The 57,671-nt window shown below is 44.4% G+C and carries 57 protein-coding genes, 1 tRNA gene and 1 other RNA gene (1 of these 59 running past the window's edge); 48 read left to right on the forward strand and 11 right to left on the reverse strand.

The annotated features are described in order from the left end of the window. A partial coding sequence (locus tag VF412_RS15430; RefSeq protein ID WP_331340155.1) for a hypothetical protein occupies positions 1–887 on the reverse strand: 887 nt, incomplete at its 3' end. Positions 888–1,061: 174 nt separating this feature from the next. Between VF412_RS15430 and VF412_RS15435 the strand changes: the two genes are divergently transcribed. The 7 genes from VF412_RS15435 (at position 1,062) to VF412_RS15465 (ending at position 7,581) form a co-directional block, all read left to right on the forward strand. Next, positions 1,062–1,514, forward strand: coding sequence for an Rrf2 family transcriptional regulator (locus VF412_RS15435; protein ID WP_331340156.1), 453 nt, complete (start codon positions 1,062–1,064; stop codon positions 1,512–1,514). Then, positions 1,507–2,970 carry a Fe-S cluster assembly protein SufB gene (sufB, locus tag VF412_RS15440; RefSeq protein ID WP_331340157.1) on the forward strand — a complete coding sequence of 488 codons (1,464 nt, stop codon included), beginning with the start codon at positions 1,507–1,509 and terminating at the stop codon, positions 2,968–2,970. Before VF412_RS15435 ends, sufB begins: the two co-directional genes overlap by 8 nt. A gap of 65 nt (positions 2,971–3,035) precedes the next feature. Beyond that, positions 3,036–3,788: a Fe-S cluster assembly ATPase SufC gene (sufC, locus tag VF412_RS15445; RefSeq protein ID WP_349259016.1), complete on the forward strand. Its 753-nt coding sequence runs from the start codon at positions 3,036–3,038 to the stop codon at positions 3,786–3,788. Positions 3,789–3,818: 30 nt separating this feature from the next. Continuing rightward, on the forward strand, positions 3,819–5,105 hold the full coding sequence (gene sufD, locus VF412_RS15450; protein WP_331340159.1) for a Fe-S cluster assembly protein SufD: 1,287 nt from the start codon (positions 3,819–3,821) through the stop codon (positions 5,103–5,105). Beyond that, positions 5,105–6,334, forward strand: coding sequence for a SufS family cysteine desulfurase (locus VF412_RS15455; protein WP_331340160.1), 1,230 nt, complete (start codon positions 5,105–5,107; stop codon positions 6,332–6,334). The genes sufD and VF412_RS15455 overlap by 1 nt, the downstream gene beginning before the upstream one ends. Continuing rightward, the gene (locus VF412_RS15460; RefSeq protein WP_331340161.1) at positions 6,331–6,891 is read left to right on the forward strand and encodes a NifU family protein; all 561 of its coding nucleotides are present in this window, start codon (positions 6,331–6,333) and stop codon (positions 6,889–6,891) included. Before VF412_RS15455 ends, VF412_RS15460 begins: the two co-directional genes overlap by 4 nt. Before the next feature lie 162 nt (positions 6,892–7,053). After that, positions 7,054–7,581, forward strand: a complete 528-nt coding sequence (locus VF412_RS15465) for a hypothetical protein (RefSeq protein ID WP_331340162.1) — start codon at positions 7,054–7,056, stop codon at positions 7,579–7,581. A gap of 53 nt (positions 7,582–7,634) precedes the next feature. Here the strand turns inward: VF412_RS15465 and VF412_RS15470 are convergent, their stop codons facing one another. The 4 genes from VF412_RS15470 to ssrS form a co-directional block, all read right to left on the reverse strand. After that, complete coding sequence (locus VF412_RS15470; protein ID WP_331340163.1) at positions 7,635–8,192, reverse strand: hypothetical protein; 558 nt, start codon at positions 8,190–8,192, stop codon at positions 7,635–7,637. Further along, the gene (locus VF412_RS15475; RefSeq protein ID WP_331340164.1) at positions 8,174–8,626 is read right to left on the reverse strand and encodes a hypothetical protein; all 453 of its coding nucleotides are present in this window, start codon (positions 8,624–8,626) and stop codon (positions 8,174–8,176) included. The genes VF412_RS15470 and VF412_RS15475 overlap by 19 nt, the downstream gene beginning before the upstream one ends. Further along, on the reverse strand, positions 8,586–10,181 hold the full coding sequence (locus VF412_RS15480; RefSeq protein ID WP_331340165.1) for a hypothetical protein: 1,596 nt from the start codon (positions 10,179–10,181) through the stop codon (positions 8,586–8,588). The genes VF412_RS15475 and VF412_RS15480 overlap by 41 nt, the downstream gene beginning before the upstream one ends. Before the next feature lie 157 nt (positions 10,182–10,338). After that, positions 10,339–10,516, reverse strand: a non-coding RNA gene (ssrS, locus tag VF412_RS15485) — 6S RNA. Between the two features lie 78 nt (positions 10,517–10,594). Between ssrS and VF412_RS15490 the strand changes: the two genes are divergently transcribed. The 8 genes from VF412_RS15490 (at position 10,595) to VF412_RS15525 (ending at position 18,029) form a co-directional block, all read left to right on the forward strand. After that, positions 10,595–10,813 carry a hypothetical protein gene (locus VF412_RS15490; protein WP_331340166.1) on the forward strand — a complete coding sequence of 73 codons (219 nt, stop codon included), beginning with the start codon at positions 10,595–10,597 and terminating at the stop codon, positions 10,811–10,813. A 91-nt stretch (positions 10,814–10,904) separates the two neighbouring features. After that, positions 10,905–12,260 carry an exodeoxyribonuclease VII large subunit gene (gene xseA, locus VF412_RS15495; RefSeq protein ID WP_331340167.1) on the forward strand — a complete coding sequence of 452 codons (1,356 nt, stop codon included), beginning with the start codon at positions 10,905–10,907 and terminating at the stop codon, positions 12,258–12,260. A 2-nt stretch (positions 12,261–12,262) separates the two neighbouring features. After that, positions 12,263–12,484, forward strand: a complete 222-nt coding sequence (locus VF412_RS15500) for an exodeoxyribonuclease VII small subunit (protein WP_331340168.1) — start codon at positions 12,263–12,265, stop codon at positions 12,482–12,484. 2 nt (positions 12,485–12,486) lie between these two features. Continuing rightward, positions 12,487–13,356, forward strand: a complete 870-nt coding sequence (locus VF412_RS15505; protein WP_331340169.1) for a farnesyl diphosphate synthase — start codon at positions 12,487–12,489, stop codon at positions 13,354–13,356. 1 nt (position 13,357) lies between these two features. Beyond that, a complete protein-coding gene (locus VF412_RS15510; protein ID WP_331340170.1) occupies positions 13,358–14,125 on the forward strand; it encodes a TlyA family RNA methyltransferase in 768 nt (255 codons plus the stop codon). Then, a complete protein-coding gene (locus VF412_RS15515) occupies positions 14,094–15,110 on the forward strand; it encodes a patatin-like phospholipase family protein (RefSeq protein ID WP_331340171.1) in 1,017 nt (338 codons plus the stop codon). The genes VF412_RS15510 and VF412_RS15515 overlap by 32 nt, the downstream gene beginning before the upstream one ends. 8 nt (positions 15,111–15,118) lie before the next feature. Then, entirely contained in the window at positions 15,119–16,438 is a 1,320-nt protein-coding gene (locus VF412_RS15520) for an aminopeptidase P family protein (RefSeq protein WP_331340172.1), read from the forward strand. Between the two features lie 106 nt (positions 16,439–16,544). Then, positions 16,545–18,029: an NAD(P)/FAD-dependent oxidoreductase gene (locus VF412_RS15525; RefSeq protein WP_331340173.1), complete on the forward strand. Its 1,485-nt coding sequence runs from the start codon at positions 16,545–16,547 to the stop codon at positions 18,027–18,029. On the opposite strand, the gene VF412_RS15530 is transcribed toward VF412_RS15525, so the two are convergent. Continuing rightward, positions 18,026–18,772, reverse strand: a complete 747-nt coding sequence (locus VF412_RS15530) for an HAD-IB family phosphatase (protein WP_331340174.1) — start codon at positions 18,770–18,772, stop codon at positions 18,026–18,028. The genes VF412_RS15525 and VF412_RS15530 overlap by 4 nt on opposite strands. Before the next feature lie 52 nt (positions 18,773–18,824). Here VF412_RS15530 and VF412_RS15535 point away from each other — a divergent pair, with 52 nt between their 5' ends. From VF412_RS15535 to VF412_RS15590, 12 genes are all read left to right on the forward strand, one after another. Then, complete coding sequence (locus VF412_RS15535) at positions 18,825–19,280, forward strand: hypothetical protein (protein WP_331340175.1); 456 nt, start codon at positions 18,825–18,827, stop codon at positions 19,278–19,280. A gap of 4 nt (positions 19,281–19,284) precedes the next feature. Beyond that, complete coding sequence (locus tag VF412_RS15540) at positions 19,285–20,916, forward strand: glycerol-3-phosphate dehydrogenase/oxidase (RefSeq protein WP_331340176.1); 1,632 nt, start codon at positions 19,285–19,287, stop codon at positions 20,914–20,916. A gap of 182 nt (positions 20,917–21,098) precedes the next feature. Further along, positions 21,099–21,284 carry a hypothetical protein gene (locus VF412_RS15545; RefSeq protein ID WP_331340177.1) on the forward strand — a complete coding sequence of 62 codons (186 nt, stop codon included), beginning with the start codon at positions 21,099–21,101 and terminating at the stop codon, positions 21,282–21,284. Between the two features lie 206 nt (positions 21,285–21,490). Continuing rightward, a complete protein-coding gene (locus VF412_RS15550) occupies positions 21,491–22,519 on the forward strand; it encodes a hypothetical protein (protein ID WP_331340178.1) in 1,029 nt (342 codons plus the stop codon). A gap of 114 nt (positions 22,520–22,633) precedes the next feature. Next, the gene (locus VF412_RS15555) at positions 22,634–23,677 is read left to right on the forward strand and encodes a rod shape-determining protein (RefSeq protein ID WP_331340179.1); all 1,044 of its coding nucleotides are present in this window, start codon (positions 22,634–22,636) and stop codon (positions 23,675–23,677) included. Positions 23,678–23,688: 11 nt separating this feature from the next. Further along, on the forward strand, positions 23,689–24,159 hold the full coding sequence (locus tag VF412_RS15560; protein ID WP_331340180.1) for a hypothetical protein: 471 nt from the start codon (positions 23,689–23,691) through the stop codon (positions 24,157–24,159). Next, positions 24,140–25,141, forward strand: a complete 1,002-nt coding sequence (locus VF412_RS15565) for a hypothetical protein (RefSeq protein ID WP_331340181.1) — start codon at positions 24,140–24,142, stop codon at positions 25,139–25,141. The genes VF412_RS15560 and VF412_RS15565 overlap by 20 nt, the downstream gene beginning before the upstream one ends. Continuing rightward, positions 25,138–27,105 (forward strand): ATP-binding protein, encoded by a 1,968-nt coding sequence (locus tag VF412_RS15570; RefSeq protein ID WP_331340182.1) that lies wholly within the window; start codon positions 25,138–25,140, stop codon positions 27,103–27,105. The genes VF412_RS15565 and VF412_RS15570 overlap by 4 nt, the downstream gene beginning before the upstream one ends. Positions 27,106–27,136: 31 nt before the next feature. Then, on the forward strand, positions 27,137–27,361 hold the full coding sequence (locus tag VF412_RS15575; protein WP_331340183.1) for a hypothetical protein: 225 nt from the start codon (positions 27,137–27,139) through the stop codon (positions 27,359–27,361). A gap of 102 nt (positions 27,362–27,463) precedes the next feature. Next, on the forward strand, positions 27,464–28,198 hold the full coding sequence (locus VF412_RS15580; RefSeq protein WP_331340184.1) for a fimbria/pilus periplasmic chaperone: 735 nt from the start codon (positions 27,464–27,466) through the stop codon (positions 28,196–28,198). Continuing rightward, entirely contained in the window at positions 28,195–30,612 is a 2,418-nt protein-coding gene (locus tag VF412_RS15585) for a fimbria/pilus outer membrane usher protein (protein WP_331340185.1), read from the forward strand. The genes VF412_RS15580 and VF412_RS15585 overlap by 4 nt, the downstream gene beginning before the upstream one ends. Then, on the forward strand, positions 30,609–31,520 hold the full coding sequence (locus VF412_RS15590; protein WP_331340186.1) for a hypothetical protein: 912 nt from the start codon (positions 30,609–30,611) through the stop codon (positions 31,518–31,520). Before VF412_RS15585 ends, VF412_RS15590 begins: the two co-directional genes overlap by 4 nt. A gap of 51 nt (positions 31,521–31,571) precedes the next feature. On the opposite strand, the gene VF412_RS15595 is transcribed toward VF412_RS15590, so the two are convergent. After that, a complete protein-coding gene (locus VF412_RS15595) occupies positions 31,572–32,051 on the reverse strand; it encodes a hypothetical protein (RefSeq protein ID WP_331340187.1) in 480 nt (159 codons plus the stop codon). Positions 32,052–32,286: 235 nt separating this feature from the next. Here VF412_RS15595 and VF412_RS15600 point away from each other — a divergent pair, with 235 nt between their 5' ends. Further along, positions 32,287–32,892: a hypothetical protein gene (locus tag VF412_RS15600; RefSeq protein ID WP_331340188.1), complete on the forward strand. Its 606-nt coding sequence runs from the start codon at positions 32,287–32,289 to the stop codon at positions 32,890–32,892. Here the strand turns inward: VF412_RS15600 and VF412_RS15605 are convergent. Continuing rightward, positions 32,886–33,302, reverse strand: coding sequence for a JAB domain-containing protein (locus VF412_RS15605; RefSeq protein WP_331340189.1), 417 nt, complete (start codon positions 33,300–33,302; stop codon positions 32,886–32,888). The two genes, VF412_RS15600 and VF412_RS15605, sit on opposite strands and share 7 nt — an antisense overlap. Positions 33,303–33,471: 169 nt before the next feature. Here VF412_RS15605 and lpoB point away from each other — a divergent pair, with 169 nt between their 5' ends. Together lpoB and VF412_RS15615 are read left to right on the forward strand one after the other, a co-directional pair. After that, positions 33,472–34,071: a penicillin-binding protein activator LpoB gene (gene lpoB / locus VF412_RS15610; RefSeq protein ID WP_331340190.1), complete on the forward strand. Its 600-nt coding sequence runs from the start codon at positions 33,472–33,474 to the stop codon at positions 34,069–34,071. After that, the gene (locus tag VF412_RS15615) at positions 34,071–35,318 is read left to right on the forward strand and encodes a hypothetical protein (RefSeq protein ID WP_331340191.1); all 1,248 of its coding nucleotides are present in this window, start codon (positions 34,071–34,073) and stop codon (positions 35,316–35,318) included. Before lpoB ends, VF412_RS15615 begins: the two co-directional genes overlap by 1 nt. 52 nt (positions 35,319–35,370) lie before the next feature. Here the strand turns inward: VF412_RS15615 and VF412_RS15620 are convergent, their stop codons facing one another. Beyond that, on the reverse strand, positions 35,371–35,919 hold the full coding sequence (locus VF412_RS15620; RefSeq protein WP_331340192.1) for a polyhydroxyalkanoate synthesis regulator DNA-binding domain-containing protein: 549 nt from the start codon (positions 35,917–35,919) through the stop codon (positions 35,371–35,373). A gap of 286 nt (positions 35,920–36,205) precedes the next feature. Between VF412_RS15620 and VF412_RS15625 the strand changes: the two genes are divergently transcribed. The 3 genes from VF412_RS15625 (at position 36,206) to VF412_RS15635 (ending at position 40,896) form a co-directional block, all read left to right on the forward strand. Continuing rightward, positions 36,206–36,703 carry a hypothetical protein gene (locus VF412_RS15625; protein ID WP_331340193.1) on the forward strand — a complete coding sequence of 166 codons (498 nt, stop codon included), beginning with the start codon at positions 36,206–36,208 and terminating at the stop codon, positions 36,701–36,703. 98 nt (positions 36,704–36,801) lie between these two features. Further along, positions 36,802–38,673, forward strand: a complete 1,872-nt coding sequence (locus VF412_RS15630; RefSeq protein WP_331340194.1) for a tetratricopeptide repeat protein — start codon at positions 36,802–36,804, stop codon at positions 38,671–38,673. A gap of 9 nt (positions 38,674–38,682) precedes the next feature. Beyond that, complete coding sequence (locus VF412_RS15635; RefSeq protein WP_331340195.1) at positions 38,683–40,896, forward strand: hypothetical protein; 2,214 nt, start codon at positions 38,683–38,685, stop codon at positions 40,894–40,896. Positions 40,897–40,946: 50 nt separating this feature from the next. On the opposite strand, the gene VF412_RS15640 is transcribed toward VF412_RS15635, so the two are convergent. Next, positions 40,947–41,573, reverse strand: a complete 627-nt coding sequence (locus VF412_RS15640; protein ID WP_331340196.1) for a hypothetical protein — start codon at positions 41,571–41,573, stop codon at positions 40,947–40,949. Between the two features lie 18 nt (positions 41,574–41,591). On the opposite strand from VF412_RS15640, the gene VF412_RS15645 reads away from it, so the two are divergent. The 6 genes from VF412_RS15645 to VF412_RS15670 all read left to right on the forward strand — a co-directional run bounded on the left by VF412_RS15645 (position 41,592) and on the right by VF412_RS15670 (position 48,183). Next, positions 41,592–42,218 carry a hypothetical protein gene (locus tag VF412_RS15645; protein WP_331340197.1) on the forward strand — a complete coding sequence of 209 codons (627 nt, stop codon included), beginning with the start codon at positions 41,592–41,594 and terminating at the stop codon, positions 42,216–42,218. A gap of 78 nt (positions 42,219–42,296) precedes the next feature. Continuing rightward, positions 42,297–44,372 carry a serine protein kinase gene (locus VF412_RS15650; RefSeq protein WP_331340198.1) on the forward strand — a complete coding sequence of 692 codons (2,076 nt, stop codon included), beginning with the start codon at positions 42,297–42,299 and terminating at the stop codon, positions 44,370–44,372. Next, positions 44,372–45,469 carry a DUF444 family protein gene (locus VF412_RS15655; RefSeq protein WP_331340199.1) on the forward strand — a complete coding sequence of 366 codons (1,098 nt, stop codon included), beginning with the start codon at positions 44,372–44,374 and terminating at the stop codon, positions 45,467–45,469. The genes VF412_RS15650 and VF412_RS15655 overlap by 1 nt, the downstream gene beginning before the upstream one ends. A 51-nt stretch (positions 45,470–45,520) precedes the next feature. After that, positions 45,521–47,044 (forward strand): SpoVR family protein, encoded by a 1,524-nt coding sequence (locus tag VF412_RS15660; RefSeq protein WP_331340200.1) that lies wholly within the window; start codon positions 45,521–45,523, stop codon positions 47,042–47,044. Beyond that, positions 47,041–47,403: a hypothetical protein gene (locus tag VF412_RS15665; protein WP_331340201.1), complete on the forward strand. Its 363-nt coding sequence runs from the start codon at positions 47,041–47,043 to the stop codon at positions 47,401–47,403. Before VF412_RS15660 ends, VF412_RS15665 begins: the two co-directional genes overlap by 4 nt. Positions 47,404–47,502: 99 nt before the next feature. After that, entirely contained in the window at positions 47,503–48,183 is a 681-nt protein-coding gene (locus VF412_RS15670; protein ID WP_331340202.1) for a response regulator transcription factor, read from the forward strand. 105 nt (positions 48,184–48,288) lie between these two features. On the opposite strand, the gene tadA is transcribed toward VF412_RS15670, so the two are convergent. Beyond that, positions 48,289–49,218: a tRNA adenosine(34) deaminase TadA gene (gene tadA, locus VF412_RS15675; protein WP_331340203.1), complete on the reverse strand. Its 930-nt coding sequence runs from the start codon at positions 49,216–49,218 to the stop codon at positions 48,289–48,291. Between the two features lie 251 nt (positions 49,219–49,469). On the opposite strand from tadA, the gene rpsU reads away from it, so the two are divergent. The 9 genes from rpsU to VF412_RS15720 form a co-directional block, all read left to right on the forward strand. Continuing rightward, the gene (gene rpsU, locus VF412_RS15680) at positions 49,470–49,670 is read left to right on the forward strand and encodes a 30S ribosomal protein S21 (RefSeq protein WP_331340204.1); all 201 of its coding nucleotides are present in this window, start codon (positions 49,470–49,472) and stop codon (positions 49,668–49,670) included. A gap of 78 nt (positions 49,671–49,748) precedes the next feature. After that, positions 49,749–50,195, forward strand: a complete 447-nt coding sequence (locus VF412_RS15685) for a GatB/YqeY domain-containing protein (RefSeq protein ID WP_331340205.1) — start codon at positions 49,749–49,751, stop codon at positions 50,193–50,195. Between the two features lie 136 nt (positions 50,196–50,331). After that, positions 50,332–52,200: a DNA primase gene (dnaG, locus tag VF412_RS15690; protein WP_331340206.1), complete on the forward strand. Its 1,869-nt coding sequence runs from the start codon at positions 50,332–50,334 to the stop codon at positions 52,198–52,200. A gap of 13 nt (positions 52,201–52,213) precedes the next feature. Next, a complete protein-coding gene (gene rpoD, locus VF412_RS15695) occupies positions 52,214–54,043 on the forward strand; it encodes an RNA polymerase sigma factor RpoD (RefSeq protein WP_331340207.1) in 1,830 nt (609 codons plus the stop codon). Between the two features lie 168 nt (positions 54,044–54,211). Continuing rightward, entirely contained in the window at positions 54,212–55,165 is a 954-nt protein-coding gene (locus VF412_RS15700; RefSeq protein ID WP_331340208.1) for a hypothetical protein, read from the forward strand. A gap of 74 nt (positions 55,166–55,239) precedes the next feature. After that, positions 55,240–55,316: transfer RNA gene (locus tag VF412_RS15705), tRNA-Met, on the forward strand. 357 nt (positions 55,317–55,673) lie between these two features. Next, positions 55,674–55,973: a helix-turn-helix transcriptional regulator gene (locus VF412_RS15710; protein WP_331340209.1), complete on the forward strand. Its 300-nt coding sequence runs from the start codon at positions 55,674–55,676 to the stop codon at positions 55,971–55,973. Positions 55,974–55,981: 8 nt separating this feature from the next. Further along, entirely contained in the window at positions 55,982–56,377 is a 396-nt protein-coding gene (locus VF412_RS15715) for a hypothetical protein (RefSeq protein ID WP_331340210.1), read from the forward strand. Positions 56,378–56,444: 67 nt separating this feature from the next. Further along, a protein-coding gene (locus VF412_RS15720) for an ATP-dependent nuclease (protein WP_331340211.1) crosses the window boundary here: on the forward strand, positions 56,445–57,671 show its 5' portion. Its footprint extends 333 nt past the window's final position; the window shows 1,227 of its 1,560 coding nt (coding positions 1–1,227); its start codon is at positions 56,445–56,447; its stop codon lies beyond the right edge, outside the window.

The following is a 57,671-nucleotide window of genomic DNA, read 5'->3' on the forward strand; positions in this document are numbered from 1 at the left end:
GTAGATTCATTCGCTGTCGCCGCAGGGGCAGCGTTCAACCACTGCAAAAGTTGTGGTAGATTTTCAGTCACATAGCCATCGACTTTATAGTCGCGAGCTGTGATGAATTGCTTTTCCGTTGTCACAGGTCCCAAGTAAATGCGTTTGTGACGGCGACGCATTTCCTGGATGATATCGTCATTAAATGCCGGACGACGACCATCCAAAACAGTGAACGGAGCGATGAACACGTCACCTTTATATTGAGTCGAAGGCAAAACGTATAAAGAATCAAAGCTCAACAGTCTCATAATATCTGGAAGACTTGTGCCGTAGACCCATGTTGGTTTTAACTCTTTCACGGCCTCCATGATGACCAAAGCGTCGCTGGTCACAAGTGTGCGACCATCCGGCTTATAATCTTGAATTGCATTTACAACTGAGGACTGAACGTCAGCGACGTTATCAACGATATTCAAAACGAAGCGAGTCGTTGGAAATTTATCGTAAAATTCCTTAAGAGCCGGAGTTTCTTTGTAGAACTCATTAATCTGCTCCCAAGAGTAATCCGACAATTTCCCGCCTTGCATAATTGGCGTTGTTGGATTGGCTTTTTGTTGTTCCTCTTTCGATTTAAGGAATTCCATGTCGCGAGAAGGCGGAAGAACGAAAGGCACTTTGCCTTTGCTCATGCGCACATCGGCCCAGATCACAGCGTCAGGTTTTAGCTTCAAAACCTCATCCACTTTCGCCAAAGTATCGGCTTTCACTATAATAATAGGAGTTTGACCGGCGAAGAACGGGCTGTCGAATTCAGGAAATTTCTGTCCCAAACCCCAAATACGGGCTGCCGTAATAAGAACACCAATCACAATTGCACTTAGGAGTGTTGCTAAAATAATTCTCATAGGCCTTCGTATAGCACCCTAATATATTGGAATCAGCACATTTTTTCAAAACTCGCGGAAAGATTCCTGTCATGATCTTAAATACGCTAAAATTAGGCGTATTTCGCCTTGTTTTTCATTTAGCTTTCTATTAGATAACAAGACAGTAATAGCGCCAGGCGCTTTAGGAAAATCATGAATAAAATCAATCGCAAACTCGAATACGCGTTAATGGCTCTGAAGTACATGAGCCAGAAAATTCCAGGAGAGCTAACTTCTGCAAAAGAAGTTTCAGACTCTTTCCATACGCCTTTTGATGCGACAGCTAGGGTGATGCAACAGATGGCTCAAAAAGGCGGCATTCTTCGCGCCGAATATGGAGCCAACGGCGGTTATCAAATCACCAAGGATCTTGCGAAAGTTTCCATTCATGATCTTGTGGAAATTATCGAAGGCCCAACGGCCTTGGTGAAATGCCTGCACAAGGAAGAACCTTGTGAAATTCAAAAGACCTGCAACATCGTTTCTCCAATCACGAATCTGAACCTCAAACTGACGGAGTTCTACAAAAGCGTGAGCTTAAAAGATCTCCTTGTAGAAAGAGCAGCAATGCCAGCGAAAAAATCTGAGGTGGTTGTTAATGGATAGTAAGAACAACTCCTCATCATCAACAGCTGTTCAAGACAGTTATGAATACAAATACGGCTTCACAACAAATATTGAAACTGATGAAGTTCCATTGGGATTGAATGAAGATATCATTCGTTTGATCTCTTCAAAGAAAAATGAACCAGAGTGGATGCTTGAATATCGCTTGAAAGCATTCCGCCATTGGTTGACGATGGTTGAGCCAACTTGGGCTTTAGTATCTTATCCAAAGATCGATTTTCAGGCGATTCGTTACTATTCGGCTCCAAAGAAAAAAACTGATGCTGACAAGCCAAAGTCTATCGAAGATCTGGATCCAGAATTGGTAAAGACATTCGAAAAACTTGGTATTCCATTGAGCGAACAAAAACGCATCTCTGGTATCGCAGTTGATGTGGTGTTTGACTCTGTCTCTGTGGGTACAACGCATACAGCGGTTCTTGATGAAGCGGGAGTGATCTTCTGCTCTATCTCTGAAGCGATCCACAAACATCCGGAACTGGTGAAAAAGTATTTGGGATCTGTGGTTCCTTATACAGATAATTACTATGCGGCCTTGAATGCGGCCGTCTTCACAGATGGATCTTTCTGTTACATCCCGAAAGGCGTTCGTTGTCCGATCGATCTTTCAACTTACTTCCGTATCAACGCGAAAGACACAGGTCAGTTCGAAAGAACTTTGCTTGTCTGCGATGACGGCGGATACGTAAATTATCTTGAAGGCTGTACAGCGCCACAACGTGATGAAAACCAACTTCACGCGGCCGTAGTTGAACTAGTGGCTTTGGATAATGCAGAAATTAAATATTCCACAGTTCAAAACTGGTACACGGGCGACAAAGAAGGTCGCGGTGGTATCTACAACTTCGTGACGAAACGTGGAAAAGCAGCTGGTAAGAATTCAAAAATCTCGTGGACTCAAGTGGAGTCAGGCTCTGCGATCACTTGGAAATATCCATCTTGTATCTTACAAGGCGATGGCTCTGAAGGCGCGTTCTATTCTGTGGCACTTACTCACGATCTGATGCAAGCAGATACTGGTACGAAGATGATTCATATCGGTAAAAACACAAAGAGCACGATCATCTCGAAAGGTATTTCGACTGATAAATCATCGAACTGCTATCGCGGTCAGGTGAAGATCATGCCTTCTGCGGAAAATGCACGTAACTATTCACAGTGTGATTCGATGCTTGTGGGTGATAAGTGCAGTGCGAGTACGTATCCGTACATTGAAGTAAAAAATAAAACGGCGACTCTCGAGCATGAAGCAACAACTTCGCGCATTTCAGAAGATCAAATCTTCTACTTGCAATCTCGTGGTCTCGATATGGAAAAAACAATCTCAATGCTAGTCAACGGCTTCTGCAAAGAAGTCTTCAAAGAACTCCCACTAGAGTTCGCCGTTGAAGCAGTGAAATTAATCGAAATGAAACTAGAAAACTCCGTCGGATAAAAAGGTACGCCGTACCTTTTTGCGATGCAGAGTGTAAATGATGTTTGAATATGAAGGCGAGTAAGATGTTAGAAATTAAAAACCTCCATGCGCGAGTTGAAGAAAAAGAAATCCTTAAGGGTTTGAATTTAACGATCAAGCCGGGTGAAGTTCATGCGATTATGGGACCAAACGGTTCTGGCAAATCGACTCTTTCAAAAGTTTTGGCGGGTCACCCTGCTTATGAAGTGACTGCGGGCGAAGTGAAATACGAAATCAATTTTCAAATGAAAAACCTTTTGGATCTTGAGCCAGACGAGCGCGCCAAAGAGGGTATCTTCCTGGCATTCCAATATCCAATTGAAGTCCCGGGTGTTTCGAATTTCACATTCTTACACACCGCTTTTAACTCTGTATTGCAGCATCAAGGTTCTGAGCCAATGCCTGAAGGGGAGTTCCGTGAATTTCTAGTTCAGAAATTGAAACTTGTGAACATGAAGCCCGAGTACTTGGACCGTCCAGTGAACACCGGTTTTTCTGGTGGTGAGAAAAAGAAAAACGAAATCTTGCAGATGGCAGTGCTGTCTCCGCGTTTGGCTTTACTTGATGAAACGGATTCAGGTCTTGATATCGATGCTTTGCGTGTCGTTTCTGAGGGTGTGAACAAACTTCGTCGTAAAGACAATGCGATCGTAATGGTGACTCACTATCAAAGACTTTTGGATTACATCAAGCCCGATTACGTTCACGTTTTGTTGGGTGGAAAAATTGTTGAGACAGGCGATAGTTCTTTGGCTTTGAAGCTTGAAGACAAAGGTTACGACTGGTTGATCAACTAGCTTGCTGGTCTACACTCCGACTTCGTCGGAGTGGGCCGAAGTAGGAAAGAATTTATGAATTTACTTTCGACATACGAAAAATTTAATCAGACAAATCCTGCGGCAGGGGCGTTGGCTTCTTTCCGTCAGGCGGCGTTTGATTATGCTTCGAAAAAAGGTCTTCCGACTCGTAAGGATGAAGACTGGCACTATACCAGTGTTAAAGCCTTGGGTGAAGCCAACTTTGCGCCAAGTGCTTTGAATCCTGTACAGCCAAGCCACGAAACAATGACCGAGATTCAAAAGATCTTGAATCCTGAATTCACGAATATTGTTTTCTTCAACGGCGTTTTAAACAAGACATTGTCTTCAGAATTGCCAGCGGGATTCACTTTGCGCGAGCTTTCTGAATACCCAACGATGTTTCATGATTCATTCGATGCTTTGAATGGTGCTTACATGACAAAACCTTTCGCTTTAACATTGGCGAAAGAGACGTCTGTGGAAAAACCTGTGAATTTCGTGTTCTTCACGTCTTCTGAAGGTGGCCCGGCATTGATGGTTCATCCACGCATTCGTTTGGATGTGGGGAATCGTTCTTCAGTGCGTGTCCTTGAAAGTCATTACGGTAAAGCGAATACAACTTATTTTGTGAACTCTGTGTTTGATTTGCATGTCGCTGATAATGCGAAAGTGACTTACGTGCGCGTTCAAGCTGAAAGTGAATCAGCAATCAACATTGGTCGCACGCGTATCACTTTGCAAAAAGACGCGACAGTAGAAAGCATGGCTTTCGCAACCGGCGCTAGTCTTTCTCGTCATAGCCTTGATGTTTTACTTAAAGGCTTTGGCTCGAATGCAGAAGTGTTGGGTGTGTATGCGACTCATGGCAAACAACACGTCGACAATACGACTGTGATCGATCACCAGGTCGGTACTTGCAATACAAATCAACTGTACAAAGGTATCCTTGATGGCGAATCAAAGGCAGCGTTTGTTGGAAAAGTTTTGATTCAAAAAGATGCGCAGAAAGCAAACTCTGCTCAGTTGAATAACAATTTGCTGCTAAGTTCAAAAGCAGAAGCAGATAGTAAGCCTTGCCTTGAAATCTATGCGGATGATGTCAAAGCGGCTCATGGATCGACGGTAGGTCAATTGAATCGCGAAGAGCTTTTCTATTTGCTATCTCGTGCGATTCCAAAAAAACAGGCGATTCCGATGTTGTCTTATGGCTTCTTGTCGGAAGTGATTTACAAAATTTCTGACGAGACAATTCAGCATTGGTTAACTCGTCATTTAGATGAAGCGTTTAAACGTCTTCATGTGGAGTCTCATTAATGGAGAACCTAAACGCGATTTTTGCCAGAGTGCGCGAGGAATTCCCCGCGTTGACCCAAAAGGTCCACGGTAAAAAATTGTCTTATCTTGATAGTGGTGCGACGACCTTGAAGCCTCGGTCTGTCATCGATCGTATCACTCATTTTTATTCCTACGAAACTTCAAACGTTCATCGTGGCGCTCACTATTTGGGTGATGTTGCGACTCAGGGGTTTGAAGGCGCTCGTCACAGTGTTGCGAAGTTCTTGAATGCCTCTAGTTCTGACGAAATTATTTTCGTTCGCGGAACGACGGAAGGTGTGAACTTGGTTGCGCAAACCTGGGGCCATGTGGGTTTAAAAGCCGGTGACGAAATTCTGATTACTGAGATGGAGCACCACGGGAATATCGTTCCTTGGCAAATGTTAGCAGAACAAGTCGGCGCTAAAGTTGTAGCGGCTGGTATTTTGGAAAACGGCGAATTGGATTTAGAAGATTTTAAGAAAAAATTGTCTTCTAAAACGAAGATCGTCGCTTTCACAGCAAGTTCCAACGTACTTGGTACGAACACAGATATGAAACTTTTGACTCGCTTGGCTCATGATGCTGGCGCGAAAGTTTTGATCGACGGTGCGCAAATTGTTTCTCAGATTTCAGTGGATGTTCAGGACATCGATTGTGATTTCTTTGTTTTCTCTGCTCACAAACTTTTCGGTCCTTTTGGATTTGGTGCTGTGTTTGGTAAGAAGGCTTTGCTTGAGCAAATGCCTCCGTATCAAGGCGGCGGCAGTATGATTGCAAAAGTAACGATCGAAAAGACGACATACAACGATGTGCCTTTCCGTTTTGAGGCAGGAACTCCGCACGTTGAAGGTGCCGTGGGATTGCATGCCGCCATTGATTTCGTTCATCGCATTGGTTTTGATAAGATTCATGCATATGAAATGGATCTATTAAAATATGCGACGGAAAAATTGCTCGCGATTCCAGACGTGAAAATCTATGGAATGGCGGCGAACAAGGGGCCGATTGTCTCTTTTAATATTAAAGGAGCTCATCACTCTGATGTGGGACAAATCCTTGATCAAGAGGGTGTTGCGGTTCGCGCTGGCCACCATTGCACGCAGCCTTTGATGGCTCGCCTCGGAGTGCCCGGAACTGTTCGTGCTTCCTTGTCTGTTTATAATAATCACGATGATATTGATGCTTTAGTGAAAGCCGTAGCGAAAGCTCGGGAGATGTTGTTATGAGTACTCAAGATGTTTTGATTCGCATTCAAGCGACTCCAAATCCAAATGCGTGGAAATTTGTTTTAGATCGTCCTGTTTTGAATGACGGAAAAGCGACTTATGCGGACATGAAAGAAGCTGAGCAAAGCATGCTTGCTTCTGCACTTTTCCAAGTGGAAAGCGTCCGTCAAGTTCACTTTTTCCAAAACGTAATTACGATCACTCACAGTTTCGATGCAGATCCTGAAGAGGTGCAGAAAAATGTTTGTGCTGTGATTCAGACAAGAATGCCGGCGCATAATCCGAACCAAACACAGGCTGATGAAAAGAAAATGCGTCGTGCTGGTTTATCACCAGAGATGCAGCAAATTGAGGAGATTTTGGATCATACAGTTCGCCCAGGCCTTCAAGGTGACGGTGGCGACTTGGATGTTGTAAAGTACGAAGACAATAAACTTTATGTATTCTATCAGGGTGCTTGTGGTACCTGCCCGAGCGCTACTTCAGGAACTCTGATGGCGATCGAGGGCATCCTTCGTGATCAATTCAATCCGACCATTGAGGTTATTCCTTTGTAATTTTAAGGCATTCCGCCTCTGTTAAATTGGATGCTGGAGTGACACTTTGGAATGCGTGACTAAGTAATAGGCAGGAGAAATCCTGCCTATTCTATTTTAAGGTCCTTTTATCTTGGCAGAGATTTGGCAAGCACCCCTTCGAACAAAAAATAAGGAGTGTTTATGAAAAGTCTTTTTGTTGCGGCTTTGCTTTTAATTTCTACTATGGCTTCTGCCGACATCGTTAGAGGCGGCGGATATCAAGCAGGCCATCGCGATATCGATCAACGTGTGGCTGATCTTGAAAGACAAGTTTATGAATTGAATCAACGTATGTCGAATCTTGAAAGAAACAATTTTCCGCCGGCTCCTCCAGTTGTTAAAGACATAGCTTGTATGGTGACTGCCGATAGCTATGGTACTGTGTTCATTGGTAAAGGTAACACTCGTATTGAAGCGCAAGCAGCGGCTCTTCAATCCTGCCAAGCTTCTTTGAGCGGCATGTTCTGTAAGAAAGTTAACTGTGATGATCCTCAAGCAAGTGCTCGCATCAACGGTGCGGTTTGTATGTTGAACGCTTCTTCTTACGGCACAACTTTCACTGGAAAAGGTTCTTCGCTGATTGAAGCTGAGTATAACGCTCGTAAAGCTTGTAACAATCAATACAGCGGCATGTTCTGCAATACGGCAGTTAACTGCGATACTTTCTAATTTAAATTTTAAAATGTAGATGGTAAAACCCACTGACGAACTCGGTGGGTTTTCTATTCGCTATGAGGACGATAAGCCTTCGAGCCAGCGTGTTCTTCCGCAGCTTTTTGCATTTGTGGTGCGACGGATTCCCATGTGTCTTCGGGACGACTCGAGATGATTGTCGCATTTCCTAAACGCGAATTTCCATAAGGGACAGAGGCTTGAAGGGCGATCAAACTTTGCTTTTCTTTATTGAAACCGGTGACAACGATTTTTACTTCGACGTCTTTACCCGGTTCTATGCCCGTGATACCGTCACTGATTTCGCCTTCAACGTTTTCCACGCCTTCTGGTAAAACCCAGTTGTAGGTGATATCGCCTTCAATCTTTTGATGAACAGAAATTTTTCCAACTAACGTGACTTCTTCGTCGCCAGATTCAGGAATAGATTTAGGCTTTTCAATTTGAACCTTAATGGCTTGAAGGTGCTTAGACGATTCCTGAGGGATGGCTTTTGTACTGATCCGATCCATCGCGGGTTCACGATGGCTTCCTGCACGCGCCATGAAAAGTCGGCTCGCACACAGCGCAATGATCATGGCAAGAAGGGCTAACGTTCTTTTGCGCATAGGGCGACTCCGTTTTTAGTAAGTGTATAAGAGGCTGTGCCATTAATTCCTGTGGTGGTATTATTATTGTAAACATTGACCTTCACGTTGATCAAATACCAACCGGTAGCAAGGCCAGCCATAGAAACAGATTCTGCGCCTCCGTCAAGGCTTGCGATTCTGCGGCTTTGAGTCGCAATGGAAGAGGAATTGTAGCCAGCGGCTACATAGACATCCTCCAAATAGATATAGTCTTTCTTATAGATGATCAGATCCAAATCTAAACTCGCTGAGCCGCCACGAGTGTAAGTCAGGGTGATATTTTCACTTTGACTGCCATCATGATAGTACAGGAAGAAGTCATTATTAGTCTGTTGATTTGATGACTGAACCGATGTTGATGGATTTACGATTTCAAGTTTTCGGTCCTGTGAAGCTAAAGTTGCAAGTGCCACTGGCCGTTGTATCGACATAAAAAGCATAGTCAGCGGTAGAGGCTTTTTGTTTTTCCTCGGTCAGAATATTTGTCCAGTCCGTTGTGATTGTCGCATTTTGTGAAAGCAAATAATTGAAAAGACCCGCATTGGGAATTGGATAGGTATTTTTGTCGCGTAAGCTTGTCGCAGTTGGATTGCTGCGATCTTTTGAAGTCGCTTTATCTTCCCCCGAAAAAGTCATCCAAATTTTCGAGAAAGAAATGCCGCCACCATTTTTTCCCGTAGCGTAAGTCTCACTCGAAGAACGAGATGATTTATATAAAGTTCGTGAAATAGAAAGTTCTCGGAAAGTTCCTGTACCTGCTATGTCAGCGGCCGTGTTGTCATAAGTTGAAGAGCTTCCCGGCGAAGTCAAATCGAACGCGATCCCGATACCGGCCGCGCTGTCGCTGGAACTGGATTTGTATCCAATAGTATCGACGTAGTAATGAAAATGAGAGTCTGTTGGAATGTGACCATCCGCTAAAGAATTTGAAGCGTTCGACGCTCCAGACAAGACGGCGGCCTGGAAATAGTTGGCCCATCCTTCGCTCCATGCAAGGCGAGGATCAATAACAAAGTTTCCGTTATGTGAACCTCCTGGTGAACCTGTGCTGCCATAGTTGTCTTCAAGAAAATGACCGTATTCGTGAAGAATGATCGAGTCATCAAAGTGGTCGGTATCTGATGTTTTCACGTCTCCGTTAAGACCGCCCAAAATATACAATTTGTTCGTGCCAGTGCTATAGAATGAAAGACCTGCGCCGTCGTTAGAGAAGTAAGAGCGCGGATTAAATCCCATCTTCCAATAGACCGTGACCTTGTCGGCGACCCACCACTCGTTTGCCACCGTAGAGGGAGCACCCGACACCATAATATTTTTTCCGATTTGATTTCTGATGTACTCATTTGCAAGCAAGATATCGAAGAAAATATTGAATGCTCCGCCCTCTAGTTTTGGTGCGACTTTTTCATCGGCCTGAGCGAGAACCATGTCTGAAGGTGACGTTGAGACAGATAAATCTTTTGTACCGGCAGCGATATCAGAAGACGCGATCGTAAAATCTTTTGAAATAGAATACGGTTGATTTGCATAAGTATCTTGCAGCACACTGACCTTCACATAATCATTATAGGCACGTGAATAGACAGTCAGCGTGTAGGTTCCCGGAGTCTTGGGAATATCGAATGAAGCTATTCCGCTTGTATCAGTTTCGCCTCTTTGAATTTGAGTTCCCAAAGAATCGAAAACATGAAATTCGGCAAAAGGAATCGCTACTGGGGATGTCGTTACGGAGCCCAATCCGCTGATAGAGGCATCGTTTGCGTCAAAGGTCAGCTCGCGATAATAGAACTTCGCTTTGATTTTTACATGAAGGGGATTGCTGATCGAGATCGGATCGACATTATATTCTGATTCGCTCGCCGCTGGTCCTGAAGATGCGAAATCATTGGCAGCGAAGTTGTTGCTACAACCTGAAAATGCCAAAGCCCAAGAGATGAAAATGACTTTCCATAGCCAATGAAACCGCATGGAAACTTATCGGGTCCAAGAAACATGCTCTGTATGTGGGACGAAGGAAATCGGTCGGGAATGTTTTCGCGAAATTGTCCAAGTTGTTTTCAGGAGTGTCTCAGATTGAGAATTTATCTCGAAAAACTGGAAAACTCAGAGAGGCATTTTAGAAATAAAAAAAGGCTCGAAGGCCACTCTGAAACATAAACCTGTTTTAGCTAAGGTGGGTGACCATGATAGCGACTTTAGGCTTCTCAGTACGAGCTGAGCTTGCACACCATTGCCAGGGACAGTCCCCAAAAATATGCTTGTAAGGTTTAATTTCGATGAGCTTTACGCCGCCGAACCTCTAGACATGATTCTAGCATGAACTTAAATCTCGTCAATCAAACCGGACTCTTACTTTTCCGTAAAGCGCCGATAAATTGCTTATGACACCTCAAAAGTTAGATTTTATTTTCCCCTTCATCGTTTTTTTCTATGGACTGTTCATGGTGTTTGTGCTGGAAAACCCTTATCTGGCGCGCGTTGGACAGGAGCGCATGGGCGAGGCTTTTGCTAATCTTTCACGACACAAAAATCTTGGCTGGATGTGTTTCTTTGTCGGTGGTCTTTGGGCCGCGCAGAATATCTGGTATTCGTCGCTCTGAGTATTGACTCCTCCAGGGGCTGCCACTAGCGTCAGTCCCTATGTCAGACACACCAAATCAACCTCTCAGAAAATCCGATTTCAGCGCCCAAATGTCTCTGGGTGAGGCGGCTCTTGTAGAGAAGTCTAGCGAACCTTCGGTTCTTTCCGTTGAACAACTGAACGTCTACATCAAACAACTTCTTGAAGGACAAGTTGGTCAGGTTTGGGTGCGTGGTGAGCTTTCAAATTTCAAAGCTCATACATCGGGACATTTCTATTTCAGTTTGAAAGATTCTAAATCGCAAATCACTGCGGTGATGTTCCGTGGTCACAATGCACGTTTGAAATTCAAGCCGACGGATGGCATGGAAGTGATTGTTCGCGGTCGAATCACTGTGTATGAACCGCGCGGTAATTATCAACTCATGTGCGAGATGATGGAACCGGTTGGTGCCGGAGCCTTGCAAAAGGCTTTCGAGCAACTGAAGATGAAGCTGAAGGCTGAAGGCCTTTTCGATGCCGCGAGAAAGCGTCCTATTCCAACATTCCCTCGCCACATTGCTATTGTGACTTCGCCGACAGGGGCTGCGATTCGTGACATCATGAATGTACTTTCTCGTCGTGCTAAATCTATTCAAGTCACAGTTGTTCCAACTGTCGTGCAAGGGGAGGCGGCGGCTCCGCAAATTTGTGAGGCTTTAGCGAAAGCTATTAAGTTGCGCGATGTGGATGCCATTATTGTAGGTCGTGGTGGTGGTTCTATTGAAGACATGTGGTGCTTCAATGACGAAAAGCTTGCTCGGGCTATTGCCGCAAGTCCAATTCCAATCATCTCGGCTGTAGGGCACGAAATTGATTTCACGATTGCTGACTTTGTTGCGGACTTACGGGCGCCGACGCCATCGGCAGCAGCAGAGCTTGTTGCGAAAAGTTCGACAGAGCTTGCAACAAAGGTAAAAGCATCCGAGCGCATGCTGTACATGTCTTTGGAAAAGCGTTTAAAATATCTTCGTGAAAAGATGACAGGTCTTTCAAAACGTTTGGTGGATCCGCAACGTCGTTTGCAAGATCTTGAACTTCGCAATGATGATTTGCTGACTCGCTTAGAGCTCGCAATGGATCGCCTGGTGGCGACTCGTCGTCATAAAGTTGAATTGGCTTCGCAACGTTTGGGGACTCCTCAAGATGTGATTGATCGTCGTCAGAAGGAACTAGAATATCTTTCTGCAAGGTCAGAGAAGGCGCTTCTTTTTGCCATCGAAAAGAAAAAGGCACGCATGGGTCGTGTGATGGCGATGCTGGACGGGTTAAGCCCACTGAAGGTCGTGGATCGCGGTTACTCTATTGTCACAAAAAATAAACAGGTTATTAAATCAGCGGACCAAGTAAAGAAGGGTGACCTTCTTGATATCCGATTGGCTCAAGGTTCACTCACAGCTGTAGTTGACAGCGTGAAGGAGGATTAAAAATGGATTTCGAGAAAAAACTAGGACGTCTTGAAGAGATCGTTCAGAAAATGGAAAAAGGCGATCTTGCTTTGGAAGATTCTTTGAAGCTTTTCGAAGAAGGCGTGAAGCTTTCCCGCGAATGTCATGCACGTTTGAATGAAGCTGAAACAAAAGTAAAACTTTTGATGAGCGTTGATGCAAACGGAAATGCGACGACAAAAGACTTTACTCCAGAGGAATAGTTTTGGATTTGGCTATTGATCTAGAAAAAGAGATGTCTTTGCGAGTGCAAACTGTGAATCAGTTTGTCGAAAAGTATCTTTCCGATATGGCCTTGCCACAAGGCAATGCTATCGCAGAACTTCGCAAGTCCATGCTGTATTCCGCAACAAACGGAGGCAAACGCTTCCGTCCTGTCTTATCGTTGCTAGTGGCAGAGCTTTTTGCTTGTCCGATTGAAAAGGTTCTTCCTTTTGCGGCAGCGGTCGAATTTATTCATACATATTCTTTAATTCACGACGACCTCCCGTGCATGGATAACGACGATGTTCGTCGCGGTAAGCCGACAAACCATAAGGTTTTCGGCGAAGACTTTGCATTGCTTGCGGGTGATGCACTTTTGACAGAAGCCTTTATGCTTCTTGCAAAAAATTATGCTGATAGCGGATTCCTTGTGGGTCGTTTGACAGAACTTGTTTCTGAAGCGGCAGGAATTCGTGGCATGGTTGGTGGTCAAGCTATCGATTTGCGTGCCGAAGAAAAACAAATGTCATTAGAAGAGCTGACTCATTTGCATCGTTTGAAAACGGGCGCATTGATTCGTCTTTCTGTGGAAGGTGCTGCGATCATCGCAGGCGCAAAGCCGTCTGATATCGAAAGCCTTAAAAAATTTGGCGAAGGCTTGGGCCTTGCTTTCCAAGTGGCCGATGATGTTTTGGATCACGGTGAAAAAGATCAGGACATTCGCAGCTTCACAGGCATCTTGGGCCTTGAAGGTACAAAAGATTATCTGCAAGAAATCTCTGATGAAACTATGACAGAGCTTCGCAAGGTTTCCAACGACGCCGCCATGCTTGAGTATTTAATTAATTTCAACCAGAGTCGTAAGGCTTAATATGACGAAGACTCGTTTGGATCTTTATCTTGTGGAAAAGGGATTTGCTTTATCGCGAACTCACGCCCAAGAATTGATTGAAGCGGGTCAGGTCTTTCTTGAAGAAGGGACGAGCAAACGAGTTTTGAAAAAAGCCAGTTTGTCGATTGAGCCTTCCTCAAAAATTATTGTGGAGCTCGGACCTGCAAATCGTTACGTATCCCGTGGCGGTTTGAAGTTAGAGGGTGCTCTTGATCATGTGAAAATGAATGTTCAGGGCTATAAAGCTTTGGACGTGGGAATTTCCACAGGTGGATTCACAGACTGTCTTTTGCAAAAAGGTGCCGAATTTGTTTTGGGTGTCGATGTGGGACACGGACAGGTGAGCCTGATGTTGAAAGATCACCCGAAGTTGCAAGTTCTAGAGGGCGTCAATGCGAGGGCTCTGTCTCAGGAAGACAGAGTCTTGGCATTAACTCCTTCAGAAAAGTTTGATCTGATTGTGATGGATGTGTCCTTCATCTCTATTGAATTGATCATTCCAGAACTGAAGGGATTTTTGAAACCCGCTGGCCATTTGTTGAGTCTTGTGAAGCCTCAGTTTGAGGTGGGCGTTGACGGACTGTCTAAGGGTGGTATCGTCAAGGATGCTTCTCTCTACGCAAAAGTCGAAGAGAAGATTAAATCCTGCTGCCGCAACAATGGCTTTGATGTCTTGGACTATTTTTCGTCCTCCATTGAAGGAAAGGATGGCAATAATGAGTTTTTTGTTTTCGCGAAGAAACACTAGTTGGCTGTTGGCTTTGATCTTCTTGGCTGGTTGCCAATCGCTCAGAACGAGAGATGAAGTGCGCAAAGGCACTCAGCCGTCTCAAACAACGACGACGTCGGGTCGCGAGCAACAGCAAACATATCCTCAACAAGGTGGAGTAAATCAAGCGCCAGAACTTGCACCGCCACCGTTGAGTGAATCTGCGGCTCCGCCGCCACCACCGGCTCCGGTGATTCCTGCAATGCCTAAGATTGGAATTATTTTAGGTGCCGGAGGTGCAAAGACTTATGCGCACATCGGTTTCTTGCACGAGATGGCGAAGTATAAAGTGCCTATCTATGCAATTGGCGGTGTAGAGCTTGCGACTCCAATGGCGGCTTTATACGCGAATCGTGAACTTGCCAACGATGTCGAATGGCAGATGTTCAAACTTAAAGACGATGAAGTTGTGAAAAGAAACATTTTGGGTTCTGTTCACAAAAATAACGAAGTGTCTTTGTTAAAAGATTTCGCGAATACGGCTTTCAACAAAGTGAAAGTGGAAGATTTCAAAATTCCATTCACATGTCCTTCCTTCAATTTTAAGAAAAATCAAACGTACTTGATGAATAAAGGCAGTCTTGAGCAGATTCTTTATTTCTGCATGGCGTATCCTCCATTCTTCCAACCTTACCAAGGTAATGTTGCTGGTATTCGCGACATTACTGCAGTGGCAAACTATCTTCGCCAAAAAGGTGCGAACTACATTGTCCTTGTAAACGTTTTGCAGGCACCAGGCGGAAGTAAGCCTTACACAAACGACGCTTCGACAACGGATAATACCTTGTGGAGTGAAATCGCCGGCGTCTACAATCGTCCAATTCAAGGGGTAGATAGCGTGATCAACTTGGATACTTCTGATTATAGCATTATGGATTTTGATAAACGTCGCGAGATTATGAATAAGGGTGGCGATCAAGCCTCTCGTCAGTTGAAAAATCTTACGCGCAAATGGGGCCTATAGGAGCGAGCATGAGAAAGCCAATTTATGATATGAACATTTTTGCTGAAAGAAGAAGAAAGATCGGCCAAGAAATTCAAGGCGGAGCTTTGGTTGTCGCTTCTCATCCGGAATTGATTCGCAATCACGATGTGCATTTCCCGTATCGCCAAGATTCGAATATGTTCTATCTAACTGGTTGGGAAGAGCCAGATTCTATCTTGATTTATCGTCCAGGTTTGAAACCTGAAACTGTGATGTTCGTTCGTCGTCGCGATCCAGAACGTGAAACGTGGGATGGCTTCCGCTATGGACCAGAAGGTTGCGAACGCGAATTTAAAGTTGATAAAGCTTATCCTATTGATGAATTCCAAAAAATGGCGCCGCAGCTGTTGAAAGAAGTGGATCGCGTTTACTATCGTCAGTTCAAAAACAAAGAAGCTGACGAAAAAATGGAATCAGTTCTTGAGACTGTAAGAGCTCTTCAAGGTCGTACTGGTTATGGATTGTTGACGATCCATGATGCTGATACCTTGATCGGTGAGCACCGTTTGGTGAAGTCAGAATACGAATTGACTCAATTGCGCGAAGCTTGCGAAATTTCCGCTCAAGCGCACTTGGCAGCGATGCGCTTCACTCGTCCTGGCGTTACTGAGCGTCAGATCCAAGGCGTGCTAACTCATCATTTCTATATGCGTGGCTCTGCCCGCGAGGGTTACGGATTTATCGTAGCTTCGGGAAATGCAGCAACGACGTTGCATTATAACTTCAATGACCAAGTTTGTAACGATGGCGATCTTTTATTGATCGATGCCGGTGCAGAGTACAACTACTACACAGGTGACATCACAAGAACTTATCCGGTGAATGGCAAATTCACGGACGAGCAAGCTCGTGTTTACGAGGCTGTTTTGAAAGTTCAAAAAGATATTATCGCATTCATTAAACCGGGCATCGTGTTCAAGGAATTGCATGACATGGGAACTTCTATGTTAACAGATGCCATGCTCGAGCTGGGTCTTCTTTCTGGTCGTAAAGAGGATTTGATCCAAGCCTTGGCTCAAAAGAAATATTACCCGCACGGTATTGGTCACTGGTTGGGTCTTGATGTTCACGACGCGGGCTTGTACTTCAAAAAAGGTGAACCACGTCCTATCGAAGCGAATATGTGCTTCACGGTTGAGCCAGGTCTTTACATCCCTGCGGATGACAGCTCTGCCCCTGCAAAATATCGTGGCATCGGTATTCGTATTGAAGACAACATCCGTGTGACTTCACACGGATCAGAAAACATGACGACTTCTGTGCCAAAAGAAATTTCTGACATCGAAAAGGTTGTCGGCAAAAATTAAGATCTTCAAAAAACCCGCTCTGACAAGAGCGGGTTTTTTCTTGCCTGCTAACAAGAACAATTCAAGCGTCTTGCCCACAGACTACAATCTAGAGAATCGTTGAGGGATGACTTCAAGAAGAAGCTTCCTAAAAGATTCATTGGCTGTGATGGGTTCTGCTTTCTTGCCGCGCTTTTCTCTAGCGATGGAAACTGACGCTCAAACGATTTATGACTGCATCATCATCGGTGCTGGGCCTGCGGGTTTAACAGCGGCTCGCCAACTTTCGCAAATGTCAGTTAAAGGAAAACCATTGAAGATCCTTGTCTTGGAAGGAAGCAATCGTATTGGTGGTCGTATGTTCACAGATCGAAGCCTTGTCGATGACTTTGGCTCTCCTGTCGAACAGGGGGCCGAATATATTCATGTAGCTCCAGGAATTGCGCCGATATGGGATGATGTTCACCGCTATCAGTTGGAAATCAAATCCTATCCAAAACTTTTAAAAGGTTATCTCTATAACTCGGAATTCCTGGCACCAGTTCCGCACTCGCCTCTTTATTCTGTCGGTCATTTGAATTTTAAAATTTTAAGATCTTATCGAATCTTTAAAGACATTCTTAATTTTGATGGATCCGATATTTCCGGTGCGATGTTCATGAAGCGCATGGGATACAATGGCTTCACGGCCGAGTCTGCGGAAACTCTTTTGACGGGTCATCTAGGCGCCCCCTTAGAGCGGGTCAGTATGAAGGGCTTTCAGCAAGATCATCTGATCGCCCAACTTAAAGGCTCGCACGAATACTATGTCCTAGGTGGATATGACTCGATTTTAAGAGGAATGGTGAAAGAAATTTCCTCGCCGAAGATTCTATTAAATCATTCTGTCACAAAGATTCGCGAACAAAAAAACCTGATTCGGGCCCAGGTCGCCGGAGGAGGTTTCTTTGCGGCAAGAAGCATGTTATGCACGGCTTCGATTGGAATGCTTCATTCTCGCAATATTGACTTCGGAGAATATTGGACACCTCAAAAAGAGCAGGCACTGAATTACGTCATGCCGGCTCATCAAATTAAACTTTCCATTCGTTTTAAGACACGATTCTGGCCCCAAGATATGTGCATGCTAAATCAGCTAGAAAAATCGGAACGTAAAGCGGGGAAGACTTACTTTGTTCCGCATTATAAAGAAGAGGACAAGCCGCCGATACTGACGGCGCTCCTCAGCGGTGATGACGCAAAAAAACTTATGCACCTGTCTTCCATGGAGATCATGCAAGTCGTAGTTTCAGATTTGGATCGTATGTTTAAAACTCCCACGCCGATCAGCAAGAAGATTGCTCATAAAAAAGATGGAGCCCCGATTATCAGCTGCAAAAAATGGATCGAGGATCCATTTGCAAAGGGCGGTATTTCTTATTTGCAGATCAGTGACCCAAAAGGTTCCGTGGCGGTGCAAAATGCGAGGGCTGCTCTAGGACAAACGATAGGGCAATTATTTTGGGCAGGAGAAGCCACTTCTCTTGTACAGCAACCGGCGTCGGTTCACGGAGCCCACTCGACGGGATTGCGGGCTGCTAGTGAAATTTATAACTACTTAAAGACGATCTAGATAAAACGATGACTGAGCCACGCGTTGCTTACGGCATGTTGGTGAAGCTCAACTTCCGTATTATAAAGTTTTTTATCATTCTCTGAAGCTGCGCTCACCGCTAAGCGCAGATTTGTGGCGACTTGCAGAAGTTGAAAGTCACCCATAGTATTGCCGCTGGCAAAGAATGGTTTTTTGCCACCCGTCTTCTCGAGTAATGCATCTACTTTGCCTTGTTTGTAGGTGATGATGCCTTTTTGTTCGTCGGTGATCACATTGTTTTCCACCGAAGTTTCAACACCAATCACACTTTCGTAAGGCAATCCCAGCATCTCAGCGCCAGGTTCTACGGACCATTTGACCGAGGCGGTGATGATATAAATTTGTACGCCTTTAGAAAGAAAAAGATCGATCAATTTCCTCTGCTCGGAAAAAACAGGAACAGGGTGGAGAGTTCGCAGGGCTTCCTTCGCCCAGCTATGAACTTGCCCCAGGGTCTGCCCCTCGCAAATCTGAGCTAGCCAAAGGTAGGCTTTTTGTGGATTTTCAGCCTTCATTTTTTGATAGTGTTCCCACGGCTCTGAGGGCAGTTTCACGAGTTTATGTTTGATTTGATGTTGGAAGAAGTTTTCCCCGAGATCGGTATCCCACAAAGTTCCGTCGGCATCGAAAGCTGCGACAGGGTGCGAATCCACTTTTAAAACTTCTTCAAGTGTCGTATGTATGCGCTTCCAGATATCCGGGGAATAGTCTTTGTATTTCATGCGCTCTTAGTATGAAATACTATCAGTGAATTGACAAGGAGAGCTGAAGCTCATGAGCCTCTACTGCAAAGTTGTTTTGCTTGAAGACCTGCAAGAAATCTTAGATCTCGAAAATAAGAAATTGCAGGAAACTTATCCTGACGAAATGGAACGCATGATGGCGGGATGGAGTTCGAAATTTCGCGTCGAGGCTTTAAATCACTACATTCCCATGGGGTGGAGTTTTCTGGCTCGCGATACTGAAAACAACAAACTTATGGGCTACTTTATCGCACAACCCTTGTTGTTCCTTGACGGTCAAACGCAGTCTTTATGGGTTGAGCATGTACAGTATTGTTCTTTGCAAGCTCGCGATGAGCTTTGCGAATTGGCTTACAAATTGGGCCGCGAAAAACATCTTCAAAGAGTTTATTTTCCGCATGAAAATGGGGTGTCGAACTCTGTGAAAAGTTTTAAACCAGAGTCATGGCAGCCAGGAACTTTATCAGTAAAAACGACAAAAGGGTGATCTCATGAAAAACTTCTCCTTCGCCAACCGCATTCAAAATATTGGCAAAATGAAAGCGCAAGAATTTGATCTTGTGATCATCGGGGGAGGAATTAACGGAGCAGGTGTCGCGCGCGATGCCTCTGCCCGTGGAATGAAAGTCGCTTTGATCGAAACCCGTGACTTCGCCTCTGGTACTTCCTCTAAATCCAGCAAGCTAATTCATGGTGGCATTCGCTACCTAGAAAATTTTGAATTTAAATTAGTTTTTGAAGCGTTAAATGAACGCACGAAACTTTTCGAAATGGCTCCGCATCTTGTGCATCCACTACGCTTTATGATTCCACTATATCAAGAAAGCCGTGTTGGCATGGGTAAAATGGGCCTTGGAATGTGGCTGTACGATGCTTTATCTTTGTTCCAAGCGCCAGAAATGCATGAACGTTGCAATGCTCAAGAATCCCTGGATCGTATGCCAGCACTTCGTTCAACACATTTGCTGGGTTCTTATATTTATTCTGATGCGTATATGGATGATGACCGTTTGGTTCTAGAGACTTTGCGCTCTGCAAACGAAAACGGCGCTATTTGTGCGAATTATGTGAAGGCAACCGGTGCGCAATTTGAGGACGGCAGGATCACAGCCGTTCTTTGTGAAGATCAAATCGGCGGCGAGAAATTTGCAATCAAAGCTCGTCACGTCGTCAGCTCGGTGGGTCCTTGGACTGACGAGGTCGGACACCAGTTATTTAAAGATTGGAAAAATATCCTTCGCCCAACAAAAGGTGTTCATCTGACGCTACCAAAACATCGCTTGCCGTTATCAAGTGCGGTTGTAATGGGAGCAGAAAAAGAAGATCGCATTGTATTTGGTATTCCTCGTCACGAAATGATCATCATTGGAACCACAGATACCGATTATAAAGAGCATCCGGAATCTGTGACGTGCACACCTGAAGACGTCAAATATCTTCTAGAGATCACAGATCATTATTTCCCTGGCGCAAAAGTAACGGCCCACGACATTATTGCCAGTTATGCGGGGGTTCGACCTTTAGTGAATGATGGTTCGTCTTCTGAGGGAAAAACAAGTCGCGAACATACAATTATCGATGACCCTCGCGGAGTTACTTTCGTGGCTGGCGGTAAATATACGACCTATCGTTTGATGTGTAAGCAAACCGTAGATCACGCGTTGAAATCTTTCACGATGGAAGATCGTGTGAAATTCGGTCCTGCTGACACGACAAAAGCTTTGAATGAATACACAACAGTAGATTCATTCCATCAAGCACGAGCCTTAGTGGACAGTTGGGCTGAGCAGTTTGGTCGTCCGGTTGAAGATATGCGTGAATTGGCTGAACGCTACGGCAAAGAAGCCGAAGTGATTTGTGATAATAATCCGGAAAACTACACGTATTGGCAACTGGAAGCGGCCCAGGCCATCGATACAACGATGTGCTTACACATGAGGGACTTTTATGCGCGTCGCGTGCATTTGTTCCTTGCAGATCGCAACCATGGTGTAAAACACATTGATGAAATCGGCAAAGTTTTCCAAGAGAAAATGGGCTGGAACGACAAGCGTCTTCACGACGAAATCCATATGCTGACAGAGTACATGGCTCACGAAGTGGATTGGAAAAAACACTTCTAGATCTCCGCTGATTCAAAAGTTGCTCGAATTTTATCGATGACAGATGTAGATCTTATTTTTCTAAAGTGACAACGATGTTTTTTAAAATAGAGACTTCATCTTCGACGACTAAAATGTTCATATGTAAATTCTAAGATGTTGAACCAACTTATTGAGCTACACTTTAAAAAAAGGAGAATCTCATGAAAAAAATTATGCTAGCGGCAATGGTCCTTTCATTCACAGTTGCAGCGAATGCAAAACTTTCTAAAGAAGAAAGGAAGGCTTTGGTAGCTGAATGCAAACAAGAAAATCCAAGCGCAAAAAAATCAGATATTAAAAAATGCGTGAAAGAAAAAGCCAAAGCCAAAGAGTCTGAAACGAAATAGTTTTCAGATTCCCGTCAATTCGAATCAAAAAGCTCGATGGCCTTCTATCGGGCTTTTTGTGTTTTTAGGGGCGCAGTCTGTCTCTCGTCTAAGTTTTAGACAGTCGATCAATCCTCAGACAGTGATTAAGCATATTAGAGAGTGGAATGAAAGTGGCAGGCCTACGGAACTGTTAGTGCGACAAAGCACTTAAAAAGGAATGTCCCATGAAAATCTCTGCAGGATTTTTTGTTACTTCATTACTTTCTATGACCACAATGATCGCTTGTTCGAATGGCGGTGGTGGTTCTTCCGCACCTGCGCCTGTCGTACCTACAGCGACCACGGTGCCGACGACAAATACTCCTTTCGTGAATGGACATTTCACTTATCAATTCACTCAAAATGGTTGCGATACGGGTCGCAAAGACTTCACGACGAAGGCTGACTACTGCCAAGCTTTGACAAACGATGCTCTGAATAACAACTGCGCTCGTGAAGGTCGCGTGATGATGTTCAATAACCAATGCGTGAACCTTGGAACAAATGCTGGACCGACGTTGAACATCATGAATTCAGCCCGTTGTGTGATGAATGTCTCTGATACGGCAGATCGCACACTTCTGCAGAATTTAAATCCATTCAATCCGCGCAATCGTCAAATGATCCGCGAAATTTTCTGGGACGGTCATCGAGATCGTACCTTCGACATTATGGGCTCAATGGTTCAGTCTTATGGAAGAGCGAAGTTCACGATGCGCGCAGCCCAAGGGGCGACGCCTGCTGAGGGCGTAATTGGCTTGGTTCAAAATAATGGAGAAGACTCTTATTTGGTGCGCAGTAACTTAGGCTCACAGATGACTTTGACGGTTCAGGATCAAAGCTCGCAAAAGCTGTCCCAAGTAGTGTGCTTAAGTGATTCTAGTTTCAAACGCCCGAAGAAAGATCTTCGCCAAGTGCGTTGTGTTTATAAGGGTGAAGACAGCCGAAGTTCTCGCGATGAATCGATCGGTTGGGATTTGCATTCTGTGACTGAGCGACACATCTTCGCTCATGGAGCCTCTGAGGAAATCACTCTTCGTCTGAAACCCGCTGCTGCTGGGCTTGACGAGCGCATCGAGTTAGAATTGAAAGATATCGACGGAGATAAGACTTTGCGAACGGAAAGTTCACTCAATGAAGGTCTGGAATTGCGCTTTGACTCCCGCGAAACCGGCTCGAACATAGTCCTTAGTTGTGGTGCTGCGTCAAAATAACTGGCTCACGGGTCCTAAATATCTGCATTGACTCTGGTTTTCATTATACCTAGACTTGATCTGTAAATCGATATTTAGCACCCGTTTAGGGTTCACCCTGAAGGCAGTTTCAGCATGACTTTTTTTGATAAAGTACAAGACTATTTTTCGAATGATATCGCAATTGACTTGGGTACAGCGAACACACTTGTGTACGTGAAAGGCCGCGGAATCATTCTTGATGAACCATCCGTTGTAGCAGTTCAAAAGAACTATCGCGGAATGCAAAACCGTGTTCTTGCCGTTGGTAAAGAAGCGAAAGACATGTTGGGACGTACTCCTGGAAGTATCGTTGCAATTCGTCCGATTAAAGACGGTGTTATCGCTGACTTCGAAGTTACACAATCAATGCTTAAATATTTTATCGGTAAATCATTGGGCGAGAAAAAATCTTTCATCCGTCCTCGTATTATCATCTGCGTTCCTTACGGAATCACTCAGGTGGAAAAACGTGCGGTGAAAGAGGCAGCTCAGTCTGCAGGTGCTCGTGAGGTTTACTTGATCGAGGAACCAATGGCAGCTGCGATCGGTGCAGGTCTTCCAATCACTGAGCCATCAGGCAACATGGTTGTCGATATGGGCGGTGGTACAACTGGCGTCGCTGTTATTTCTTTGGGTGGTATTGTTTACTGTAAATCAATCAAAGTTGCGGGCGATAAATTCGACGAAGCGATCGTGAACTACGTTCGCCGCCAATTCAACTTGTTGATCGGTGAAAGAACTGCTGAAAACATCAAAATTCAAATCGGTAACGCTTATCCATTCGAAGAAGAAAAAACGATGGAGATCAAAGGTCGTGACCTTGTTGCCGGTGCCCCTAAAACAATCGAAATCACAAGCTCTCAAGTGAACGATGCATTGATGGACCCTCTTTCAGAGGTTGTTGATGCTGTTCGTACAGCTCTTGAGAAAACTCCACCGGAACTTGCATCTGATATCGTTGATAACGGTATCGTTCTAACAGGTGGTGGAGCGTTGCTTGCCAACCTTGACGTGCTTCTTCGTGAAAGAACTGGACTGCCAGTTTCGATCGCGGAAGACCCTTTGAGCTGTGTTGTTATGGGTTCGGGCAAAGTTCTAGACCAGCTCGACCTTCTCAGACAGCTTACTGTCGATTAGTATCTTAACATATGACAGAAGCCGACATTCAATCGATCGCCCTCTTTTTCTACTTTGCTTTACTTGATGATAAAAAGGCGGTCGAGGCTTCGACACAGGCACTAGCCGTTTGTCTAGATAAGAAAAAACGAAATCCTGAAATCAAAAACTCTGTGGCTCTCGTCTCTTCGACGAAAGCTGTCTGGGACCGCTTCAAAGTCCGCGTTGCACGTGGACGTCCAAACACCTCTGTAGAATCTGGTTGGCTACTTCCTGAGGGAGTCGATCTAGGCCCTTGGCGTGAATTTCAGAAGACTGCTTCTGAAGACGAGCTTTTAACAGTTATCTGGTCTAAAATTTTAAAAATCAGTGATCAAGATATTTCTGAAGGCTTGGGTATCACGGCAGGGACGATTCGCTATCGTCTTGGCAGATCTTTACGCAAGCTCGGAACAATGACCCAAGGTGTGAGTAAACAGAAGCATGGCACAGCAGGAAAATAAACTTTCCCTCTCAAAAAAAAATAAAAGGGAGATCTCTCCTTTCATCGGTCATGAACTCTTGTACGACTATCTTTCAGGCATGCTTGATGAGGAAAGAAAAAGTGCAGTTGCCGATCACGTGAAATATTCGCGCGACGCTCAATTAGATCTTAATAAAATTCAAAACGGTGAGGCTTACGCAAACCAGTTATCTGGAACCGTGGTTTCTCAACCAATCATCGAACAAATCAACTCCACGTCGACTTATTTAACGACTTTGATGCAGAAATCGAATTTCGATAAATGGCCCCAAGGTTTAAAATGGGGATTGGAAGCATTAGTTGTTGTTGCAGTTATCGTTGTTCTTCTGACAGTGGCTCCGTGGCAGAAACTTTTGAACATGGGAATTTCGACAGGTTCAAAAGAAGTAGTTTTAGCTGAAGTTTCAAAACAAGAGACAGCGCCTACACCGCCAATTGAAGAAAAGCCTCAGTTCGTGGATGAGGATCTTAAAACCGCAAAACCTCTTGCAGCGCCAACTCCTTCGGCGTCGGTTGCGGCAAGTGTGACACCGACTCCGTCCCCAGCGAAAACTGTTGCGGCGGCGGCTGTGGTAAAGGCAAGTCCCTCACCGAAATCAGCGACCAAGGCTGAGTCTGTTGCAAAAAGTGACGAAAACAAATCTGATAGTGCATCAGCAACATCCGGCGGATTCTTGTATCGCGGTGATATCATAGTTACAAACCTGGCTGTTGTTGGTCCTAAGATCACAGAGAAGATTAAAGAGCTCGGTGGTCGCAAAGCCGGTGCTGTGGAACTTGGTTGGCAAAAAACTGCGAACTCAATGTATTACCACTTCACTATTCCAGAAGCAAAGTACCCAGAGCTTTCCGCATATCTTGCAACTTACGGCAAAGCTCATATCGGTAAAGAAAAACATCCGCGTGTAATGCCTGACGGAATCATTCGTCTTATCTTGACGGTGGATGAAGCGAAACAGTGAAAACATTAAGGCGCAAACCGAAAAGATCACTTCGCACGATCTTGATTGTCTGGTTCGTGCTCTTTTCCGTTGTGCCGTTGGCATTTGTCACTGTTTATTCAATGATCAAGTACGAAAAAGCCATCGATCATGAGCTATCTCAGCGTCTCAGCGGCAACGCCCAAGAAATCGGACTCATCCTTAACGACTACAAAAACAGTCTGCAACAAAAGCGTGATCGTTACGTCCGCGATCCCAATCTGACGTATCATTTAACAATGGGTGACGGCGCGACCTTAAAAGGAATTTCAACGAATTGGTTGAAAACGGACGGCATTTCCAGTCTGACTTTCTTCGATCGTGAAGGTCGAATGCTGACTTCTGTATTTAAAGACGACAAAGACACTGTTCGCAGCTTCATGCCGGTGCAAGATGCAGTTTTCTTGTCGGCAAAATACATGTCGGATTTGAAGGATCAAAAAGAAATCAGCCTCGCAGAGTTCACTGAGACACAAAAGGTAAATCTGGTACTGATTTCAAAAGTTCTAGGTCCCGGTGGGCGCACCGTTGGTTATATCGAGCAGATCGTTGATTTGAATAAAAACTTCCTGGCAAAAATTAAAAGTCGTCTGAAGCTTGAGTTGATTCTTTTTAAAGACAACGGTCAGGTCGAAGTTGCAAGTCATCCTGATTTTTACCTCTATAAAAAAGACTTCTTTAAAAATTATTTCCGTCCCGGAGCCGAGCCATTTTTTGACTTAAATGTACGTGGAAACCCGTACGGATTCCTTATCTATCCACTAGATTGGGGAATTACGAAATTCTATGTGGCCCTGGGCGCCTCAAAAAGCGAGGCGACGGCAGTTTTGAAGAACGTGAACTATGCATTTATCACGGTTGTCGGTGCCGTTATCATTCTTTTGATCCTGACAATTCTTGTGACTTCAAGCTGGGTTTTAAAACCACTTTATGATCTGGTTGAAGCTTTGCAATCATTTGAGTCACAAGAACAAGCGGTGACGATTCCGGTGAAAAACGATACTGAAATCGGCCTGCTGACGGAAAGTTTCAATGAAATGAGCAAAAAGATTTGGACTGCCAGATCTGATCTGCGGAAGAAAATTACGGAACTTGAAGCGGCCAATAAAGAATTGAAAGACACACAGACCAAGCTTGTTCACTCTGCAAAAATGGTCAGCTTGGGTCAGCTTGTGGCAGGTGTTGCCCACGAGTTGAACAACCCGATCGGTTTCATCTACAGCAATATGACTCATCTCAAAGAATATTCAGAAAAGCTTATTCAAATTGCGGATATTGCTGAAAAGGAACCTCAAAGACTTCCAGCATTGAAGGAGGAATTTGAATTTGATTACATCGTGAAAGATTTGCCAAAACTTGTATCATCCTGTCAAGACGGTGCTCGTCGCACACGGGACATCGTTTTAGGATTGCGCAATTTCTCCCGCTTAGAAGAAGCGAAGTTGCAAGAAATCGACGTTCATCAAAGCTTAGACACAACATTGAACTTGCTTCAGGGTGAAATCAAAAATCGTATTGAGATTCATCGGCAGTATGAGCCGACCCCTCTGGTTCATTGCTATGCAAGTCAGATCAATCAAGTGTTCATGAATATCTTGTCGAATGCTGTTCAAGCCATTGATGGCAGTGGACACATTTGGATCTCCACGATGGCGTTGAAGGATTATAAGGGCTCAAAGGATAAAACAGGTTGGGTGCAGGTCTCTGTTCAAGACAGTGGTAAGGGAATGTCCTCTGAAACTTTGGATAAAATTTTCGATCCGTTCTTCACGACTAAAGGCGTGGGCCAGGGCACAGGTCTAGGTCTTAGCATCTCTTATGGCATCATTCAGAATCACGGCGGTGAAATTCAAGTGCGGTCTCAAATAGGCGTGGGCACTGAGTTTATTGTTATTATCCCGGTTTATCCTCCCGTGCAGGAAAGGCCTACTCAACTAACGTCCTAAAGCTTTAGTCTAGTCTTCCGAAGAGAAGACTATGAAAGCGTTTTTATCTCTGACAGCAATTCTACTGATTACTTGCATGTCTCATGGTGAGTCGAAGCCTCTTTATCTGGCAGGCGAGGTGCCTGTTCGGGGCGACATTGAAGTTAAAATTTCTCATTCGGGTCAAGTGGTCATTCATTCTAACACGCGAGATAAATTGAAAATTCAAACAACTCGTCGGGGGCCCGCCTCGGTAATTACGGCATCTGCCCCGTAATCTTTTGCTAGCTTAGCCATTCGTCTAGTGCTGGGCTAGTTTCCCTTAACATTTTCTTTACAGATTTCAGAAAATTGCTCGGTTGATTTAATCTGAATCCATATGCAATTTCTGAAAAGCGCACTTATTCCAGTTCTCGCATTATTACTCCTTCCTACAGTTTCGATGGCATTTAAAATGTCGCCAATGGTGATCACTTTCATGCCTTCAGGAAGCAAGGCAACTCAAGTTCTTACACTCGAGAATTCAGGCGGCGACAAGGTGCCTGTGCAAATCGAGGCGTTTGTTCGCGGTGTTGATGCAAAAGGCGAGGAGACTCGCGCAAAAACCTCTGATTTCAATATTTATCCCGAACAACTCGTTTTGCTACCCAATGAAAAAAGAAATGTTCGCGTCACTTGGGCGGGGGAGATGAAAGATGGCAACGAAAAATCTTATCGCATCATTGCCTCACAAATTCCCGTCGAATTTAAAGAGACAAACGCAAAGTCAAAAAAGCCGGGAGTAAATCTGAACTTTCTTTTGCAGTACGTGGCCTCCGCCTATGTTACTCCGGATAAAGCGTCAGCAAATGTGAAAGTGAAAGAAGCGAGGGCATTGCCGGGGAAAAAAGTTCAAGTTGTCCTGGTCAATGACGGATCTGCTCATAAAGTTCTACATCCCAAGAAAATTAAATTTATCTCTGGCAAATCAACGGTACTAGAGATTGAAAAGCCAAAAGAAATTGAAGGCGCAAACCTTTTAGCTAAAACCGAGATGAAATTTGTCTTATCTGTTTCTAAAGATCTTCCCAAAGATATCAAGGCCGAAATCGAATTATCGGAGATCGGTGATTGAGATTCCTATTTTGGCTCTTAGTCTCACTTCTGCCGTCATGGCACGTGTATGCTGCGGGCATTCGTCCGCCCTTGGCTAAGCCGTATGTTGTCGTACCTATCGTACTGGATGGAAAGGCTCAAGAAGATGCGTGGGTATTTCCTCGTGACACTGCTCGCGCTTTTGCTGTCGAGGCGGCTCCTGTATTGCGCGTGTTGCAGCTTCAGATGAAGGAAGATCTGCTGGCCAATCTAAAAAAGAAAGTTACCACCGAAGGCACATTGAGTCTTCGTGACTTAGAAGCTTCGGGAGTCAGTGTTGAGTTCGATGAAGCATCCTTGGAACTTAAGCTGATTTTGCCGTTAAAATATCGTCGCAGCAGTGACGTCGATTTAAGTTACGAAAACGATGGATCTCAAAAATACCTAAGACCAAACCAACAAAGCGGCTATATCAATCTTCGTGCGAATCAATCCTATCAATATGGGACCGACGGGCAAACGGATAAAACGCTACCTCTTTCAGGTCACGTGGATTTCGTAGAGAATATTCGCGGTTTTGTATTTGAAAGTATGGCCGATTATCTTGATGGCGACACAAGCCCTTGGAAGCGTGGTGATACAAGAATTCGTCATGATGATGAAGAGAACATGATTCGCTACACCTTTGGGGACCTGACCCTTAGCACACGTGGCTTTCAGGTTGCTCCAGCAATGGCGGGTCTGTCTTTGGTTCGTGAATTCAGTATTCAACCATACAGAACACTTCGCCCCTTGAGTAATACAGAGATATATATTCGTCGTCCTTCCATTGTAGAAGTGTATGTAAATGGTTTTATGTACAGCCAGATGCGCTTAAATCCCGGCGTCTTCAATATCCGTGATTTCCCTTTAGCGATTGGCCAGAATAATGTGAAAGTAAAAATTCGCGATGACTTTGGCCAAGAAGAAACTTACGACTTCTCGGTTCTTTTCGAAAACACCATCCTTACAAAAGGGGAGCAAGAGTTTTCATACAGCGCCGGTTCACCATGGACGGAATCTGGCGGTGATCGTGCTTATGAACAGCACGCAGTTCTCACAAGTTTCTTTCATCGCATCGGTTTGTCAGATGAGTTGACCATCGGCGTGAATTATCAAAATTTTCAGTCTCAAGCATTGACTGGTTTTGAGGCTTCGGGAATTACAAATGCGGGCTACTTGTCAGCGGATGTCGGTTATTCGGCCCAAGCACAGGATCAACGTGGCTATGCGGAAAGATTCCGCTATCGCACTTTAGACCGCATGGGCGGGGTGGATATGCCACTCACATTGACACTAGAAACTGAAAATCACGATCCGGATTTTATGCCAGTCTCTGCCAATGTGGCTGATCCGAATACTTACACTCGTCGTTACGATGCTCAGTTGAATTTTCGTCCTTGGACATATTGGACTTTGGGTATCGGGGGCGGCTACTTAAATCAGGTGAATCAGCCAGATCAGCGCTTGTATCGCGCAAACGTGATTTTTCCAGTCACAGCTTATTGTCGCTTTGAAGTGAACTATAGCAAAACGGTGGATGCGACAAACGAAGACCGTCTGTATGTTTCATTCTTTTGGAATGAACCCCAGGGGCATTACAGTGCCAGTTCCTTCTATGACTCTCAACAGAAGAGCACGAACTTAACGGTTACAAAAAATAATCTTAATAAATATGACGATTTCCGCGCGACGGCCTCTGTTCAGAATAATGAAAACAATACCCAAGAAAGCTTGAACGCGGAATACTACACGCAACCTGCCAGCTTCCGCTTAGATCATTATTCGACTCAACAAAGTGGCGCGAATTCTAACATCACTACTTTTGGTGTTAATACAGGTTTTGCATGGGTAGGCAGTCATGGTGCCTTTACTCAGCCTATTGCCGATAGCTTCGTGTTAGTTGCAGCAAATAATTTTCCAGATGGACAACAGTTGATAGTGAATCCAAATGGAGAAAAGGGTGAAGCACAATTAGGGCCTCGCAGTTCGACAGTGTTGAAGGACGAAACTGCATATTACAAATATTTAGTGAATTTGGATTCGACTTCGCTGCCTCCGGGATATTTGTTGGATAAAGAATACTACGGTGTTCAGCCAACGTATCGCAGTGGTGTTCTGATTGACTTGAACTTCCAACATAAGATCATGGTTAAGGGTCGTTTGATTAAAGAAAACGGCGAGGTCTTATCTTATGCCGCTGGAGATATCTTGGATGCTCAAGGTCGCTTGGTTGATAACAGCTTTTTCACAAACAAAGAGGGCGGTTTCTTGATCGAAGGACTCGAGCCTGGAGACTATAAACTTGTGACAGATAGACCGGATCTTTCGTCTGTTACAATTCACGTGTCTGAGACGAAGGATAACGTGATCAACCTCGGCAACATTGTCGTCAAGATGGGAAGTAAGGAATGAAACTCGTCATCTTCTCTATAATTATTGCGATGACTTCTTTAGCGAAGGCTGCAAGTTGCACAAACATGCAGTTTCAAACCAGTCCGACAGTTATTAATTTTTCTTCAAATAGTCAGTTTCAGGGCACGTTCACAGTAAAGGCGAACACCCAACCCGGCGGTTGCAGCTTTTTTATCGTTTTCGATTATGGCTTAAATACAAGCTATGCGACTCGTGGCATGTACATGCTGCCATATAAATGGCCGTATTCGATTACCAAAGACCCCGCTGGAATTTATAACATCAAGAATATTTTGGATGTCTCTAGCGAGAACGATGTGATCACGGGCACCTTGACCTCTGGAAATTCGAACGCAACGACGAACGTTAACTTCTACTCGACACTAGACACTTCAAATCCGTGGCTGCGTTTTGGCAACTACATGGATTATACGACGGCACAGCTTTATGTGGGCACAATTGCAAACCGTCAGTTTGTCGGATCGATCTTGATGGGAGTCAACTACAATGCTCCCAAGCGTGTGGATCTTTCGCTAGTGCCGACTGGTAGCGCCTTCAGTCTGACAGATACAGATGAGGTTATGAACTTTGGCAATCTAACGCCAGGGAGTTCTCGGTCGGTGGATTTAATTTTGAAGTACAATGCCGGTTATACGTTATTTGCCTCTTCGGTCAATGCGGGGAAGTTAAAACATGTGACCGAGAATTCATACATTCCATACACGATCACTTTCAATGGATCGCAAGTGACTTTAAGCTCGAACCCTACACAGCTGTATAGGGAATTCGGTGTTTCACCCGCGACGGGAAAGGTGATTCCAATCGGTGTGACGATAGGTTCCTTCGGAACTGTAAAGTCGGGAAACTATACAGATCAAGTTCTTCTAACAGTTCAATCAACAGAATAGAAAAAGCCACCTCATAGAGGTGGCTTTTTAGTTTGATCTTGTTAACTAAGATTAGTTAGCAACGATAGATACTGTAATTGTGTCAGAGTATGTACCTGCTGCTGCTGATGGCAACGCAGTTACGTCTACTTTTACATCGGAAGAAGCAGAAGTAAGACCCGTTAAAGAGTTCACTGTTTTCACAGTAGAAGCTCCAGTGCTCAAAGAAACAGAGGATTGACCGTTGTAACCAACCTTATAAGCAGTTTTGATGTTGCTATTCGCGCCATTCACCAATTGACCACCGTTTTGAGAAGCCATTGTGATTTTATAACCATTCAAGTTATTTGAACTTTCGGAGACTGAGGCCACCAATTTCGCTGTCTCTCCACCTGTGATGTTCAAGGCTGTCGCATTTGCGTTTGGAGTAACAACGATGTCATTTACAAGGGCGACAGTTCCAGAAATAGTCAATGTACCTGTGGAAGCAGCCATCGCTGATGTTACCGCCAAAGTCGAGAAAAGTGCCGCTGCGATTTTCAATGATTTCATATAGGAGGATCCTTTCTATTTAATATTTGTCTTATAACCAGACAAGCCTCCGTACTTCATATTGTGTGCCATCTTCTTAACAGGTTTTTAATCAATCCAATGTATTTAGAACAAGATGAAGTCTAAAGAAGTGTCAAATAGCTATACACTCGACTTTAAAAGGCTGACGCTAGACTCTGGAATGACGGTGAGCCTCAGACTTAAGACTTTGCTGTCTAAATCCGATAAGGCATCTATGACACCCGAGGACGATCAAAAGGAAGATAAGGATAATTCGAAATTGCTGGCGCTCTTGCTTCTAATTGGAGCTGGCGTATTGGCCTTTCTTTATCTTAGTTCGGATAATACCAAAAAGAAGATCGCTCAAATCTCTGCTGCTGTTCGTTCTGAAAAATTCGAGAAGTCAGTAAATAAGCATCTCATGGTGACAAACGAGACTATGGCGTTAGAACGTCAACGCATGGAAGTGGAAAACGCACGTTTGGCATCAGATTTTTCCAGCACGAAGCCGCAGCCAACTTATACTGCACCTTCAGGTGGTGTGGATCTTTCACAGGACAATCGAGCTTCTGATATCGCCAACGAGTTGGGCCGTGGTGAGCGCAAAGAAGATTCTTTTTTAAATCCAGCAGATGCTGTTCAGAAAGATTTATTCAATCAGCAACAAAGTGAAGAATACAGTCAAGCTTACAAAGAAGAGTATGCTCGTCAATTTGTCGAGAACGCTCGTCGTGGTGGCTACAAGGTAATTCTTGATAGCGATTACAAAGTCATCTCTGTTCAGCCTATTCGCAATCCCTCAGCGAACCTCGATACTGGCGAACCCAACGGCCTTCAATAATATTTCTGCACGTGAAACGATTTCTTCCAATTTTTGAAGTAGCCATGATCGGCCATGCTAAAATATTTCTCTGAGCCAAAGACAATATGATCTTGAAGCGGAATTTGAAACAGCAGCGCTGCGGAATGAATTTTTCGCGTCAATGTAAGATCTTGTGTTGAAGGCATAACTTGTTGACTAGGATGATTGTGAGCCATGACGAAACAGCTTGCGTTAGACATGATGAGATAGCGAAAAATGTCGCGAGGGTGAATTAGACATTGATCGGCAGTGCCGCGGAAGATCATCTCTAGACCTAAGACCTGCATATGAGAATTGAGAGCTATAATCCAGACTTCTTCAGCAAATGGATTGAAGTGTGGCTTTAGTGCATCGAATGCGTTGAGGCTTGAAGTAATTTCTGCGGTCATAATCAGAGCAAACTTGCAAAGAGTGCAGCTCGGCTAACCATGCTGTGGGATGTTTTAAGTTCGGGTTTAGGACACCCGTCGTGAAACGCAGACCCATTACTTGCGCGTTGAAAAAGCTAGGCATAGACTTCTTAGTGTCGAATACCAGAAGGAATATGAAAGGTAATTTATGAAAACTAAGCTAATGCTCAGTGCTGTTGTTGTATCTATGATGGCTTTGTCTGCTTGTGGTCCTCAAGCATTCGTTAAAGGCCAATACGATGACGTTGATAGAGAAAACAACTTAAACGATCAATGGTCCGAAACTGATATGCAAAAAGCAGTTCACGATCTAGTAGCAAGTGCTTTGAATTCCCCATCACTTTCTCAGGCTAAGAAAATGCCGGTTGTGATGGTGACGAATCTTCAAAATAAAACAAGTGAGCACATCGATACTCAATCTATCATGGACATGGTTCGTGTCGAGTTGATGAAATCAGGTCGCGTAGGTTTTATCGATAAAGAAGCTCGTGAGGATATCTCTAGTGAATACGACTACCAAAACTCGGGCAAAGTTTCTAAGGAAACTGCGAAGGGTCCAGGCGGTCAAATCGGTGCAGACTATATTATCAACGGTCGTCTTGATTCTATCGTTCAAGAAGTTGGAAAAGATAAGTCGGTATATTACAAGCTGACTTTAAATTTGACGAACTTGAAAACAAGCATGATTAGCTGGTCTGACCAAAAACAAATTCGTAAGACTTATAAGAAGAAAACTATCGGTCTTTAATGAATACTGATTTTTCCAAAAGACTCACGCTTGTCGTGGGTCTTTTTTTTAGTTTAGCTCTATCTGCATGCGCGACTTATCAAGGTAAGGTGCAGGATGCTCGCAGCGCTTTGGTTCGTGGCGACGATGAAAAGGCATTGAAGATCCTTCAGCCTTTGGCAGCGAAAGAGGATGGCGACCAACTTGTCTATTTGTTGGATTACGCCACGGCTTTGCAAATTTCTGGTGACTACAAAGACAGTAACAGCGCATTTTTAAAAGCGGATCGTTTGTCTGAGCTTGTGGATTATCAGTCAGTGTCTCGTCAGACTGGCTCTCTGCTGTTGAATCAAGAGATGGTTCAATACAAAGGGGACACATTTGAAAAAATCTTCATTAACGCGTATCTAGCAATGAACTATCTTGAGATGGGAAATCTAGATGATGCCTTGGTGGAGGCTCGTCGTATCAACGAAAAATATCTGAAGAATCGTCAGGACGAAAAAAAATCTTTCGAGATGAACTCCTTCAGTAAATATCTGTCGGCTGTGATTTGGGAGGCGAGTCATAGTTATGATGATGCTTATATTGCATACAACGAAGCTTATAAAATCGATCCATCGATCTCTTTGATCGGTGAAGATTTAATTCGTTCAGCAAAGTTGGCTCGTCGCCAAGATACTTATAAAGATTGGAAGTCGAAATTTCCGGGCATCAAGGAAGATCCCTCTTGGTATGACAAATCCAAAGGGGAATTGATCGTGATCTATCAACAAGGTTGGGGACCACGTAAAGAGCCTGCACCGGGTTCATATCGTTTGCCGACTTTGGTTCCAACAAGCAGCCAAACAAAAATAGCACAAATCAAAATCGAGAATGGACCGACAGCCTCTAGCCGTCTGATTTATGACGTGCAGACCGCCGCAATTCAAACTTTGAAAGATGACATGCTTGCGTTAGCCGCGAAGCGTGCAGCAGGTATTGCTGCCAAGGCGGTGGCTGCAGATCAAGTACGTCAGAAAAATCCATTGCTCGGAGATCTTACCTACATTGCATTGAATCTAACAGACCGCGCAGATTTGCGTCAGTGGTCGACTCTTCCTCAAACTATTCAGATGATTCGCGTGCCGCTTGCGCCGGGTCATTACAAATTCAGCCTTCAAGGTTTAAGTTCGGGCGGCTCGCCGACGGGTGAACATCTTGAAGGACAAGAAGTTGATATCAAAGCGGGACAAAAGAAATTTGTCGTGTGGAGATCCTTAAAATAAAAAAGGCCCTGCGTGTGCAGAGCCTTTTGATGCTTAAAGCTAATTCGTAGAATTAGTTGTTCAAGCCAAGAGAAGAACCAGGAAGATTTGGTGTTTCTTCGTCTTGTTGCAAACCTGGAAGAACAGTCGCTTTTTCAGCAGCTACTTTAGCAGTAGTGTCTGTGTTGTAGCGAGTTGCAGCAGTAGCAACGCGGTTTTCCAAGTTTTGCTTCACGCTGTCAGTAGATACATTTTCAACAACTGTGTTTACTTGTTGTTTAGTCATGTAGTCCTGAGGGAACGCACCCAATTTAGCCAAGTAACCAGAGATGCTTCCGTTACCGTTTTGGATGATTTCGCGAAGTGTGAAAAGAGGAGCGTATTGAGATGCTTTCTTCTCAGCTTCGAAAATGATCTGAGTCAAAGTCGCAGCAGTGATATCGTTTTTAGATTTATTATCGATAACCATTACTTCTTCGTTTGTGCGGATCATCTTAGCGATATCATCAAGAGTCACGTAGCAGCTTTGCTGAGTGTCGTACAATTTGCGGTTTTGATAGCGCTTGATGATTTTTACTTTAGAGTTTGGCTTAGATGTCATTGTTTCGTTTTGGTTGATCAAAAGTGCCTCCCAATTTGAAATTTTCCCAAAAGTTCCAACAGATTATGTGCTAAAGTATTCAGCACGCCCCCTGTCGATGGGCGCAACCTATCCCCGGCGCCACCCCTTGTCAAGCGGTCCTCAAATCAAAAGAAAAGACTCTAGGCGTCAGATTTTCCAGGTTTGAGAAGCTTTCCATGTCCAAACCCCCGTTTGTTTTCAAAACTTTGTTGGACCTTTGTCTAAAGTTCCTTAAGCAGCCTGCCGAAAGGTAATAAAGGCCTTTTATTCGACGGGATTAGAATTGATGATTATCGAGAAAAAACAAGAGTTTAAGTCTTCTGGAGTCCTAACCCTCTTAGGACTTGTTGGCTTTTCCGTTATGATCATCGCGGCTCCTTGGAATCGCCAATATCAAGATTCAGATGTGGATGCGGCATTGCAGAAAGCCGAGGTGGTAGGCTACCAGGTGGTGCAGATTTATCGCGAAGCATCAAAATCAGCGGCCGTGTCTGCTGACAGAAATGGGGGGCGTGGGCGTACTCCTGCGTCTATCAACCCCGAGGGTAATCTCGAAAATTTAAGAACCACGGGCACCATGGGAACCGACCCGTGGGGTCAACCTTATCACTACCGCATTCTTTCCGCAGAGAAGTCCAAGCCTATGCGCATTCTTGTTTGGTCTGATGGGCCAAACAAGAAACCTGAAACTCCGGATTTAGATAACGAGGCAAAGAAGATTTCCAGACAGCCGGTCTTCAATGGGGACGATGTCGGCGTTGTGCTTAGCATGACTCAAAACTAGAAATCGTCAGATTCACTGGACGTGGGGCCTGATTGTGTCTCAGCGTCGTCAAGAAAATCTCAAAATACACCGATCAGCCTAGTGACCAAGGAGATCCAATGCTTCCACTCACTAGGACCGCGATTTTGGCACCCATTCTTCTCTCTATGACAGCCTGCGCGACATTCACGACGAATGATAACGGTAAAGCGACTTATTACGAATCTTCCTTCGATGATAAGAATCGTGCCCCGGCTTCCTTTGCTCCTTCGGTCGTTACTCAGCAAGATGGCAATGCAACCTTGGATCCGCTCTATATGCGCACTCAAGCGGATTATTATTTCTCGATGGGTGAAGCATACAGTCTTGAGGGCAACTCAAGCAAAGCGATTGAGTCATTCAAGTTGGTTTTGGTTTACGATCAGAACTCTCCGACAGTGAATATGCGTTTGGCAGCAGAGTACCTGAAGCAGGGAATGATCTCTGAGTCTTTGATCCAAGCTGAAGAAGCGGTTAAGAAAGACGATAAAAACGTAGATGGTCACTTGTTGCTTGGTGGCTTGTACTCTTCGATGAAGGCGTACAGCAAGGCGATGGATCAGTACAACACTGTATTGAAGTATGATCCGAATAATACAGAAGCTCCACTTTACATTGGCGCTTTGTATTCAGAACAAAAACAACCTGAAAAAGCTGTGAAATATTTCGAGTCTTTGACGAAGAATGCAGACTACGCTTCTCCGTACCTGGCTTACTACTACATCGGCCGCGTTCGTATGGAGCAACCAGAGGCGAAATACCAAAAAGCTGCTGAAGAATCTTTGAAAAAGGCGTTGAAGTTGAAACCTGACTTCGCAGACGCAACTCTATCTTTGGGTTCTTTGTACAGTAAACAAAAGCATGAAGACAAAGCGATCACTTTGTATCGCAACTTCCAAAAAGAGAATACTCCAAGCCCTAAGATTGCTGAGGTTCTTTCTCAAACATTCATTGAGCAAGGCAAATACGACTTGGCTTACGAGCAACTTGAAATTCTAGAGCAAAGCTCGGACGAGCCATTGAATGTAAAAATGAAAATGGCTTTGATCATGATTGAAATGAAAAAGTATGACGTCGCGGTCGAGAAGCTAGAGCAAATCCTAAAAGATGCTCCAGAATCTGACAAAGTACGTTTCTACTTGGCGGCGGTTTATGAAGAGACTCACCAAAGCGAAAAGGCTGTGCGTGAATTCAAAAAGATTCCGGCGACAAGCACATTCTTCGGCGAAGCGACTGTTCACGCAGCTTATCTATTAAAAGGTATGAATCATTTGGATGAAGCGATCGAAGTTGCTGCGAAGGGTTTGACCGAGAAGCAGGACTCTCCACAAGTTTATGCAATGTATGCTTCGTTGTTAGATGAAAAATCTGATTATAAAGGGGCTGCGAAAGTGTTAGAGCAAGGTCTTGAAAAATTCCCAGACAATGCTCAATTGAGATTCTATTACGGCACAATTAACGATCGCCTTGGTAAGCGTGACGTTGTTGTGACTGAAATGAAAAAAGTTTTGGAACTTGATCCAAACCATGTTCAAGGTTTGAACTATCTAGCTTTCACATGGGCTGAAATGAATATCAATCTTCCGGATGCAGAGAAGTTGGCTCGTCATGCTCTCGAGCTTGAGCCGAAAGATGGTTATATCCTGGATACTCTAGGTTGGATCCTTTACAAGCAAAGCAAGTTCGCCGAGTCTGTAAAATTCCTTGAAGCAGCGATCAAATACCAAGGTACGGTGAGCATCATTGCAGAACACTTGGGTGACGCTTACTACAAGCAATCCATGGTTGATAAAGCTAAGAAAATGTATCGCAAAGCTGCAGATCTAGAAACTGACAAGCATAAAGTCGAAGAGATTCGTAACAAGATCACAGCAATTGAAAAGCAAGAGCTGAGCACACCACGTCTGCCAGCTTCTGTGAACAATACAGCGCTTGAGGGTCAGTCACGATAGGAGCACTGCATGTCCTGGAGTATTTTAGTTTCTATCATTTTTGTAGGCTCTATGGCATCGGCGAAAAGTGTCGATGCCAATGCCGTTTTTAAGAAAGTTCAGAGCAACTGGGTCACTTCTGACGATCAGAAAGTTTCAGATAAGAATGCGACTGTCACTTCCCGCATTGCTCAACGTTTAGTTGTGATGCGTGGAAATGCCATCCCTGTGGCAACAATGACCTCCGGAGAGATCGTTTCCAAAGACGGTCAGGGGGTGCCGAAAGATCTAGCCGGTCATTTGGCGAAACTTGCTAACATCACGAATTGGAAGAAAGCAAATCATGGCTCTTACACGGCTTATGAAGCTTATTTACCTAAATCGGGTGAATATCTAAAACTTTTCGTTTCCAATACAGACAAAAAAGGCGTTTTCAAATATTCGGTGGCGACAATCCGTGGCGCTTATATGATTCCAATGTATTACGAGGCAGAACTTTTGCAACGTAAGCAAATGGAAGGCAGCAAGGCCGTTGCTGAATTAGAGAAGTCTGGTGGAATGTGGGCTTCCTTATTCCAATATTTTGTAAGTCCAGCATACGCAGATTTCTTCTCATCACTTTCCAGTTGGTTGAGCTCTGCAGGAAGTTCTTCGGGCGCTTCCAGCTTAACTGATACATTAAATAATTCGAGCTCAAGCCTCAGTAGTGCTGCAACGACAGCCTCGAACGCGTTGAATAATGCTTCAGGGGCAGTGAACAACATTGCAAATACCGGCAATAACTTGGCAAATACGGGCAACAATATCGCCGGAGCTGGTAATAACATAGCAAACTCTATTACCGGTGCTTCAAATAATGCATCGACAATTGCGAATCAACTTACGGGCGAAGTGAAATCTATCCAAGGCACAATTTCAAGTGCTTCTGCGGATATGAAGCAAGTAGGTGGTGATATCAATAACACCCTTAAAGGCTTCCAAAACCCTGTGACAATGGGAAAAGTCGCATTGGCGACAGGCTTTGGCTATACACTAGGTTCAATGCTTGCGCAGTTTGCTGTGACTGGTGCTGTGGATCTTGCAAAGAACATCTTCTATGAAGTAACCGGCCAAATGAATCCAGCGATGAAAGATCAAGTCCTTAGCAAAGGCAAAAAAGCTTGGGACCAGTTGGCGAAATTGTCCGAGCAAGTTGCCGAAGTCGACATGAATGTACAGGTTCGTTTGGCAGCTTTGGCAGAAGTGACTGGCAAAGACCCGTCGACTGTGCTGACAGACCTTGATTATAAAAGCGGTATGATGAAACGTGATCTTCAAAGGATCACAGAGGCTTTGAAGAATACAGATGATCCTGCGACAAATAAAGCCTGTATGGTCGCACAAAAGCAAATGGAAGATCAGCTTCAGGTTTGGAAAGCCGTTCGTAAGATTGTGCAACAACCACAACAAAGATCGAAGGCAGATATTTGCTCGGGCTTTGATGATCTTTATCAACAATGGACAAATGCAGAACTCCAAATGCGCAATGCACGTAACGTGTTGATGCGCAATATGTATGCGATCATCGCAGATAATTCAGATACAGCCGCCGCTTCTAAGGAAGAGGAAATCGGTTTTCAGGCGAGCCGTAAGAAACGAAACCGTTGTGCTGAAAATGATTTGTTGGATCAGGCGACTTCACAAGCACGCAGTAACGATTGCGATTGCAGTTTGAACTCATCGACCCCTTGGACGCCTGTGTGTGCTTCCGTATGCCGTCAGGTTGTGAATTACCAAGCGGCAGTGAAAAGCTGTCAGGCTTCATTGCAGGCGGATGCAGCGATTGACGTGAATACAGAAAATGCCGAGCTGAGCGACGCTATTGCGAACTCTGCAAAAATGCTTGAAGAAAGCAAAGTGAAGTTGGTGAAAGCGACTTGCGTGGCAGGATCTACAAAAGGTCTTTGCGATGGCAAAGAAGGAAGTTTCACAAAAATCCGCAACACAATGCAGTCTCAATTCAATGAAGTGGCGCAAAAATGCGGTACAGATTCTGTTATCAATACGTCGTCACCTGGCGACATAGCTGCGGGTCAAAAGAAGGCAGCAGAAGTTTTACAGAGTCCGGGGCCAATTGCTGACGCCCCTGCCACTGACTTGCCACAGGAAAGTGAACGTGGTGGATTTTTCTCTCGTCTCTTTGCCGGTATAAAGGCAAGTCCGGCACCTACGAATCGTTTGCAAAACGATTTTTATGGTCACTAAAATAAAAATTGAAGTGATGAAAAAGCTGCGATGGAAACGTTGCAGTTTTTTTATTCCTTCTTCTTGTCGAAAGCGTTTTTATCTTTCATGACCTTAAAGACGAAGTAGTCGCAATAAAATAAAAAAGGCAATGCAATAACAAACCCTACGCCTTTTAAAAGACTGCCGATAACCAGTGCAATACCGATATAAAAACTTGCGGCCAAATAAGTTTTGAAATTTTTAATTGATGCTAAAGCCGCTACGTCCAACGTTCTTGCAATTCCCTGATGGCGTTCTTGTTGCAAAATCAATCCGTGAGAAAGAATCAGGAAGAAATAAACGCCAAGAATGAAAAGCCCCAAAGCCATGGGCCAACTTTCAAAACGGCTTTGTGGACTTTCGAGAACTCCGAAAGCAGAGCCAAGTAAAATTCCAGTCGGCATTAAGATCACAGCTGTGATGATAAAAGAGATCCAATCATTTTGCAGATGGGAAAGATCCTTTTTCCAAACCCCTGAGGATAAGCGCAAGTTCGCGAGTTCCTGAAAAATCAAAAGACCTAACGAAATCAGGAAAGCTCCGATAAATGGAACGACCTGTGCAAAGAAAGTGAAGATTGTCGCGGCAACGCCGAGATAAAGACTTTCTTTCCAATTCTGTTTAAACGCGAACAATGCTTGTTTAACTGGATTCATTTCATCTATGCTATTGGAATGAAAAACAGTATCAATCTCTTTTTTGCGATGGTCCTTGGTGTTTTCTCTTTTGGCTGTGCAACCAAACCCGTTCATGAGGGGGCGTATCGACAAGCGCAGTGGGAAACCAAGGCGATGATTCGTAATTTGAAAGAGCAAAAAACTCAGACTGTCGACATTGATATTATGGCGATTAAGAACGATCGCGCTCGCTTTGAAATCACGGCTATTTTGGGTTTTCAGGTAGCAAGTTTGGTTATGTCTCCCCAAGAAATTTCTTATGCGATCTATCCTGAGAAAAAATTCTTCTACGGCAGAAGCTCAGAGAGTGCCGTCGCGAGAATGATAGGGCTGCCTTTGCATCCTATGAATCTTTCGTATATCGCATTTGACCAGCCTGTGCGTGGTCCGGGGTGGAAATGCTACGCAGATCCGTCTGGTTTGATTTCAAAATGTGAGAATCAACAGAGAGCAATTCATGTCGAATGGAAAGATCGTAGTGAAGGTAAAAAGAAAGTTGTAATTACGGCCCCGCAATTCGAAATGCAGTGGCTATTTAATGCTCCCCAGACTGAGGTCCAGTTTAAACCTGAGACATTCACCTTAAAACAACCCAGTGGGTTCAAAGCAATACAAATAAATTAATTAACTCGTTAACCGTCTAGGATTGAGGCATACTCTAAGAGAGTAGGTGTGTCACCCATCACCACCGGGGGAGATAATATGGCCTCTAAGTTCGACCTTCAATCGCTAGTAGCAAACTGGCAAAACTCAAGCGCAACAGCAAAAGCACATTGGAGCGGCACCTTTGATGAGTATCTTGATATCGTCAAGAAAAATCCGAAGGTCACGCGCAACGCCTATCAACGTATGTTTGACATGATCGTTGAAGAGGGCACGGAAACCTACATCGACTTTAAAAAAGAAGTCGTGCGCTACAAGTTCTTCGACGATCAATTCAATAACGGCAAAGACGCTGTGTTTGGATTGGATGTTCAGTTGATGAAACTTGTGAATGTGTTGAAAGCCGCCGCTCTTGGTTACGGTACCGAGAAACGTGTGATTCTTCTTCACGGTCCGGTGGGATCTGCGAAATCAACAATCTGTCGCATGTTAAAGAAAGGTCTTGAGCGCTATTCGTACTCTGAGCAAGGCGCTCTTTATACTTTCGAGTGGATCGATGAAAAATTAGAACTAGATGGTATTCTTGGCAAAGGGGTGAAAGTATTCCCAACGCCAATGAATGAAGAACCTCTTCTTCTAATTCCAGATGATCTTCGCCAATCTGTTTATGATCAAATCAATAAAGGACAAGAAGGAACTTTCCGCGTGAATGTGGATGGTGAATTGAGTCCTCCATCGCGTTACATCTTCAAAGCGTTGATGGAAAAATACGATGGCAATTTGATGGAAGTCTTCAAGCACGTGCGTGTGAGACGCTTGTTCTTGTCGGAAGCAGATCGTATCGGCATCGGTACATTCCAACCAAAAGACGAAAAGAACCAAGACTCGACAGAACTGACTGGAGATATCAACTATCGTAAGATCGCTGAATACGGTTCTGATTCTGATCCACGCGCTTTCAATTTTGACGGTGAGTTCAATATCGCCAACCGCGGTATGATCGAATTCGTCGAGGTGTTGAAGTTGGACGTGGCGTTCTTGTACGATCTTTTGGGTGCATCCCAAGAGCATCGTGTGAAACCTAAAAAATTCGCGCAAACGCATATCGACGAAGTGATTATCGGCCATACGAATGAGCCAGAGTATCGTCGTCTTCAAGACAACGAATTCATGGAAGCCCTTCGCGACCGTACTGTGAAGATCGACATTCCTTACATCACTCGTTGGAGAGATGAAGTGAATATCTATAAGCGCGATTTCAACTCGCAAAAAGTGCGCGGCATTTCCATTGCTCCGCACACGGTTGAAATGGCTGCGATGTGGGCGATCCTGACTCGTTTGGAAAAACCGAAGAAAGCAAATCTCACTCGTTTGCAAAAACTTAAATTGTACAATGGTAAAACGCTTCCGAACTATACCGAAGATAACGTGCGCGAGCTTCGTAAAGAAACTCAACGCGAAGGTCTTGAAGGTATCTCGGCTCGTTATATTCAGGATAAATTATCCAACGCTCTGGTTGCAGCTCAACAGTCCAATAAAGGCTCTGTGAATCCGTTCATGGTCTTTAAAGAATTGGAGTCAGGGCTTAAGAGTCACTCGTTGATTTCCAACGAAGAGCTTAAAGTCGAGTACAAAGAGCTTCTTGGCGTTGTCATGCAAGAGTACGAAGAGATCATCAAAGCGGAAGTTCAACGTGCGATCAGTGCCGATGAAAGTGCGATGGCGCGCTTGTGCGGTAACTATATCGATAACGTGAAGGCTTACACGCAGAAAGAACGCGTGCGCAATCAGTTTACTGGTAACGACGAGGAACCAGATGAGCGTTTGATGAGATCCATCGAAGAAAAAATTGAAATCCCTGAATCTCGTAAAGACGATTTCCGTCGCGAGATCATGAATTACATCGGCGCATTGGCTTTGGAGGGCAAGAAGTTCAATTATAAAATGAACGAACGCTTGCACAAAGCGATTGAGTTGAAACTCTTTGAAGATCAAAAAGACAGCATCAAATTGACGACTTTGGTAAGCAATGTGGCTGACAAAGATACGCAAGAAAAAATTGATGTGGTTAAAACTCGTCTCATCAAAGACTTTGGCTATGATGAGATATCTGCGACGGACGTACTTCATTACGTTGCTAGTATCTTCGCTCGTGGGGATGTGAAGAGTAAATAATGTCTATTAGGGAAGACCATAATAGGTTTAAAGAGATCGTTAAAGGCAAGGTGAAGGAAGACCTTCGCAAGTACGTTTCCCAAGGTGAAATGATTGGGAAGCGCGAGGATGAGTTCGTCAAGATTCCACTTCCTCGAATCGATATTCCGAATTTCCGTTATGGTCCGAAACAATCAGGCGGGGTTGGCCAAGGTGAAGGTCAACCCGGTCAGGATGTGGGTGACCCAGGTGAAGGCGGTCAAGGTCAAGCGGGGGAGGCTCCTGGCGAGCACTTGCTTGAAGTTGAACTTTCATTGGATGAACTTGCTGATATTCTTGGCGAGAAGTTAGAACTTCCTCGTATCGAACCAAAGGGTTCTAAAAATATCGAAGCCGTTAAGACCAAATTCACAGGTCTCGCACCCGTGGGACCTGAAGGTCTTCGTCATTTTAAATCATCTTATAAGCGCGCATTGAAACGTCACGTGGCTTCGGGAAGTTATAATCCCGAAGATCCATTGGTGTTACCAATTCGTCGCGATATGCAATACAAGTCCTTTAAGAAAGTCACGAAGCCCCAAACACAGGCTGTTGTGATTTACATGATGGACGTTTCTGGAAGTATGGGTGACGAGCAAAAAGAAATCGTTCGTCTGGAATCTTTCTGGATCAATACATGGTTGAAAAAACATTATAAGGGTCTTGAAACTCGCTTCATCATTCACGACGCGGCGGCAAAAGAGGTCGATGAAGATACATTCTTCCGCACCAGTGAATCTGGCGGAACATTGATCAGCTCGGCCTATAAGTTATGCCAAGAGATCATTCAAGCTGATTACCCAGTAAATGAGTGGAACATCTATCCCTTCCATTTCTCTGACGGCGACAATTGGAGCGGTGAAGACACTCGTCTATGTGTGAAGATGCTTCAAGAGTTCTTCCTTCCGAGCTGCAATGTGTTTGGATACGGCCAAGTCGAAAGTAAATACGGCAGTGGTCAATTCCTAAAAGATTTGCAGAAGGAATTCGGCGAAGACGAGCGCATCACTCTCAGCCAAATCGAAAACCGCGATAAAATCCTAGACTCGATCAAAGATTTCCTCGGCAAAGGCAAATAGGTACGCCGTACCTTTTTGCGATGCCATTAGTCGAAACTTAGAAGGTGAACCATGGCAAATTTAACTCCCGAATTAGAAGCAGAAAGAAAAAGAATCTGTCAGATCGCGAAAGACGCGGGCCTTGACTGCTTCGAGACTATTTTTGAATTGATCACTTACGATCAAATCAATCAATTCGCGGCGTACGGCGGTTTTCCCGTTCGTTATCCACACTGGAAATTCGGTATGGAGTACGAGCACCTTTCAAAAAGTTACGAATACGGCCTTTCAAAAATTTACGAGATGGTGATCAACACAGACCCTTGTTATGCGTACCTGATGGAAGGTAACGCGATGATGGATCAAAAACTTGTAATGGCCCATGTGTACGGTCACTGCGACTTCTTCAAGAACAATATTTGGTTTTCAAAAACAAATCGCAAAATGATGGATCAAATGGCGAATCATGCGACACGCATCCGCCGCTATATGGATCGCTATGGTATTGATGTGGTGGAAAACTTCATCGATGTTTGCTTGAGTATTGAAAACCTCATCGATCGTTATTCGCCGTATGTGGAAAAATCTGTGACTAAAGATCCGGAACCACAACGCGAGAATAATTATCTGCTTCGTGTAGATCGCGATTATATGCGTGATTATATCAATCCGCCCTCTTTCGTCGCAGAACAAAAGAAACGCGCGGAAGAAGAGGCGTTTGTGAAAGCACAGCGCTTCCCGCAAGAACCAGAAAAAGATATTTTGAAGTTCTTGATCCATCATGCCCCTTTGGCGGATTGGCAAGTGGATGTTCTCACTATCATTCGTGACGAGGCCTATTATTTTTCGCCTCAAGGGATGACGAAGACCATGAATGAGGGTTGGGCATCGTATTGGCACTCGCGCTTGATGACGACGAAAATTCTGAATGATTCAGAGATTATTGATTTCGCCGATCACCACGCAGGAACAATGGCGATGGCTCCGAATGGTTATAACCCCTACAAGGTGGGAATTGAGCTGTTCCGCAATATCGAAGAGCGTTGGAACAAAGGCCAGTTTGGCCGCGAGTGGGAAGAATGTGACGATGTTCGTGAGCGAAAAAATTGGGATCGAAAAACCAATTTGGGCCGGGAAAAGATCTTTGAAGTTCGCAAGGTCTGCAATGACGTGACCTTCATCGATCAATTCCTGACGGAAGATTTCTGCGTAAAGAATAAATTGTTTGTTTACAAATTTAATAAAAAAACTCAAAAGTTCGAAGTAGATACGACTAACTTTAAAGCTATCAAGGCACAGTTGTTGTTCCATATGACGAACTTTGGACAGCCTATCATTCGCATTGAAGATGCAAACTTCGAGAATCGTGGAGAGCTTTTGTTGACTCACCTGCACGAAGGCATCGACATGCAACCGGACTTCATGAGCGAGACGTTAAAAAATGTTTACAAGCTCTGGAAGCGTCCTGTGAACATTGCGACAGTGATGGATGATAGCCCGCAGCTTTTCAGATTCGACGGAAAAGAATATACCCAACATAAATTGGGTGAAGGCCCTAGCGCCAATCCGTCAAATCAGGAGAACTCAGGTTCGTGAAGAATACTCGTTTAGTTTATAGTACCGATCCAAAAGACAACATCCAGTGCCCTGAGTGCAAAGAGCTGAAAGCGGAATGCCGCTGCCAGCCTGAAGAAGCCGTCGAGGGCACGAAGTTCACAATTGTTTTTCGTCTCGAAAAGAACGGCCGTGGCGGCAAAACTGTCACGGTATTAGACGGATTCCCGCGCAATGAAGCCTATGTGAAGGAGCTTTCGAAAGAGCTCAAAGCGAAATGTGGTGTCGGTGGGTCCTTCACACTCGGTGAAAAGCACGCTATGATTGAGATTCAAGGGGATAAGAGAGATCAGCTTAAAAAGGTTCTTGATGCGAAGGGCCTTAAATATAAAGGCATGTAAATCTGGACTTTTGGTAACTTGTATTTTTGTTAGATAAAAGACATTCTTTCAAATATGAACATGTTTATGTCTGATTTAGAGTCCCCAAGGAGAGTTAATTTGGCTGCGAAAAGAATAGTGATCGTTGATGACTATGAAGAGAGTTGCAAACTCTTGGCAGAGATTTTGAGCTCAACTTATGAATGCTCATACACTTCTGATAGCACCTCTGCAGTTCGTCTTATCAACGAAAAGAAACCAGACCTCATTTTACTGGATTATAAAATGCCGGGCGTTCTTGGTGTCGATGTATGCCGTGAAGTAAAAGAAAATGAATCGACAAGAAATACGCCGATCATTTTCGTTTCTGGGGCTGCGACTATCGATGAACGTATCAAGGCTTTCGAAACGGGCGCTGATGATTTTATTTCTAAGCCTTTCCACGTGAAAGAATTGATCCTTAGAATCAAAGCCCGCTTGTCGGAAAAAGAACCGGAAGTTGCGGCGGAATTGACGGCTGCAAACTTGAAAATGAATTTGCTATCTCGCCAAGTGTACGTGGATGGTGAGGAAGTAAACTTGACTCCGAAACAGTTCGACATCTTGAAGATGCTTGTCGCTGCGAAGAACCACCTAGTAACGCGCGAAAAGTGTTTGATGGAAATCTGGGGAGACACAGAAGTGACTTCTCGTAACGTCGATTCACAAATTAACTACTTGAAGCGCAAGATCCAAAAGTTCAACGGTCGTATCGTGGCTGTTCCTTCATTGGGCTACCGTCTTGAGGCTCAGGATTTGTAAGAGATAAATGTTTTTAGTTTGAAAAAAGAAAAGCGGAAGGGAAACCTTCCGCTTTTTTATTTTGTTCGCCCTGAGGGCCTGGTCGCGAGGTCTCGATAGAGAATCTTAAAGTTGTCGCTTGCGAGCGGTCTTAATCAGCTTTTGCACAGCCCACAAAATATCTTTGTTATAGCCGAAGATTTTATCAACGTTCTTAATATCAAGCCATTCAACGCCACGATGGTAGTCGGCATCCTCAACGATTGTAGGCTCATGCCATTTTTCATCAAGAACACCTAAATAGAAAACTGTATCGCAGGCGTTGATTTTCCCATTCCACGGGAAATCGTACTTTCTGCGAAATTCAGTTTCAGGCAGGACGCGGATTTTATATCCGGTTTCTTCAAGGCATTCGCGTTCAGAGGCAAGCACCGCAGATTCATTGTTTTCAATTTTTCCACCGGGAATGAAAAAATATTTCGCGCCACCGACAGGATCAATAGCATGGAAGCCTAGAATTTTATTTTTATGAACAACAACGACGGAAGAGCGATGGCGATAATTTTTCCCGCTCTTCTCTTTTTTCATCTCATCGCGACGTGATTGAAAAAAATCAGTCAGAATTTTTGAACACTCGTCTGCTAAAACACCCTTGGTGATCTGTGCTTGGTGATTGAGTCGCCCATCATTCAAGACTTGATACAAACTTTCAACGGCACCGGCTTTGACGTCAGTTGCTCCATAAACTACACGACCAATGCGTGCTTGTTGAATTGCACCTGCGCACATCAAGCAAGGCTCAAGGGTCACATACAAAGTGCAGTCTTCAAGCCGCCATGATTGCATTTTCTTAGCGGCACGATGAATAGACAAAAGTTCCGCATGACCCAATGGAGTCGTCAGTGTCTCACGCACATTTCGCGCTTTTGCGAGTACCTGGCCAGAAGGGGAAACCAAAAGGGCCCCGACAGGTACTTCGCCTTGAAGGCCCGCCTGTTTTGCGAGTTTCAAAGCCTCGCGCATCCATTTTTCATCGATCACCGCTTGGGAATTCATTGTCTTACTCGCAATTCGGGTCTTTCAGGCTTTTGCCGAAGGATTCTGAAGTTGAAAATAAACCCAGTAATATTAGCTAGATAAGCTTTCCTAAAGGAACCATACGCGAAGTTTTTCGGTGGCGGTACGAATAAGCACTGTAATTCGTCGCGTCAGGACCTCGGAGGGTTGCCCCTTTGCTGCCTCTTTGTTATACACTCTGTCTCTCTAAAACTCTTTTTTCGACCACATGAGAAGGGAAGGTGATTGTCGTGGCACTAGTTAAGATCAAAGACGGTGAGTCTTTCGAATCTGCGTTCCGTAAATTCAAAAAGTCTTGCGAAAAAGCAGGAATCCTTTCTGAAGTTAAAAAGCGTGAACACTTTGAAAAACCTTCTGTAAGACTTAAAAAGAAATCTCTAGCGGCTCGTAAGCGCGCTGTTAAGAAATCTAGAAAAGGTTGGAACGACTAATATCCCATAGTGGACATTGGTATTTTCAAAGGAGGCGGCCCCTTAAAAGGTCGCCTTCGTTCTATAAAGGAGTCCCTCATGGAATTAAGAGATAAAATCGCAGCTGACGTCAAAGCAGCAATGATCGCTAAAGAATCTGCAAAATTGGGAGCTCTTCGTATGCTCCAAGCGGCGATCAAAAATCGTGAAATCGATATGCGTCCTGACCCAATCACTCCTGATGAAGTCATGAACGTCGTAAAAAAATTAGTTAAACAAAGAAAAGAATCCATCGATCAATTTCAACAAGCAGGTCGCCAAGATCTTGTGGATCAAGAGACTGCGGAATTGAAAGTTCTTGAGGTTTATTTGCCAGCGCAAATGAGCCGTGAACAAATCGAGGCTCTAGTGACAGAAGTTATTGCAGCATTGGGCGCGAAAACAGTGAAAGACATGGGTCCTGTGATGAAAGAAACCATCGCACGCTCAGGTGGCGCCGCAGACAACAAAGTCGTTAGCGAAGTTATCAAAGCGAAGCTTGCTTAGTTTTTCGTAGGTCAAACCAGACCTTGCCAAAAGGCGAATCAGTCCCACGTTGATAATAAGCTGTCACGTGGGATTTTGTCTTACATCGGTGATGCTGAAGTAAGACCCGAAAACGAAAACATTTGTTGGAAGGTGCATGAGATTTTCCCAAGACTTTATTGAGAAAGTGTCCGAGGCGAATAACCTCGTCGATCTGATCTCTCAATACACTCAGTTAAAACCTAGTGGTAGCGGCCTTATGGGCCGCTGTCCATTTCCAGATCACGTCGAAAAAACGGCGTCGTTCTCGGTTTCTGAGACAAAGCAAGTCTATCACTGCTTTGGTTGTCACAAGAGCGGAAACTTATTCTCGTTCTTACGCGATTATCAAGGCATGAGCTTCCCAGAGGCGGTTGAATACCTTGCAAACCGCGCCAGCATTCCAATTCCTGCGCCTGAAAAAGAAGACCCAGCTCGCGATCAAGCGGCAGATAAAAAGAAGTTGTTGTTAAAAGTAAATAAGCTCGCTGCTGATTATTTTTCAGAGCAACTGAAGCGCGTTCCACACGATCATCCGGTAAAGAAATACATCGCCAGTCGCGGTCTTTCTCAAGAAGTGATCGACACTTTCGGTATTGGTTACGCTCATCCGGAATGGGATGGGCTGGAACGTTATCTTGTTAGCAAAAATGTTCCGATGTCTTTGGCTGAAGAAGCTCGCTTGGTGAAAGCGCGCCAAAGCAAATCAGGTTATTTCGATTTGTTCCGTGATCGTTTGATGTTCCCGATTTCTTCTGCGATGGGTGAGCCTATCGCTTTCGGTGGACGTTATTTAGAGAAGAAAGAGACGGAACCAAAATATTTGAACTCTCCAGAAACGCCGGTGTTTGTGAAGGGCAAAGTTCTTTACGGACTTTCACAAACCGCTCGCTATATTCGGAGCGAAGACATGGCGTTGATTGTCGAGGGATACATGGACCTTGTGTCTTTGTATCAGGCGGGCATTCGCAACTCTGTCGCGACTATGGGAACGGCTTTAACGCCGGATCATGGGAAGATGCTCAAGCGTATGACCAAGAATGTAGTGGCGTTGTTTGACGGCGACTCTGCGGGAATGGAAGCGGCAGAGCGCAGTTTGCCGATCTTGCTTGCGGCGGATTTGTACCCGAAAGGGCTGACTCTTCCGAACAACATGGACCCTGATGATTATGTGAAGAAGTACGGTGCTGAAGCTTTGAAAGTCGAGCTGGATCGTGCGCCAGACTTGTTTGTGATGATCTTGGCTCGTTGGATGGAAGGCTATCGTGGTGACGCCTCTGAAAAGGTGAAGCTTGCGGATAAATTGAAGCCTCTCTATGAGGTTATTCCAGATTTGCGTCTTCGTGATTTGTACCTGGCCGAGGCTGCTCAGAAGATGGGTGTGACCCTTCCATGGCTTCGTCAGGCTGTGGGCCTACAAAGTAGTGGCCCTGTTTATTCGCAAAACAAACAAGGCCTTTCTAGGACGGTGCAGCCAAATCAGAGCGCTCCAGTGGCTAACCAAGTTGCTCCTCAAGCCGTGTCAGACACAGCAGAGGGAGGCAAAATTAGCTTGAAAGGTGCCTCCAAAGCGGAGGTATTGCTGTTGGGCCTGGTGCTCAAAAGTCGTGCCAACTTTGAGCAATTTGAGAGTGAAAAGTTACTAGAGAACGTCGCTCACACAGGAGTGAAAAAGATCCTCGAGAAAGCGACGGATGTGTATAGACAAGATCTTAATAAATTTGATAAATTGACCAGTCTGCTTGTCTCTTACGTGGATCTTCCGGAATTATTATTTGTAGCGGAGCCAACACCAGAAGGCGACCCGGGGTTCGATGAAGAGGCAGAGGCGAAGCTTCTGCGTGATTGCTTTAAACGCGTGCGCGACAACTTCCAGCGCGAAAAAGCAAAGCAGCTGACTCAGGAATTAAAGTCTGAGTTCAGCTCAGAAAAGTTGGAACAGATTATGAAAGCTCATAGAGATCGACTCTCTCTGAATAAAGGGTAAAGGCGGGGTATTGATGAAACAAAACCTACCAAACAAACAAGAGAAAGAACCCGTAAAAGTTCTTTCTTTGCAAGAGCAAGAAACTTTAATTAAAGAAGAAATTCAGAAGTTTCTGAAGCTTGCAAAGGAAAAAGGCTCGCTCACGATCGAAGAGATCAACGACCTTCTTCCTCCTGAAATCATTGCACCTGCTGCACTCGATGCGTTTATGCACGGTCTCGAGGCTGGTGGTGTAGTTATTTCAGACTTGTCTGAAACTTCGAAGGAAGAAGAAGGCGAAGGATCATTCCTTGAAAGCCCTGATTCGGACGACGAAGAAGTAGATGATGAAGAAAAAGCTGAAAGCGAAGATGTTAAGGGCAACGACCCTGTTCGCTTGTATTTGCGTAAAATGGGTTCCGTATCTCTTCTTACTCGTGAGGGTGAGGTTGAGATTGCTCGTCGTATTGAAAAAGGGGAGCGTGAGATCGTTCGCGCGATCCTTTTGTCACCTCTAGGTACATACGAGATCATTCAACTTGGTAAACGTCTTGATGAAGGACGTATCAAAGTTAAAGCGATCTTCCGTGGTCTTGAGGATGAAGATACTCAATACGATGAAAAGGAATACATCGATAAGATTCACGAATTGATCGGTAAAGTGACCGAGTATCAAAAGGCTGCTGCAAAGCACTTCGAAGTTCTTCGTAAAGAAGAAACGAACACGCCGGCTCGTCAAGCTGCCATGAAAGAACTTGTTGTGATGAACGATAAGTTGATGGCGAACTTTGAATCGATCAACTTCAACCGTAAAACTATCAACCGTATCGTGATCAAGTTCAAAAACTTGGTGAACCGTATCGGGACTCTTCGTCGTCGTATCAAAGACGGTGTAGAGCGCACGTTCTCTAAAGACGTTGCTTCGATGGTTGAGCGTATGAAGCTCATCGAAAGCAATGAAAAAGAATTAACAAGAATGACTCGTGATACGGGCTTGAACTACAACAAGTACCGTTCTTATGTGGTGCAAGCGGAAGAAGCGGAAATCCGTATCAAACGTTTGGATTCAGAAACTGAAATGAATCACACATGGGTTAAAGAAACATACACTGCCATCTGGAAAGGTGAGCGTGAGGCTGACGCCGCGAAATCTGAATTGGTTGAAGCGAACTTGCGTCTCGTTGTTTCTATCGCGAAGAAGTACACGAATCGCGGTCTTCAATTCCTGGATCTTATCCAAGAAGGTAACATCGGTTTGATGAAAGCCGTTGATAAGTTCGAATACCGTCGTGGTTACAAATTCTCGACTTATGCGACTTGGTGGATTCGTCAGGCGATCACTCGTGCTATTGCCGATCAGGCTCGTACGATCCGTATCCCTGTGCACATGATCGAAACGATCAATAAGCTTGTTCGTACATCTCGCTACTTGATTCAAGAGCTTGGCCGTGAGCCAACCCCTGAAGAGATCGCAGATAAAATGGACATGCCGGTTGATAAAGTTCGTAAAGTGTTGAAAATCGCGAAAGAGCCAATCTCTTTGGAAACTCCAGTGGGTGAAGAAGAAGATTCGCACTTGGGCGACTTTATCGAAGACAAAAAGGTTATCAATCCTGCAGAAGCGATTGTGAACTTGAACTTGGCGGAACAAACTCGTCGTGTCCTTGCGACTTTGACTCCAAGAGAAGAAAAAGTTCTTCGCATGCGTTTCGGTATCGGTGAAGAATCGGATCACACTCTTGAAGAGGTCGGTCAGGACTTCAACGTAACTCGTGAACGTATTCGTCAGATCGAGGCGAAAGCTCTTCGTAAGCTTCGTCATCCTTCACGCAGCAACAAGTTGAAAAACTTTGTTGATAACTAGATCTTAAATTCAAATTTTTAAGAACGAAAATGGGGACAGATTGTCCCCATTTTTTTGATGGGAACGCTTTACTCAGGACCTTTATCGGGTTGTCTATAAATCCTCTCTGAAAATAACTCGCTTCCTGTTTAACATATAAAAGTACTTACAATTAAACAGGGAGATAATGTGAAATCTGGGATTATCGGTATTCTATTGTTTGCTTCTATCGCTGCTTCTGCGGCTACTGATCCGAATAAAAACTTCGGATGTCAGGCGAAAATCAACGGCGCCGCTATGGATATGTTTGCGGGAATGGACCCGGATGGATCTGCGTTTTACATTTCTCCGGATGGTAAGACACAAGTGACTGATCCGAATCGTGTAGTGTCTCGTGAAACTCAAGGTGATGTAGAAACGATCGTTTATAAAACGAAAGAGCCACGCTATTCCGCTGATGGCAAAATGGTTATGGAAGTCGTGAAGCACACGATCCAGATCACTCGTCAGAATGGTAAGATCACTTCGGTAAACAAGTTGTGGGATGTGAATAAACAAGCCGCAGCCCGAGATTCTTTTGCGAAGTCGTGTCCAAATTGCATGGCGAATCAAATGCCTTTGGTAAAATCGATGGAAAGTACTTTCACTTATGACGGTGATAACTGCTCTGTGAATCAGGACGTTACTTATCAGATGAAGGATGCAAATTCTCAGGCTGAAGCGAAAGTGACTTATGATAAAAAATTCTGTGATTCTTTGGGTCCGATTCTAAAACAGATGGGCGCGCAGAATGCGGCTCAATGTGCGAACTTATTTGCGATGGCACAGGCAAGTTTTGAAAGTCGCGAAAAGGAATTAAAGGCTGAAAAGAAGTCCTTCCAAAATGGCTATTTTGGCATTTATTCAGGGACAAATCCAGGCAAGGTGAACGCGGATGCTAACTTCGATCTTGGTTCTAAGATCGCGATGTGCTCGATGGCCGATGGCTGGGGCATGGGCATGTACGGTGGAATTGGTATGCCGGGCATGGGTTTGATGATGGGTAGTGCTTACGGCATGCCTATGGGCGGGGGAATTATGGGTGGTGCACCAACTTCGGGACGTCCTAGCTCGCGTACAACAACAAATCCCGCTGTGAAGTAGATTTTTGCACTGATGCGGTGACTCAACCTCTGCTTTTGCCCTCTGAGATCATTTTTGCTAAATTGATTACGAGTGGGGGGCTAGCTTAGTTGGTTAAAGCACGGTGCTCATAACACTGGGATCGGGGGTTCAAGTCCCTCGCCCCCTACCATTTTCGACAGCAGTCGAACCAAAGAAATCAAAGTTCTAAGAAAAGCGAAAAAACAAAACAATTTTATAATCTTACGAGAGGGAAGCCTCTTTTCTCTTCTGCACTGTAAATCACAGTAAATCATGCGAGATCACGTCAATTGCTATGCTTTGTAGTTCTTGGCTGTAGTTCGTGGTTTCACAAACTACGCGATTTGTAGTTTCTAGCCATTCAATTCATTAAAACCGATTTACTATCTCGGATCAGAGAAGGTGACGTCGGTCTTTACCATGAATTCATCTTCGATAAGGGATTAAGCATCTTGTATTGAGGAAAGTTGTCATTGAGCGAGTTTCATTTGCCGAAAGAAAGGTCGATATGAAGCTAGGCTCAAAATTAAATCAACTCTGTAAGGTGCACGGTTTGTCTTTATCGCGTTTAGCGAAAGAGGCTGGCGTTCCTATGCAGACGGTCCACGCGTGGACCACAGGCCGAAAATCAATCAATCCAGATCAAATTAAAAGGGTCGCATCGGTTCTAAAGATATCGGTGCATGAATTGCTATTTGATGAACCTGATCCGCATGACTCTATTGGGGAGGAAATTTTGAAAGAGATTTTCTCTGGTGATGTGCGGATTACTCTTCATCGAATTGAACGTCGTCAGAAAGGTCGTTAGGAGGTTTTATGAGAATTGCTGTAGCTCTGGGATTAGTATTGGTACTTACCTCGTCGTCTTTACTTGCTGAGGAAGTAAAGACCGATAGGGAATTGAGTAAAGATGAGCAGATTGAAATTGATGAGTTGAGTGATATTTGTGATGCGCTTAAGAGGGCATATGACTCGAAGAAAGCCATGGACCATGAGAAGAAAATAGGTAAGGTATCTGGTTCTGTAAATATGACTAAATTGAATCAGGCGGGGCGCGACGGTGTTGATGCTATGAATGAGGCTGATAAACTGCTAGACCTCTACAAAAAGAAGTATGGGGAACGTCCAGACTTAGATAATAGATGTGTCTTCTTTTTAGAAATGAGTCCAAGGGAAAAGTCCGGTTTATCCAACAGTAAACTAAAGAAATGAGTAGCAGCTTCTTAATCTAGACAAAAATTTTATTAATCAAAATTATATTTATCCGAAACGTAAGTTAATGTCTGAATTTACTTTTCGAGTTTTACCGTCAACAACTAAAAAGATTCCTGCTGGTGAAGCAGGGTGTGCGTTTCTTGTAGAAGATAATTGGGATGATTGGTTTACTTACTCCACAATGTACTCGCTCGTTGTTTTCGATAAAGACGGTGAGAGACACGACATTGGCTCTGTGAAGATCGGGGAGTTTCAAGCAGACGGAGAAAAGAATCGCCGGCCCGGCATTCCCAAGTCTTTCACGAAATTAGATGAAAAGTTTTTCTCTCTAGGGCAGGACGATAGCTACTATGATAGCTTAAATAAATTAAAACCAAGTTTTAAGCGTTATATTCTGAATGGACTAAATGATTTAGCTGTAGATCAAAATCTTTTTGAACGTGCGCAACACCAAGATATTACTCAAACATCCCTACTGCGTTCGATAACTCCAGCAACGGTTCGTGGTCAATTTAAACGCCTGGCTGAAGGTGGCGCCAGATTATCAAACTACCATTTTTCTTATACGGCGCCCAGACAGGTAGCAACGAGCGAGGAGCCTTTAAGTATCTCTTTCGATGTTGAGGCGGAGTCAAATCCCCCAAGTAATATTCATGTTCTCATTGGACGTAATGGCGTAGGTAAGACATATCTTTTAGATCGAATGGCTAACGCACTGGTTGGAGAGAAAATAACTCGTCGTAAATTTGGAGTTTTCTCATCGCTAGATGATGAGGATGCAGGTAGCCTATTTGCTAATTTGATCTCCGTTACATTTAGTGCGTTTGACCAGTTTATTCCTATTGCAGGATCTGATTCTAAAACAAAGTATCACTATATTGGTTTGAAACAAATTGAGACTGACGGGAGCATTGCGCAAGCTCCAAAATCACCAGATATGTTAACGGGTGACTTTGTTGAGAGCATGAAGATGTGCCTTAGGGGGCCTCGAAAAGAAAGATGGAATCGCGCCATCGCCCAACTCGAGTCAGACCCTATCTTTAGAGAGGCAGGCATTGCAGATTTAGGTATTAAGCTGTCTCTGCATCTCAAAAATGCAACTGAATTTGGTAAAATTGCTAGATCAACTTTTAAACGTCTTAGCTCTGGACATAAAATTGTTCTTTTAACCATCACAAAGCTTGTCGAGCTGGTAGCAGAACGTTCTCTTATTTTATTAGATGAGCCAGAGGCTCATCTACATCCGCCACTTCTTGGCGCGTTTGTTAGGGCTTTGTCAGACCTTCTCGTA

It is taken from the genome of Bdellovibrio sp. (assembly GCF_036384735.1).
Lineage (GTDB): Bacteria > Bdellovibrionota > Bdellovibrionia > Bdellovibrionales > Bdellovibrionaceae > Bdellovibrio.

Excerpts from the sequence above, each read along its gene's own strand:
- VF412_RS15435 (WP_331340156.1), top strand. The coding sequence starts at position 1,062 with ATGAATAAAATCAATCGCAAACTCGAATACGCGTTAATGGCTCTGAAG.
- sufB (WP_331340157.1), top strand. The coding sequence starts at position 1,507 with ATGGATAGTAAGAACAACTCCTCATCATCAACAGCTGTTCAAGACAGT.
- sufC (WP_349259016.1), top strand. The coding sequence starts at position 3,036 with ATGTTAGAAATTAAAAACCTCCATGCGCGAGTTGAAGAAAAAGAAATC.
- VF412_RS15455 (WP_331340160.1), top strand. The coding sequence starts at position 5,105 with ATGGAGAACCTAAACGCGATTTTTGCCAGAGTGCGCGAGGAATTCCCC.
- VF412_RS15460 (WP_331340161.1), top strand. The coding sequence starts at position 6,331 with ATGAGTACTCAAGATGTTTTGATTCGCATTCAAGCGACTCCAAATCCA.
- VF412_RS15465 (WP_331340162.1), top strand. The coding sequence starts at position 7,054 with ATGAAAAGTCTTTTTGTTGCGGCTTTGCTTTTAATTTCTACTATGGCT.
- VF412_RS15470 (WP_331340163.1), bottom strand. The coding sequence starts at position 8,192 with ATGCGCAAAAGAACGTTAGCCCTTCTTGCCATGATCATTGCGCTGTGT.
- VF412_RS15480 (WP_331340165.1), bottom strand. The coding sequence starts at position 10,181 with ATGCGGTTTCATTGGCTATGGAAAGTCATTTTCATCTCTTGGGCTTTG.
- VF412_RS15490 (WP_331340166.1), top strand. The coding sequence starts at position 10,595 with ATGACACCTCAAAAGTTAGATTTTATTTTCCCCTTCATCGTTTTTTTC.
- xseA (WP_331340167.1), top strand. The coding sequence starts at position 10,905 with ATGTCTCTGGGTGAGGCGGCTCTTGTAGAGAAGTCTAGCGAACCTTCG.
- VF412_RS15500 (WP_331340168.1), top strand. The coding sequence starts at position 12,263 with ATGGATTTCGAGAAAAAACTAGGACGTCTTGAAGAGATCGTTCAGAAA.
- VF412_RS15510 (WP_331340170.1), top strand. The coding sequence starts at position 13,358 with ATGACGAAGACTCGTTTGGATCTTTATCTTGTGGAAAAGGGATTTGCT.
- VF412_RS15515 (WP_331340171.1), top strand. The coding sequence starts at position 14,094 with ATGAGTTTTTTGTTTTCGCGAAGAAACACTAGTTGGCTGTTGGCTTTG.
- VF412_RS15520 (WP_331340172.1), top strand. The coding sequence starts at position 15,119 with ATGAGAAAGCCAATTTATGATATGAACATTTTTGCTGAAAGAAGAAGA.
- VF412_RS15525 (WP_331340173.1), top strand. The coding sequence starts at position 16,545 with ATGACTTCAAGAAGAAGCTTCCTAAAAGATTCATTGGCTGTGATGGGT.
- VF412_RS15530 (WP_331340174.1), bottom strand. The coding sequence starts at position 18,772 with ATGAAATACAAAGACTATTCCCCGGATATCTGGAAGCGCATACATACG.
- VF412_RS15535 (WP_331340175.1), top strand. The coding sequence starts at position 18,825 with ATGAGCCTCTACTGCAAAGTTGTTTTGCTTGAAGACCTGCAAGAAATC.
- VF412_RS15540 (WP_331340176.1), top strand. The coding sequence starts at position 19,285 with ATGAAAAACTTCTCCTTCGCCAACCGCATTCAAAATATTGGCAAAATG.
- VF412_RS15545 (WP_331340177.1), top strand. The coding sequence starts at position 21,099 with ATGAAAAAAATTATGCTAGCGGCAATGGTCCTTTCATTCACAGTTGCA.
- VF412_RS15550 (WP_331340178.1), top strand. The coding sequence starts at position 21,491 with ATGAAAATCTCTGCAGGATTTTTTGTTACTTCATTACTTTCTATGACC.
- VF412_RS15555 (WP_331340179.1), top strand. The coding sequence starts at position 22,634 with ATGACTTTTTTTGATAAAGTACAAGACTATTTTTCGAATGATATCGCA.
- VF412_RS15560 (WP_331340180.1), top strand. The coding sequence starts at position 23,689 with ATGACAGAAGCCGACATTCAATCGATCGCCCTCTTTTTCTACTTTGCT.
- VF412_RS15565 (WP_331340181.1), top strand. The coding sequence starts at position 24,140 with ATGGCACAGCAGGAAAATAAACTTTCCCTCTCAAAAAAAAATAAAAGG.
- VF412_RS15575 (WP_331340183.1), top strand. The coding sequence starts at position 27,137 with ATGAAAGCGTTTTTATCTCTGACAGCAATTCTACTGATTACTTGCATG.
- VF412_RS15580 (WP_331340184.1), top strand. The coding sequence starts at position 27,464 with ATGCAATTTCTGAAAAGCGCACTTATTCCAGTTCTCGCATTATTACTC.
- VF412_RS15590 (WP_331340186.1), top strand. The coding sequence starts at position 30,609 with ATGAAACTCGTCATCTTCTCTATAATTATTGCGATGACTTCTTTAGCG.
- VF412_RS15595 (WP_331340187.1), bottom strand. The coding sequence starts at position 32,051 with ATGAAATCATTGAAAATCGCAGCGGCACTTTTCTCGACTTTGGCGGTA.
- VF412_RS15600 (WP_331340188.1), top strand. The coding sequence starts at position 32,287 with ATGACACCCGAGGACGATCAAAAGGAAGATAAGGATAATTCGAAATTG.
- VF412_RS15605 (WP_331340189.1), bottom strand. The coding sequence starts at position 33,302 with ATGACCGCAGAAATTACTTCAAGCCTCAACGCATTCGATGCACTAAAG.
- lpoB (WP_331340190.1), top strand. The coding sequence starts at position 33,472 with ATGAAAACTAAGCTAATGCTCAGTGCTGTTGTTGTATCTATGATGGCT.
- VF412_RS15615 (WP_331340191.1), top strand. The coding sequence starts at position 34,071 with ATGAATACTGATTTTTCCAAAAGACTCACGCTTGTCGTGGGTCTTTTT.
- VF412_RS15625 (WP_331340193.1), top strand. The coding sequence starts at position 36,206 with ATGATTATCGAGAAAAAACAAGAGTTTAAGTCTTCTGGAGTCCTAACC.
- VF412_RS15630 (WP_331340194.1), top strand. The coding sequence starts at position 36,802 with ATGCTTCCACTCACTAGGACCGCGATTTTGGCACCCATTCTTCTCTCT.
- VF412_RS15635 (WP_331340195.1), top strand. The coding sequence starts at position 38,683 with ATGTCCTGGAGTATTTTAGTTTCTATCATTTTTGTAGGCTCTATGGCA.
- VF412_RS15640 (WP_331340196.1), bottom strand. The coding sequence starts at position 41,573 with ATGAATCCAGTTAAACAAGCATTGTTCGCGTTTAAACAGAATTGGAAA.
- VF412_RS15645 (WP_331340197.1), top strand. The coding sequence starts at position 41,592 with ATGAAAAACAGTATCAATCTCTTTTTTGCGATGGTCCTTGGTGTTTTC.
- VF412_RS15650 (WP_331340198.1), top strand. The coding sequence starts at position 42,297 with ATGGCCTCTAAGTTCGACCTTCAATCGCTAGTAGCAAACTGGCAAAAC.
- VF412_RS15655 (WP_331340199.1), top strand. The coding sequence starts at position 44,372 with ATGTCTATTAGGGAAGACCATAATAGGTTTAAAGAGATCGTTAAAGGC.
- VF412_RS15660 (WP_331340200.1), top strand. The coding sequence starts at position 45,521 with ATGGCAAATTTAACTCCCGAATTAGAAGCAGAAAGAAAAAGAATCTGT.
- tadA (WP_331340203.1), bottom strand. The coding sequence starts at position 49,218 with ATGAATTCCCAAGCGGTGATCGATGAAAAATGGATGCGCGAGGCTTTG.
- VF412_RS15685 (WP_331340205.1), top strand. The coding sequence starts at position 49,749 with ATGGAATTAAGAGATAAAATCGCAGCTGACGTCAAAGCAGCAATGATC.
- dnaG (WP_331340206.1), top strand. The coding sequence starts at position 50,332 with ATGAGATTTTCCCAAGACTTTATTGAGAAAGTGTCCGAGGCGAATAAC.
- rpoD (WP_331340207.1), top strand. The coding sequence starts at position 52,214 with ATGAAACAAAACCTACCAAACAAACAAGAGAAAGAACCCGTAAAAGTT.
- VF412_RS15710 (WP_331340209.1), top strand. The coding sequence starts at position 55,674 with ATGAAGCTAGGCTCAAAATTAAATCAACTCTGTAAGGTGCACGGTTTG.
- VF412_RS15715 (WP_331340210.1), top strand. The coding sequence starts at position 55,982 with ATGAGAATTGCTGTAGCTCTGGGATTAGTATTGGTACTTACCTCGTCG.